Origin of the sequence: Microcoleus sp. (genome assembly GCF_041354475.1) — a bacterium.
Taxonomy (GTDB): Bacteria; Cyanobacteriota; Cyanobacteriia; order Cyanobacteriales; family Microcoleaceae; genus Microcoleus.
In genome coordinates, this window is the sequence record NZ_JBGJZU010000017.1 from 1 (window position 1) to 57,671 (window position 57,671).

The 57,671-nt window shown below is 45.9% G+C and carries 46 protein-coding genes, 1 tRNA gene and 1 pseudogene (1 of these 48 running past the window's edge); 18 read left to right on the forward strand and 30 right to left on the reverse strand.

Translation table 11 applies throughout. The features are described 5' to 3' along the window. Window positions 1-140 precede the first annotated feature (140 nt). The 5 genes from ACBR23_RS09120 to ACBR23_RS09140 all read right to left on the reverse strand — a co-directional run bounded on the left by ACBR23_RS09120 (window position 141) and on the right by ACBR23_RS09140 (window position 12,143). Window positions 141-5,357 carry a response regulator gene (locus ACBR23_RS09120; protein WP_371119052.1) on the reverse strand — a complete coding sequence of 1,739 codons (5,217 nt, stop codon included), beginning with the start codon at window positions 5,355-5,357 and terminating at the stop codon, window positions 141-143. Window positions 5,358-5,720: 363 nt separating this feature from the next. Continuing rightward, window positions 5,721-8,768, reverse strand: a complete 3,048-nt coding sequence (locus tag ACBR23_RS09125; protein WP_371117894.1) for a methyl-accepting chemotaxis protein — start codon at window positions 8,766-8,768, stop codon at window positions 5,721-5,723. A gap of 128 nt (window positions 8,769-8,896) precedes the next feature. Then, the gene (locus tag ACBR23_RS09130) at window positions 8,897-9,430 is read right to left on the reverse strand and encodes a chemotaxis protein CheW (protein ID WP_341733313.1); all 534 of its coding nucleotides are present in this window, start codon (window positions 9,428-9,430) and stop codon (window positions 8,897-8,899) included. A 440-nt stretch (window positions 9,431-9,870) separates the two neighbouring features. Continuing rightward, window positions 9,871-11,076: a response regulator gene (locus tag ACBR23_RS09135; RefSeq protein ID WP_341739455.1), complete on the reverse strand. Its 1,206-nt coding sequence runs from the start codon at window positions 11,074-11,076 to the stop codon at window positions 9,871-9,873. Between the two features lie 926 nt (window positions 11,077-12,002). After that, complete coding sequence (locus tag ACBR23_RS09140; protein WP_340521873.1) at window positions 12,003-12,143, reverse strand: hypothetical protein; 141 nt, start codon at window positions 12,141-12,143, stop codon at window positions 12,003-12,005. A 19-nt stretch (window positions 12,144-12,162) separates the two neighbouring features. On the opposite strand from ACBR23_RS09140, the gene hmpF reads away from it, so the two are divergent. Beyond that, a complete protein-coding gene (gene hmpF, locus ACBR23_RS09145; RefSeq protein ID WP_371119051.1) occupies window positions 12,163-13,905 on the forward strand; it encodes a pilus motility taxis protein HmpF in 1,743 nt (580 codons plus the stop codon). Window positions 13,906-14,207: 302 nt separating this feature from the next. Here the strand turns inward: hmpF and cofH are convergent, their stop codons facing one another. Next, window positions 14,208-15,368, reverse strand: a complete 1,161-nt coding sequence (gene cofH / locus ACBR23_RS09150) for a 7,8-didemethyl-8-hydroxy-5-deazariboflavin synthase subunit CofH (protein ID WP_341739453.1) — start codon at window positions 15,366-15,368, stop codon at window positions 14,208-14,210. Window positions 15,369-15,509: 141 nt separating this feature from the next. Between cofH and ACBR23_RS09155 the strand changes: the two genes are divergently transcribed. Continuing rightward, entirely contained in the window at window positions 15,510-16,724 is a 1,215-nt protein-coding gene (locus ACBR23_RS09155; RefSeq protein WP_371119050.1) for a glycosyltransferase, read from the forward strand. A gap of 166 nt (window positions 16,725-16,890) precedes the next feature. After that, window positions 16,891-18,978: a glycosyltransferase gene (locus ACBR23_RS09160; protein ID WP_371119049.1), complete on the forward strand. Its 2,088-nt coding sequence runs from the start codon at window positions 16,891-16,893 to the stop codon at window positions 18,976-18,978. A 173-nt stretch (window positions 18,979-19,151) separates the two neighbouring features. On the opposite strand, the gene tilS is transcribed toward ACBR23_RS09160, so the two are convergent. Both tilS and ACBR23_RS09170 read right to left on the reverse strand, forming a co-directional pair. Beyond that, window positions 19,152-20,258: a tRNA lysidine(34) synthetase TilS gene (gene tilS / locus ACBR23_RS09165; protein WP_371119048.1), complete on the reverse strand. Its 1,107-nt coding sequence runs from the start codon at window positions 20,256-20,258 to the stop codon at window positions 19,152-19,154. 262 nt (window positions 20,259-20,520) lie between these two features. Continuing rightward, window positions 20,521-21,396 carry an SDR family oxidoreductase gene (locus ACBR23_RS09170; protein WP_371119047.1) on the reverse strand — a complete coding sequence of 292 codons (876 nt, stop codon included), beginning with the start codon at window positions 21,394-21,396 and terminating at the stop codon, window positions 20,521-20,523. A 168-nt stretch (window positions 21,397-21,564) separates the two neighbouring features. Here ACBR23_RS09170 and ACBR23_RS09175 point away from each other — a divergent pair, with 168 nt between their 5' ends. Next, on the forward strand, window positions 21,565-22,125 hold the full coding sequence (locus ACBR23_RS09175; RefSeq protein WP_371119046.1) for a Uma2 family endonuclease: 561 nt from the start codon (window positions 21,565-21,567) through the stop codon (window positions 22,123-22,125). 56 nt (window positions 22,126-22,181) lie between these two features. Here the strand turns inward: ACBR23_RS09175 and ACBR23_RS09180 are convergent, their stop codons facing one another. Then, the gene (locus ACBR23_RS09180) at window positions 22,182-22,499 is read right to left on the reverse strand and encodes a hypothetical protein (protein ID WP_371119045.1); all 318 of its coding nucleotides are present in this window, start codon (window positions 22,497-22,499) and stop codon (window positions 22,182-22,184) included. A gap of 216 nt (window positions 22,500-22,715) precedes the next feature. Between ACBR23_RS09180 and ACBR23_RS09185 the strand changes: the two genes are divergently transcribed. Together ACBR23_RS09185 and ACBR23_RS09190 are read left to right on the forward strand one after the other, a co-directional pair. After that, complete coding sequence (locus tag ACBR23_RS09185) at window positions 22,716-24,110, forward strand: ATP-binding protein (protein WP_371119044.1); 1,395 nt, start codon at window positions 22,716-22,718, stop codon at window positions 24,108-24,110. A gap of 8 nt (window positions 24,111-24,118) precedes the next feature. Further along, a complete protein-coding gene (locus ACBR23_RS09190) occupies window positions 24,119-25,414 on the forward strand; it encodes a tetratricopeptide repeat protein (protein WP_371119043.1) in 1,296 nt (431 codons plus the stop codon). A gap of 18 nt (window positions 25,415-25,432) precedes the next feature. Here ACBR23_RS09190 and ACBR23_RS09195 read toward each other — a convergent pair whose 3' ends face one another. The 5 genes from ACBR23_RS09195 to ACBR23_RS09215 all read right to left on the reverse strand — a co-directional run bounded on the left by ACBR23_RS09195 (window position 25,433) and on the right by ACBR23_RS09215 (window position 30,011). Continuing rightward, on the reverse strand, window positions 25,433-25,633 hold the full coding sequence (locus tag ACBR23_RS09195) for a DUF2281 domain-containing protein (protein ID WP_236505811.1): 201 nt from the start codon (window positions 25,631-25,633) through the stop codon (window positions 25,433-25,435). A gap of 9 nt (window positions 25,634-25,642) precedes the next feature. Then, complete coding sequence (locus ACBR23_RS09200; RefSeq protein WP_371119042.1) at window positions 25,643-26,362, reverse strand: DUF2786 domain-containing protein; 720 nt, start codon at window positions 26,360-26,362, stop codon at window positions 25,643-25,645. Window positions 26,363-26,703: 341 nt separating this feature from the next. After that, window positions 26,704-27,918: a DUF790 family protein gene (locus ACBR23_RS09205; protein WP_371115668.1), complete on the reverse strand. Its 1,215-nt coding sequence runs from the start codon at window positions 27,916-27,918 to the stop codon at window positions 26,704-26,706. Between the two features lie 14 nt (window positions 27,919-27,932). Further along, the gene (locus tag ACBR23_RS09210) at window positions 27,933-28,394 is read right to left on the reverse strand and encodes a hypothetical protein (protein ID WP_341739338.1); all 462 of its coding nucleotides are present in this window, start codon (window positions 28,392-28,394) and stop codon (window positions 27,933-27,935) included. A 54-nt stretch (window positions 28,395-28,448) separates the two neighbouring features. Then, entirely contained in the window at window positions 28,449-30,011 is a 1,563-nt protein-coding gene (locus ACBR23_RS09215; protein WP_371119041.1) for a DEAD/DEAH box helicase family protein, read from the reverse strand. A gap of 104 nt (window positions 30,012-30,115) precedes the next feature. On the opposite strand from ACBR23_RS09215, the gene ACBR23_RS09220 reads away from it, so the two are divergent. Both ACBR23_RS09220 and ald read left to right on the forward strand, forming a co-directional pair. Continuing rightward, window positions 30,116-30,970 carry a class I SAM-dependent methyltransferase gene (locus ACBR23_RS09220; protein ID WP_371119040.1) on the forward strand — a complete coding sequence of 285 codons (855 nt, stop codon included), beginning with the start codon at window positions 30,116-30,118 and terminating at the stop codon, window positions 30,968-30,970. A 144-nt stretch (window positions 30,971-31,114) separates the two neighbouring features. Beyond that, window positions 31,115-32,203, forward strand: a complete 1,089-nt coding sequence (ald, locus tag ACBR23_RS09225) for an alanine dehydrogenase (RefSeq protein WP_371115672.1) — start codon at window positions 31,115-31,117, stop codon at window positions 32,201-32,203. A 142-nt stretch (window positions 32,204-32,345) separates the two neighbouring features. On the opposite strand, the gene ACBR23_RS09230 is transcribed toward ald, so the two are convergent. Beyond that, window positions 32,346-32,419: transfer RNA gene (locus ACBR23_RS09230), tRNA-Pro, on the reverse strand. 88 nt (window positions 32,420-32,507) lie between these two features. On the opposite strand from ACBR23_RS09230, the pseudogene lipA reads away from it, so the two are divergent. The 3 genes and pseudogenes from lipA to ACBR23_RS09245 all read left to right on the forward strand — a co-directional run. Continuing rightward, a pseudogene (gene lipA, locus ACBR23_RS09235) lies at window positions 32,508-33,386 on the forward strand (lipoyl synthase); the annotation flags it as partial. 420 nt (window positions 33,387-33,806) lie between these two features. Beyond that, a complete protein-coding gene (sigC, locus tag ACBR23_RS09240) occupies window positions 33,807-35,072 on the forward strand; it encodes an RNA polymerase sigma factor SigC (RefSeq protein WP_340523181.1) in 1,266 nt (421 codons plus the stop codon). A gap of 159 nt (window positions 35,073-35,231) precedes the next feature. Continuing rightward, window positions 35,232-35,756: a transcriptional repressor gene (locus tag ACBR23_RS09245; protein ID WP_371115673.1), complete on the forward strand. Its 525-nt coding sequence runs from the start codon at window positions 35,232-35,234 to the stop codon at window positions 35,754-35,756. 69 nt (window positions 35,757-35,825) lie between these two features. Here the strand turns inward: ACBR23_RS09245 and ACBR23_RS09250 are convergent, their stop codons facing one another. The 9 genes from ACBR23_RS09250 to rpmH all read right to left on the reverse strand — a co-directional run bounded on the left by ACBR23_RS09250 (window position 35,826) and on the right by rpmH (window position 43,705). Continuing rightward, window positions 35,826-37,199: a peptidoglycan-binding protein gene (locus ACBR23_RS09250; protein WP_371119039.1), complete on the reverse strand. Its 1,374-nt coding sequence runs from the start codon at window positions 37,197-37,199 to the stop codon at window positions 35,826-35,828. Between the two features lie 461 nt (window positions 37,200-37,660). Continuing rightward, entirely contained in the window at window positions 37,661-38,122 is a 462-nt protein-coding gene (locus ACBR23_RS09255; protein ID WP_341739332.1) for an SH3 domain-containing protein, read from the reverse strand. Between the two features lie 126 nt (window positions 38,123-38,248). Next, window positions 38,249-39,757, reverse strand: a complete 1,509-nt coding sequence (locus ACBR23_RS09260) for an AAA family ATPase (RefSeq protein ID WP_371119038.1) — start codon at window positions 39,755-39,757, stop codon at window positions 38,249-38,251. Between the two features lie 189 nt (window positions 39,758-39,946). Beyond that, a complete protein-coding gene (locus ACBR23_RS09265) occupies window positions 39,947-40,462 on the reverse strand; it encodes a YceD family protein (RefSeq protein ID WP_341739330.1) in 516 nt (171 codons plus the stop codon). Window positions 40,463-40,649: 187 nt separating this feature from the next. After that, complete coding sequence (locus ACBR23_RS09270; protein WP_371115704.1) at window positions 40,650-41,123, reverse strand: protein jag; 474 nt, start codon at window positions 41,121-41,123, stop codon at window positions 40,650-40,652. 8 nt (window positions 41,124-41,131) lie between these two features. Further along, complete coding sequence (gene yidC / locus ACBR23_RS09275; protein ID WP_341739329.1) at window positions 41,132-42,280, reverse strand: membrane protein insertase YidC; 1,149 nt, start codon at window positions 42,278-42,280, stop codon at window positions 41,132-41,134. 478 nt (window positions 42,281-42,758) lie between these two features. Then, window positions 42,759-43,151, reverse strand: coding sequence for a PH domain-containing protein (locus ACBR23_RS09280; RefSeq protein ID WP_371115676.1), 393 nt, complete (start codon window positions 43,149-43,151; stop codon window positions 42,759-42,761). Beyond that, window positions 43,123-43,527 (reverse strand): ribonuclease P protein component, encoded by a 405-nt coding sequence (gene rnpA / locus ACBR23_RS09285; protein WP_371119037.1) that lies wholly within the window; start codon window positions 43,525-43,527, stop codon window positions 43,123-43,125. The genes ACBR23_RS09280 and rnpA overlap by 29 nt, the downstream gene beginning before the upstream one ends. Window positions 43,528-43,567: 40 nt before the next feature. Beyond that, window positions 43,568-43,705 (reverse strand): 50S ribosomal protein L34, encoded by a 138-nt coding sequence (gene rpmH / locus ACBR23_RS09290; protein ID WP_006632320.1) that lies wholly within the window; start codon window positions 43,703-43,705, stop codon window positions 43,568-43,570. A 229-nt stretch (window positions 43,706-43,934) separates the two neighbouring features. Between rpmH and ACBR23_RS09295 the strand changes: the two genes are divergently transcribed. Together ACBR23_RS09295 and ACBR23_RS09300 are read left to right on the forward strand one after the other, a co-directional pair. After that, a complete protein-coding gene (locus tag ACBR23_RS09295) occupies window positions 43,935-44,342 on the forward strand; it encodes a type II toxin-antitoxin system HicB family antitoxin (RefSeq protein ID WP_341739327.1) in 408 nt (135 codons plus the stop codon). Further along, window positions 44,339-44,764: a type II toxin-antitoxin system VapC family toxin gene (locus ACBR23_RS09300; RefSeq protein WP_371119036.1), complete on the forward strand. Its 426-nt coding sequence runs from the start codon at window positions 44,339-44,341 to the stop codon at window positions 44,762-44,764. Before ACBR23_RS09295 ends, ACBR23_RS09300 begins: the two co-directional genes overlap by 4 nt. Before the next feature lie 196 nt (window positions 44,765-44,960). Here ACBR23_RS09300 and ACBR23_RS09305 read toward each other — a convergent pair whose 3' ends face one another. Then, a complete protein-coding gene (locus ACBR23_RS09305) occupies window positions 44,961-47,936 on the reverse strand; it encodes a DUF4347 domain-containing protein (RefSeq protein WP_371119035.1) in 2,976 nt (991 codons plus the stop codon). A gap of 314 nt (window positions 47,937-48,250) precedes the next feature. On the opposite strand from ACBR23_RS09305, the gene ACBR23_RS09310 reads away from it, so the two are divergent. The 5 genes from ACBR23_RS09310 (at window position 48,251) to ACBR23_RS09330 (ending at window position 52,199) form a co-directional block, all read left to right on the forward strand. Further along, entirely contained in the window at window positions 48,251-48,493 is a 243-nt protein-coding gene (locus tag ACBR23_RS09310) for an AbrB/MazE/SpoVT family DNA-binding domain-containing protein (RefSeq protein WP_371119034.1), read from the forward strand. Further along, window positions 48,490-48,834: an endoribonuclease MazF gene (gene mazF / locus ACBR23_RS09315; protein ID WP_371119033.1), complete on the forward strand. Its 345-nt coding sequence runs from the start codon at window positions 48,490-48,492 to the stop codon at window positions 48,832-48,834. Before ACBR23_RS09310 ends, mazF begins: the two co-directional genes overlap by 4 nt. 169 nt (window positions 48,835-49,003) lie before the next feature. Further along, on the forward strand, window positions 49,004-49,972 hold the full coding sequence (locus ACBR23_RS09320; protein WP_371119032.1) for an Rpn family recombination-promoting nuclease/putative transposase: 969 nt from the start codon (window positions 49,004-49,006) through the stop codon (window positions 49,970-49,972). Window positions 49,973-49,977: 5 nt separating this feature from the next. Beyond that, window positions 49,978-50,955 carry an Rpn family recombination-promoting nuclease/putative transposase gene (locus ACBR23_RS09325; RefSeq protein ID WP_371119031.1) on the forward strand — a complete coding sequence of 326 codons (978 nt, stop codon included), beginning with the start codon at window positions 49,978-49,980 and terminating at the stop codon, window positions 50,953-50,955. Between the two features lie 179 nt (window positions 50,956-51,134). Beyond that, on the forward strand, window positions 51,135-52,199 hold the full coding sequence (locus ACBR23_RS09330) for a TIGR03032 family protein (protein ID WP_371119054.1): 1,065 nt from the start codon (window positions 51,135-51,137) through the stop codon (window positions 52,197-52,199). 96 nt (window positions 52,200-52,295) lie between these two features. Here ACBR23_RS09330 and aroF read toward each other — a convergent pair whose 3' ends face one another. From aroF to ACBR23_RS09355, 5 genes are all read right to left on the reverse strand, one after another. After that, the gene (gene aroF / locus ACBR23_RS09335; RefSeq protein WP_341739048.1) at window positions 52,296-53,354 is read right to left on the reverse strand and encodes a 3-deoxy-7-phosphoheptulonate synthase; all 1,059 of its coding nucleotides are present in this window, start codon (window positions 53,352-53,354) and stop codon (window positions 52,296-52,298) included. Between the two features lie 263 nt (window positions 53,355-53,617). After that, window positions 53,618-54,094 carry a PAM68 family protein gene (locus ACBR23_RS09340; RefSeq protein ID WP_371115685.1) on the reverse strand — a complete coding sequence of 159 codons (477 nt, stop codon included), beginning with the start codon at window positions 54,092-54,094 and terminating at the stop codon, window positions 53,618-53,620. Between the two features lie 246 nt (window positions 54,095-54,340). Next, window positions 54,341-54,610: a 30S ribosomal protein S15 gene (gene rpsO, locus ACBR23_RS09345; protein WP_341734492.1), complete on the reverse strand. Its 270-nt coding sequence runs from the start codon at window positions 54,608-54,610 to the stop codon at window positions 54,341-54,343. Window positions 54,611-54,791: 181 nt separating this feature from the next. Further along, window positions 54,792-55,415, reverse strand: coding sequence for a Holliday junction branch migration protein RuvA (gene ruvA, locus ACBR23_RS09350; protein WP_341739046.1), 624 nt, complete (start codon window positions 55,413-55,415; stop codon window positions 54,792-54,794). Between the two features lie 34 nt (window positions 55,416-55,449). Then, on the reverse strand, window positions 55,450-57,671 hold the 3' portion of the coding sequence (locus ACBR23_RS09355; protein WP_371119030.1) for an AAA-like domain-containing protein. The gene runs 415 nt beyond the window's last position; the window shows 2,222 of its 2,637 coding nt (coding positions 416-2,637); its start codon lies off the right edge, out of view; the stop codon is at window positions 55,450-55,452.

Consider the following 57,671-nt stretch of genomic DNA (forward strand, 5'->3'; position numbering starts at 1 on the left):
CCTACTGGGCCGTGACCGGACTCTTGAGAGTCTTTTACGTGAGGGTAAGGGGTGTGACTCCCTTAGCGGAGGCGGTTCCGCATACTAAACGACCATTTCAGGTCGCGCTAGGTTAAACGAATCGCACACCGGAATTGATATTAAACAACAGCCGGAGCACCAACAACCTCACCCTTCAGCATCCGAGAAGCAGCATCCAGCAATTGCTCCTCCAAATAAGGCTTAGTGAAATAACCTTTCGCACCCAAACCGTAAGCCATTTGACGGTGTCTGTCAGCACCACGGGAAGTCAACATCGCGATCGGCAACTCACACAAAATCGCATCCTTCTGCATCCGAGAAAGCAGCTCCAAACCATCCATTCGAGGCATTTCAATATCGCAGAACACAATATCGCAAGGCAAACCAGATTTCATCTTCTCCCAAGCTTCCTTGCCGTCCCGCGCTTCTTCCACACGATAGCCAGACTTCTCGAAAGTAATCGAAAGGAGCGATCGCACCGTAATCGAATCATCCACAATCAACACCGTCGGCTCAGCCTTCTCCTCCACCGGCTCAACAGGAACCCGATCGCCCCCATCCCACAAAGTACCACCAGCATCCTTCCGCAGTCTGCCAGTAGCCAAATCAATCAACTCCAGAACATCAGCGATCGCCACAATCCGACCATCCCCCAACACAGTAGCCCCAGCAATCCCCACCGGCTTGGGAACAGGCCCCTCCAACTGCTTAATCACAATTTCCTGTTCAGTAGAAACCTGATCCACCTGCACAGCCAAGAAATTGCCAGCAGAGCGCAACACAATCACCGAAATCATGTCATCGTCAGTATTAAAGCCATAAACACTGCCACGGCCCAAATGGCGATGATAAGCCAACAAATCTCGCAGCGGACGGAAAGGCAAAATCGAACCACGCCACTCAATGCAAGGAAGCCCATCAGCCCCCCTCGTCACCTGATCGCGAGGAACATCAATCATATCCTCAACCCCATCCATGGGAAACGCAATCCGAGCTCGATCGCTAATGCAACACAAAGCCTTAGAAATACTCAACACCAAAGGCAACCGAATCGTAAACACAGTCCCCTTACCAAGGGTAGAATCAATCCCCACAGTCCCCCGAATCTCCTGCAAAGAAGTCAAAACCACATCCATCCCCACCCCACGGCCAGCAAACTCCGTAGCCTGTTCCTGAGTGCTAAAACCAGGTCTAAACAACAACTCATAAACCTCCGAGCGAGTCATTCTCTGAGCCTGAGCCGCCGTCAACAAACCTTGCTTAATCGCCTTAGCCTTCACTCTCTGAGCGTCAATACCAGCCCCATCATCAGACACCGAAATTACGGTTTGATTTCCTTGATGAAAAGCCCGAATCGTAATCCTTCCCATCGCCGGTTTCCCAGCAGCCAACCGCACCTCCGGCGACTCAATGCCATGGGTAATGGCATTATTCACCAAGTGAGTCATGGGGTCATAGAGCTGATCCACAATCATCTTGTCAATCAAAATCTCCTTTCCTTCCACCTGCAACTGAGCCTGCTTCCCGCATTTAATCCCAACCTCCCGCACAGCACGGAATAAGCGATCAGTCGTCTCCGCAAAGGGCTTCATCCGAGCCTTAGTCAATCCTTCCTGCAACTGAGTAGTCACCTGCCGCAACTGACGAGTCACCTGATCCGCTTCATCCACCAAAAACTCAATATCCGCCGCGGACTCCCGCACCCGCACGATCAACTCAATAATCTCCTGAGCCAAACTGTGGAAAGGAGTAAACCGATCCATTTCCTCCGGCTTCCAAGCCCCCTCCCGCTGATGGGCAGAATCCTCCGATCGCCAAGCCGAGCGATGCCCCTGCCGATTCGCCAACAGCGCAATTTCTAGCAAACTCCGCTCATAAAAATCCTGAGTCCGTTGGCTGACATCACTCAATAAAGTCACCTGATGCAGCAAATTATCCAAAAACTGCCGCATCCGTTCCTGGTCCTGCTCCAAACTATTCCGATTCACCACCAGTTCCCCCATCAAGTTACTGAGGTTATCCAGTTGCTTCACCGGCACCCGCATAGTTTGGTCGCCAAACCCCTGACGCGGCCCCTTGGGTCGAATCCCCCCCGGACGCGAACTCATGCCCGCCTCGCCCTGACGCACCCCCTCCTTGGGTTCATCCAGCAGAGCTTCCAAATCGCTAAAGTCATCCCGCCCCTGCTGAGAGGAACCTGTCGCCAGACCAAGAGTCGATCGCCCATAAATCTCCGGCACAGTCTTGCTCTCGCTCAACATCTCCTCCAAGTCCGAGAAAACCTCCGTACTCACAGGAGTTTGACCAGCGATCGGCACAACAGCCATTACAGCCTCCGTACCCTCCAGACTCAACAGAGACTCCAAATCATCAAAACTCTCCTCCCCATCCCCAGCAACCCCATCATTACCCCCAAAAAAGCCCGACAGCGAAGAACCATCCAACTCAGAAGTATCCGTCCCCGGCGATTCCTCCGTATCCCAAAAACCAGACGTCAGCTCAGATGTTACCAAAGCACCAGCATCGATCGAATCCAACAAATCATCAAAACCATCCAAATCAGCACTATCGAGAGTCGCACCAGTCTCCAGCGCCGCCAACAAACCAATCTCTCCCCCAAAACCCCCATCGGACAACTGCGGCGACATCACCCCCAAATCACCACTAGAAACCGACCGAGAAAGCACCTCAAACAAATCATCCCCATCATCACCAGTCATAGCCGACAGACCCTCAAACAAATCCGCCCCATTTTCCTCCAAAGAATCATCCGCAACCACAGACACAGATGCCCCCAACTCCCCAGACGACGGAGCAGCCGCTTCCGAAGCGGAGACATCCATGCCCTCCCCAAACATATCCTCTAGCAAATCAAAGGTATTCTCATCGTCAAAATTCCGATTCATGGAACTATCCCCGCGGCTGACTTTGACTGACCCAGGCTCTAACTCACCTTCTGGCAAATTAACCGCCAGACTATCGATCGCGCCCCCCATATTGCGCCCCGACAGAGACAACTCCACATCAGGAGATTCCGCAACATCCTCAAAACTCAGCCACTGCGCCGTGTTAATATCCTCCAAACCTTCATCCTCATGGTCAATTCCCGTCGGCACCGAGTCAAACAACTCCACCAAATCCGCTGCCTCCTGAGACCTCAAAAGAGCCCCACCCACACCAATAGGCTCCATCCCGACCTCCAGCCCCATCCCCGACTCCGACACACCCCCAAACAGAGCATCCAAATCTAGATCTGACTCCGAGCCATCCCCCAGAGAAGCTGATTCCTCCTGAGCCAAAGCATTTTCCAGCCAATTTTCATCGTCAGAAATATCCAAATCCGCATCCGGTGTCATATTAAATAAACTGTCAACTTCCTGGTTGCGTGCCTCCAGACCAGCCAAATCCCCATCATCCTTCTGTTCCGTGCTGTCACCTTCCGAGGACAAGAAATCCGAAGTAATTAAGAGCAATTCACTCAAATCCAAATCCACATCTGCCTCAGCCCCAGAATCTGCTACTTTCAGCGGCGATGACACCTCTGCCAGTTCCTGACTCTGGTCCTGGGGGGCGATCGCCGACAAAGAAACCTCCCCATCACCTTCATCCCAGCCAGCCAAATCCTCAAAAATATCCCCCGACGAGAGCTCAGAACTCTCCGATATCTCCAACCGTCTCGATAACCCATTATCGAAACCAACATCATCCACCAACGCCGCCCTAGCAGCCACCTCATCCAACAGCTTGCCCAAGGGGTCATCGGACTCCTGAGACCCCGCCAAACCACCTCCCGATCGCCCATCCACCGGCGGCACAGCACCCCGTGCCAGCATCCCATACCCATCTTCGAGACCCTGGACACCATCGAATTCCCCCGACTCGCCAGAAAGCAAGTCCGAGCCAAACAGACTCGTCAAATCTCCCACAGCGCCAACAGAGCCCACATCAGAAACAACCGTAGGGTAGTCATCCAGCAGCAAATCCGTGAAATCCGCCGAACTATCCCCATCATCCGGTTGCAGCAACCCCTCGGCGGGAAACCCAGAAATTGTAGTTTCCTCTAGCTCATCCTCCCCTTCCCAACCGCCATCAAGGTCGGGACTTTCCCCATCGAACAAATCAGCCAAGGTATTCAATTCCGCTGCCCCCACTTCAGGTCCAGTCCGAGCAGAAACCCTCCAACTACCCGATTCCAATTCGCCATCTCCAAATCCAGGCGAGTCACCAAACTGAGGCGATCGACCCCCACCATAGTCATTGGTATCCCCACTATCAAGCTTGTCAAACAACTCATCTATACTCAAGCCAGAAATCGCCGGTAACATCATTTGCTCTCCGCCATCGCCATCTTCAACCAAATTCCAGACCTTATCTTCCTCAGTGCCGAGTCTGGAATTTACCCTTCCCGGCTGAGCAAAAGCCAATAAGTCCTCAAAATCTGTTTCGGAATCTGCCACTAGAGCCAACTCCCTCAGCCTCGCGCCCACGACAATGGAGGATTCCATCCCGGCAAGCACCAATTCCTGAGCCTGTTTGATATCCTTAATGGCGATCGGAGCCAAAGTACGATAGGAATTTTCTGGATTAGCGATCGCCCTTTCCACCACCTCGATCAACCCTATCCAACAACCCAAACCAAACTCCTCCCCCGCCAACCGGAGACTCCCACAAATGTTTTTCAGCCGATTTTTGCTTTGGTTTGTCTCCGACTGCTTAAACTCCTGAAGCATCTCCCGCATCCGCGCCGGCACATCCGACTCAAAAACCATCCGCACAGAACCGAACGACACCTCTCCTCCCCAGCCCCCAGTCCCGCGGGATTCCACCACCGCCCCACTCGAAGCCATAGCCCCCATCATCCCCATCATGCTGACTGGCAAAAAAGGGCTGCTTTCTTCGCCATCACCAACCCTATATCCCACCAGCCCCCCCAAATGACCGTTGAGCTCCTGGAACACCGGCTCCAAGTCCCTCACCATCTGCTCTCCCAGTTCTTCTGTGAGTCCAAAGGGTCCAGAGAGTTGCTCCAATAGTCCCTGCAAGGTATCAAATATTCGCAAAAACAAAGACTCTAGCTGCTGGTCTACTTTCACGCTGCATTCCTTAAGGATTTTGAAACTATCCTCCAGTCTGTGGGCTGTCTGCTGAATGCTCGTCAGCCCCAGCATTGCTGCTCCCCCTTTCACTGAGTGGGCTGCTCTGAATACTTCATTCACCAATTCTGGGTCTTCGATCGTTGCTTGAAGGTTCAGCAACCCCTGTTCGATCGTATTGAGATGGTCCTTTGCCTCCTCAATAAAATAGCCCATGATTCTTTGTTGTTGTTCTGCTTGCATAGTTTTATTCCTTTTTTCTAATTTATTTCTCTGCTATTTGTTGGAGAGAATATCTTTTTTCTAATACTAATCCGTGGACTTTTAACATCTTGATTTCATTCTCGCTCGGAAGTTTTATCTGGGCATATCCTCCACTATTTTTGATAGTTCGCCGACCCTACAGCCCCTTGGCTCAACTTCGCTCAAAATTTCAGAAAATACATCTACTATGTCATCGTCCATCTGGGCAACTCCTAGTTTATTTAAGTGCTGATTTGGCATCCCCGCAGACATTTCAAGACTGCGAGGTTGCTTTTTTTATGCCATCATTTCGGCACTAATCTGCTGGTAATTCACTAAGCAAAACAAGCATTAGACAATTAATTATTGTCGGTCTACTGTTTCTACTCGGAATCTTTCCACCGAGGTCAAAAGGTCGCGAGCAACCCCTACCAAGTTTTGTAAAGCACCGGAAACTCGCTGTGCTTCCTGGGAGGTTTCCTGAGCGGTCAACTCCACAGCCTGCATAACTGCCCGCACCGATCGAGCCGTCTCGTTCTGCTCCACAGTATCGGCAGTAATCGATCGCACCAACACGTCAATTCGATTAGTTACTTGGATAATATCGTCGAGCGATCGCTTAGCCTGTTCTGCCAATTTTGTCCCCTCAATCACCTGTTGCGTCCCTTCTTCCATCGCTGTCATCACTGCCCCAGTCTCACTTTGAATTTGCATCACAATCTGTTCAATTTCTTTGAGAGACTTAGCCGATCGGTCCGCCAACTGCCGCACCTCATCTGCCACGATCGCAAAACCCCTGCCTGCTTCCCCTGCTCTTGCTGCTTCAATACTAGCGTTAAGAGCCAACAAATTAGTCCGGGAGGCGATCGTCGCAATTAAAGCCACAATCTTAGAAATTTCTTGAGAAGCTTCTGCCAACCTCTTGACTTTTCTGGTTGTTTCTGCTACTGTTTCTCGGATATCTAAAATCCCAGCCACCGTGCGATCCACAGCCTCGCCGCCTTTAAGAGCGGTGGCGGCAGCGCCCCGTGCTACTTCTTCAGCCTCTCTAGCACTCTCAGCAACCCGCTGAATTGCGTCCGTCAGCACCTGCACCGAATTCAGGGTTGCCGCCAGTTCCTCAGCTTGTCGCAGAGCATCGGAAGACAAATCCCCCGCAAACTTGGCACTATCAGTAGCGCCTTGGCTGACCTCCCTAGCGGCCTGCTTCACCTGGTGGACGATTTCTCGGAGATTTTGAATCGTCAAGTTGAACGAGTCAGCCACAGCCCCCAATACATCGGCCGTCACCTCCGCCGTCACGGTCAAATCACCACGAGCAGCACCTTCCACGTCGTCTAGCAAGCGAATCACTTGGCGCTGCAAGTCTTCCTTTGCCTGTTCCTGCTCGTCGGATTTGCGTCTGGTATCGCTAATAGTCGTTTGGATGGCCTTCGCCATGTGGTTGAATTTAGCAGCCATTTTGCCAAATTCATCTTCAGAATAAATTGTGGCACGAGCATTCAAATTGCCTTGAGAGACAGCATCAAATTGAGCTTGCAAATTGTCCGAAGAATTCCGTACCTGCTTGGCGATTAACTGACCGATACCCCAAGAAGTTAAAAAGCTGGTAACACCTGCTGCTGCGGTCATTACCCAGCCTGTTTGGCGCAGATAGACGATCGCCTCTGGCTTATCCTGCCGCAACGCTTGGTAAGAAGCAATGTTGGTGACAAAAGCCACAGCTACCAGAGAAACCAGTCCGGCCCCGACTGCTGTGTAAAAATGCTTGGCAGCCAAAGGGGCATTTTCTAAGAAAGCCAGACCACCCTGTTCCACAGTGACAGCAGCATCAATAGGCTCTGTTTCCGTCACCGTAAAAGTTTGCGCCGATGTATCGGCCGGACCACTCATGCTAAATATCTCATCATCCCGAATAGCCGAGCCATCGGTATTATCGAAATCTAGACTGCTGCTGGTAGTCCCCATCATGCCGCTATTCGAGCTGCCAAAATGAGTGCTACCCCTAGTCAGAATCGAACTATTGACATCTTCAGAAATATCAAAATCTGGCAAATTGCCCAAATCATCAAAAGCATCAAATTCATCCAAAAAATCGCTATGTTCTGGAGAATTACCAGCTTTTGATGACCAATCGCTGCTGGCCGCTCCCCCAGCTCCGAAAGAAGTCAATTGTTCGGAAGTGTCGAGAGAGAAAGAGTCATTAAAAGCATCGTCATCAAAAGCGTCTAACTCAAAACTATCCCTGGAGCCGAATGCTACACTCGAAGAATCGCCGTAACCATTACTTTGGGAAGTTCCATCGCTCGAATTCAAACCTCCCCGCCTCCCCCTGGGACTTTGAGAGTTGGGAACAGCACCGCCCATCAACAAAGTTTCATCTTCAGCCAGGGCATAATTTGACGAGTATTCCCCATTGGTTTGGGGCAGTCCAAATTCCCCTGGGAGTTCCTGGGCGAAGGGGTCTGCATCTTCTCCTATATCGTAGTTATGATTTTGACCGATCGGGGGTGAGGAAGAGAAGTCATCCAAATCATCGTCCAGGTCAAATTCATCTGGTAAGGAGCGGGGTACAAAAGATTCGTCAAAATTGTGGGATGGGCTCGTGGGATAGTTTACTGGGTTCAAGTCGATGTCATTGTCAACTTCGGGAGCAGCAAAGCCCCTACCATTGAGAATCTGAGTCGGAGCTTCTGAAAACGAATCTGGCTCGTAAGGAACTGATTTGCCAGACACTTTGCTGTCTTCAAAGGCATCATCTAATCCTTCGTGCTCTTCTAAGGCAAAAGCATCTCCAAAGTCTGAACTCGCAAATTCCTCGTCTAGTGGACCTGTCGCCTCAGCGTAAGCAGCCATCCCACCAGAATCGCTCATAAAGGGGTTAGAGGCCATGGTTAAATCGGCAGCACCGATTTCATTGTCGTCTTTTGGTTCCCATCCCAAGGCACTCATTCCCAAGTCTGCTAGGTCTTCATTTTCCATACCATTCGGGGATGGGTTCTCCCAGTCCATGCCACCGGCATCTCCTGAGAAAAGTTCAAAATTGGGGTTTTCTAAACCTACATCCAGAGATTTATCTGGGTAGAATTCCAATTCCGTTTCGGCATCAAAATTTTCTGATGGCAATTCTCCGGGTAAAAATTGGTCTGTGTAATTAATCCCGTTATGAGCGTGTTCAACCAAGCTTTGGTCGTCGCTCAAATCCAGCACTACTGCGTACTGTTCCCGTGCCACTTCGTAGTCTTCTAGGCCGTAACAATATATGTGTCCGCACAGCAGACGAGCGCTAGGGTGTTCGGGAAAATCTGCTACTAATTGACAAACTAGAGCGGCGGCTTCTGGATAGTCGCCTTCCATGTATGCCGCTTCGGCTCGTTGGTAGTCCTGGTCAAATTTGGTACTTGTTGCCATTTGCCGCCCCATGTTGGATTTTAGATTTTAGATTTTAGATTTTAGATTTTTATCTTGAATGTTAGATACGCGGCGCTGTGACTGTTTGTGATTAGACTCAATCGAAAATCGCCAATCTAAAATTGATTTCACGCTGCCCACCGCGCCGAGCGCAGAATTTTCACTTGATCTAGCAGTCGTAGCACTTTCTGACCTGGTTCGCCTAACATCCATTCTCCTCTGAGAAATGGCATCATGCCATCTGGTGCATTGTTCTGCGAGTGCAGTTGCTCGACATCGAGCCAGTCCATGCCCACAATTCGATCGACTGCTAATCCCAAAATCGTATCTTGGTCTTCTACAGCTACGATCGGAATTTCCTGTCTGTCGGTATTCAGAGGTGTTTGGTCTCCCAGAAATTGGCCCAAGTCTGCCACCCAAATGACACGCCCTCTCATGTTTAGCGTACCTAAAAGCAAGGAAGAAACGTTAGGAATTGGTGTCATGCGGTCTGGGGAGGGGGATAGTACCTCTCTAATCCCTGTCGCTGGCAGCGCGAACTCATTGCCCGAAGGTACATAAAACCGCAGGTGCAGCTCGCCTTCGGGAGTTTCTAGTTCTTGGAATTCGGGAGCATGATCTATACCTAGTCCTGGTAATATGAAGTCTGGGCCGCCACTAATCATTTTTCTGACACCTGCTTTTTTAGCAAATTATTGAGGGTTCCCGCCAAGCTTGTCCCATCGAAACTTGACATAGCCAAGCTTGACATAACCAAGGCGTAAATGGCGTGACTGCTGGATGTGTTTGGCAAGAGAAGCGCGGACGCCATGAACTACATTAGCTCTGAGGTCTCGCGGTTTTGGTCAATCAGAGAAGGCTTTTTGTGAAGAAACAAGTATATTATATTTGTACTTTGAGCCTGTGTGGCCCACTTGAGTCGATAAATTATCCAGAGTAGCACCACAGGATTTTTTGGCGATTATCTATTATTTGTTTAATAAATGAGCCTGCGAAAGCGAGTGTCTTTACTGATAATCCAAGCTTTTTTGGGAATCGCGCAGGGTTTGAACAAAATGGTCGTAGATTTGTCTATAAGTGTACCACCTTGTCTATTTAATAGCTAGCTAGGTACTAGCTCCACTGTCGCCTCTGGGTAACCAGGACCCACATATTTTTCTACCAGCATTAATAACTCGTTTTCACCAAAAGGTTTGGTGATGTATTCAGTAGCTCCCGCCATCCGAGCTTGAACCCGATCGATAAATCCGTCAATACCCGTTAACATCACGATGGGTGTCTGTCGGAAAGCACTAGAACTACGTAGCATAGCGCAAATTTCGTGACCGTCTAGTTCCGGCATGGCAATGTCGCACAAAATTAAATCGGGTTTGAGTTGAAACACTAAACTCAGGGCTGTGAGGGGACTACTGATGCCCGTTGCTTGGTAGCCATGTTCATTCAAAATCGACTCTACGGTCTTGCGAATCACATTGTCATCGTCAATACAGACAACTATGGGAACTTTGGTTTTGGGGGAAGACCATTCTTTTTTGTTGTTAGCTGGGCTAATAGACTCAAAAAATACCTGCACCAATCCCTGCTGGACGAAGGGATAAATTGCCTTAGCCACAGTCAACACATCCCGGTTGAGGTAGCGCGCCATTTGGCGGATAGAAGTGCGGCCGTCAGCCCAGCGTTTGAGAGTATTAAAAGTATTGACAGGTAGGGCGACTTGCAACTCGGTGGGGTCTGAAATCACCGGACATTGGTTGGGTGACTGAATGTGAGGGTGAAACTGTTTCCACTGCTGCACCTGTTTGACAATTTTCGCCAGCAAGGAGCTAATTTCTAAGCTGGTTAATTGAGGAGCTAAGGCAGAACCCATTTCAAAGGTAAAGGAACCCTGATGGAGACTGAGCAAGTCAAATAGGGTTTCGTGGATCATGCTGTGGATAATGTTGCGCCCTTGAGCTGGGGTGAGGATGTGTTGTTCTAGCAGCGCCCACAGGTAGCCATATTCTGGAGCATTGGTAGAAGCCATATAGGGAACTTCGATTTTGTCTAGGGCCTTTTCTGCTTTGTAGCGGCGCAGGTAGTCCCGCAGGCGAAACAAACTTCCCGCACTCTGGGTAGCGTAAATAATCTGACCGTTGAAGCAGAAGACATACCAGGATTGTCCGGCTGGGGAGCGCGGGGTTGGGTGAGTACCTGTGCTGGCACCTATGGAGGAGCTGTAGGTCTCTACGAACAGTTCTCCGGTTCGCTGACCTAACTCAATCAGTTGCAGGATGCTGCGGATGTCTATTTCACTCAAATTTCCCTGCATGGAGCTAAAATTTTCTCCTTAAAACCGTTGGCGTCTGAGTTCAAAAATGCTATTTGGTGGCGGGAACTCAATTTTTTTTCCCATCTAGATTTCCATCGACAACAAACTATTTTGTGACCAATCTTCAAAAAACCATTCACCCCAGCATTAGTTTAGCTGTAGGGTGTTGGTGGTGAATCTCTGTTTGCTCGCCCCTTGGGAGGAAACAGGCTAAGGCGTTACCCTATTGTGACATACTCCCTCTCTCATTCAGCAGAACCTAGAACCTAATTGAATAGATACATTTAACCAGGTAAATTTAGGAATGTAACTAAATCTACTTTGAAATACTCACCTGGCAACTCTCTCGACCAGATTTTTTGTCAAAAGGAGTAGAGCCAAACATAGAGGGCTAATACCGGCTGTTAAATTTTTTAACTTTTGGTGATGGCAGTCTCCGCAGTTTTGCTATTCTTTTTAAGAAAGTGGCATTGATTGTGCCTAGGAGAAGTTGAGAAAGTCGTAGATAAGGCTTGATTGACGCTCCAAGTTGAGCATTGCTGTCGCTTGCTGCTAAAGTTGGGAAGGGTTTTAGGCAGTTGTCAAAATACATAGGTTTGTCTAGGTTTTATCAGAATTTGACAAAAACCAACAATAATTGTGATAAACTGGGCAAACGCTTGATTAGTGCGGGTTGCTAAAGCTTACTGGGTGTGAAAACCACAGAAAACACTTGGCACAAAGTGATCGTCAAAAAACCAAATATTTCAAGTCCTCTGCTAATCAAGGCAGTCTCTAACTGGGAAGAGTAGGCCAACCTGAGCAATCAGGAAGCATATAGCACTTGCTCTAGGCAAAACATAGACCGCTAAGTTTGATTTACAGATTTCTGTAGGTTTTTAGAAGCGGTTAATCTTTAGAGATTACTACATGAGATTAGGGAGAGTTTAGCCCGAAATTACGCCTGTGGACTGGAAGGAGCCGACTCCCCAGGGTGAAGCAGGAAGTGAAGATTGAGTCTGCTGAGAGTAGATGCGATCGGCTTTCACAGAACGGATACTGCTATCGACAAATTGCGCAAACGACACCAAAGAGAGGACTATCAGCGTGCTGTATCTAGCAGAAGTACAAAAACAGAGAAGCGGCTTTGGTCTCGGTGGCGGTAAGGCTGAACTAAAACTGCTAGCTTGTCAGCGGGGCGAACATAATTGGAGCGCTGTACCTGGGGATGATGTGATTCCAGTGGAGGAAGCTAATAAGTTTAACGACGGCACCCTGGTGCTGGTGGAGTTAAGCGCTAGCAAGCAGGTGCAGCGAATTCAGGAAGCTGCGCGTCAATTGGTGAGTATTCTCCAAAATTTCTCGCGTTTACAGGATAAGTTTAAGGATAAGGAAGAGGAAATTGAGCAGTGGAAGGCTTCTCTGACTTTTTCGAGTCAGGAACTAAATCGCCGGGAAATGGAAATGCAAGCCCGCGAAGAGCAGTTGGCTCAAATGGTGGATGAGTTGGAGCGGCTGGAGGCGCAGCGCTCGGAAATTGAAAATACTCGCGATGAAGCTCATCGATTGCGGGAAGAAGTCGATCGCTCTCGTGTGGAAATGGAGATGGCTTGGGAACAGTTGCGGGGCGAGCAGCAGCGGGTGGAGCAGCAACAGTCTCAGGTTCAGCAAGGGGCGGTGGTAGACGAAGAACAGGCCCGTAGAATTCAGGAGTTAATGAACAAGCTTTCGGGGGCGATTGCTTCGGCTCAAGGGGTGCGGGAACAATTGAATCAGTCTTTTGGGGTCGTGGGGGCTCAACAGGCAATTTTGGATCTACACTGGCAGCAGTTGGAGCAACAACGGGCCAATGCTCAGCAGCAGCAAGCAGAGGTCGATCGCCAACTTCCCCATATCCAACACCGCTGGGAAGAGTGGTATCAAGCTGTGGATGCTGTGACGCAAGCCAAGGTGGAGAGCAAGGGCCTGCAAAGTACGTTGAGTGCGAAGGAAGAACAGTTTCAGTTGTTTTCTGCCCAGGTGAGGGCTCTGGAGGCTCTAACGAGACAAGTTTCCGGTATGGCTCAAGGTTTTGGGCCTGTGGCTACAGAGCAGCAAGTAGATGTGCAAGCTCTGGAGAAAATGTCGATAGATGAGTTGCAGGGGCTAGTTCAAAACTTGCAACAGGATTTGGAAAAGGTGTTTCGGTTTGTTAACGATCAAGAGGAGGAGTTGACTCTCCAGCAGCAAACTATCGAGGAATTGCAAGCGAAAATTCAAGCTGCTAACGAGTACGATCGCATGGCGTTGGAAAATGAAATGGCCGATGAACTCGAAAGTTATCAGATGTTGAATGAAACTCTGGTGGGACAACGACTGCGCTTGCAGGAACGGGAGAGTATTTTGAAGCAACATCAGGCGGTGCTTTGGAAACGCTTGGGTACTGCTAATCCAGCATCGCGAGAGGGAGAGATTGATTTGGGGCCGGTCATCGCACAATTGGAAAGTCAGCGCCAGCAGCAGCAGCAAGATTTACAGAAACTGGAGCAGGAAATTCAGCAGTTGCGAGAAGCCGCAGCTCAAAATGATGGTAATGTCAACCGCAAAACTGGGGAACTGGAGGGTCAACGGCAGGAAATTCAAAAGTTGGAGCAGAATTTGTTTAATCTCAAAAGTGCTGTGGCGGAACTCTGGGGCAGGGTGAATGTTTATCAAGAAATGTTGCAGCCGGTTCAGGATAATTTGAGTGGGCTGCGTCAAAAGTTGGAAGCTGTGGGGGGGGAACTCGATCGCCTTGAGCAAACTGGAGAACAACAAGATCAGACGATTTCTCAGTTACAACAGGTGATTTCGGGTTTGATTAGTGGGTAAAAAGATAGTAGATATATCCCCGACTTTTGTAAGAAGTTGGGGATATAATTTAGAAACCTACAGCAAAAACTCAGTGAGGTGGAAGAATCAGAATCAGTTCAATCTTTCGGATTTTATAAATCAAAGTATAACTTGGGAAATTCGCAAGAATACAAGCGCCGACTGGAGGAAATCAGAAGAGACTAACACTGTCGCAGTTAATCACCCATCTCCCACCATCCAAACCAGCATTCCCAAAATTTCATCCACCGGAGGCAACGCATAGTCATTAAGGTCGATCGATACAATTTTTTCCTCTAGTTTCATAAATCGCCACTGCGTGCCGTTACTGCCAAACGATCAACCCCTATTGTTCGATAAATTGTATCTCTTTGTTGATAACTCCGCCCCAAAGAACTAATCGCATTTTGCAAATCTTCGACGGATTGACAACTACCACCAACTGCACCAGCCATGGTAGTGATGTGCTCTTCCATCAATGTGCCACCAATGTCATTGCAACCCCATTTCAGGGCTTCTGTAGCTCCATCTAAACCTAATTTCACCCAACTTGGTTGATGATGGGGAATCAAATTTCCTAAGAAGATTCTGGAGACTGCGGTGAGCAATAATGTATCTGCTAAAACTGGTTGGTCGCGGCCGACTCGACTCCGCAAAGGTGCTGGTGCTTGCTGTCCGACAAAGGGCAATAAAATAAATTCTGTAATGCTAGCTGGATAGTTTTGGTCGATCGCACTTTGTTGGAGCGATCGCACTTTTTCTAGATGCAAAACCTGCTGTTCGGCAGTTTCAATATGGCCACAAAGCATGGTACTGGTTGTTGGCAATCCCAAACTGTGAGCCGTACCCACAATTTCCAGCCAAGTTGCCGTATCTGTTTTTTCCGGGCAAATAATCCGTCGTACTCCATCGTCAAGAATTTCCGCTGCGGTGCCGGGCATGGAACCAACTCCCGCATCTCGCAAAGCCGAAATTACATAGCTGAAACTCAGGCCATCTTCCCTGGCAATGAATTGTATTTCTTGTGGCGAAAAAGCGTGCAAATGTAATTGAGGGAACTCATCTTTAATTATTTTCACCAATTGCAGATAATAAGGCAAAGATGCGCCATTGAGTTTGGCGTTAAGATGTAATCCCCCCTGCATACAAATTTCTGTAGCACCCCGCTGCACTGCGTCTGTAGCTTTTTCCAGGATTTGGGCCCAGTCTAACCAAAAAGCGCCCTCATCTTCCTGATTGCGGCGAAATGCACAAAAACTGCAATGCTGCTCGCAAATATTGGTGAAATTAATATTGCGGTTGATAACATAGGTGACAACATCTCCTGATTGTCGGCGACGCAGCAAGTCAGCAGTTGTTTGAATCGCAGCTCGCGCATTTGGTTCTGTTTGCTGCAAAAGTACCAAGGCCTCTGCGGTGGAGAGGTTATAACCTTGTAAAGCGCGATCGAGAATGGCATCCACAGTTTATTTTCCAGCTCAGTTACAGAATCACGACCTAGAATTACAGGCGTTCTTAGATTTTAACAAACCAACTCTAGACGAAACATATTCTCAAGTCTACAGTCATCGCACAACATATTTTACTTTCGGAAAACAGGAACTATGAACTTAAATCAAGTAAATCAGCTCTTGCCAGTACCGACGAACCCTTTGGAAATTCCGGCTGCACCGACTGTAGCTTCAAATTCTGCGACAACAGGGGAACCGCCCATTTATTTTTCCCTGATAATTCCCACCTACAACGAGTGCCAAAATATCAAAAAGATCGTCGAAAAGCTGAGCCAATTGCTTGATGGTAGCCTTGCCGGTGACTACGAGATGATTGTAGTGGATGACAACAGCCCCGATCGCACCTGGGAAGTTGCCCTATCCCTGACACTCGACTATCCGCAATTGCGCGTGATGCGACGCGAGCACGAGCGAGGGCTTTCTACAGCCGTGATTAGGGGATGGCAAGCTGCCAGAGGTGAGGTTTTGGGCGTAATCGATGCCGACTTGCAACATCCGCCAGAGACGCTGTTGAATCTTTTGGCAGAGATTAAGCGGGGAGCCGATTTAGCCGCTGCTAGTCGCCACGTTGCCGAAGGTGGAGTCAGCGACTGGAGTATGATGCGGCGATTTTTATCGCGGGGAGCTCAGACTTTGGGATTGGTGATACTACCGGGAGTTGTGGGCAGGGTTTCCGATCCCATGAGCGGCTATTTTATGGTGCGCCGCAGTTGTATTGCTGGCAAAACGCTGAATCCCGCCGGTTACAAAATTTTGATTGAAGTGCTCGGCAGAGGGGATATCCGCTGGATTGGAGAAGTTGGTTATGTGTTTCAGGAGCGCCAAGAAGGGGAGAGCAAAGTTACCTGGAAACAGTATATTGAGTATTTGCGACATTTGCTCCGGTTGCGGTTTGCCCGCTGGCCCATGGGCAAGTTTATACGATTTGGTTTAGTGGGTTTCAGCGGGGTGTTTGTGAATATGGGGGTTTTGTACGTGCTGCGAAATTTCTGCAAGTTGGAACTGACTCGCAGTTTGATTGTGGCTGCGGAATTGGCAATTGTTAGTAACTTTTTGTGGAACGATCTATGGACTTTTGGGGAAATTTCTAGGCGGCAGCGAGGCAATCGCCAACGCTTGAAACGACTGTTGAAATTTAATACGATTTGCTTGATGGGTTTGATTTTGAATGTGCTGCTGGTGAATGTGATGTTTAATATTTTTGGGATGAATGAATATTTGGCTAATTTAATTGCGATCCTGGCTGTTACGTTGTGGAATTTCTGGATTAATATGAAGCTGAGTTGGCGGGTGACGGATGTTAATTAGGGAATTGGGAATTGGGAATTGGGAATTGGGAATTGGGAATTGGGAATTGGGAATTGGGAATTGGGAAAATAACCAATAACCAATAACCCAACGACTGCGTTTATCCTGAGCGTAGTCGAAGGGCTCAGGGCGACGCCTATAACCAATAACCAATAACTCATAACTAATGACTAAATTAATGATTAGGAATAAACAACTGTTGTTGGTATTATTGTGGATGGCGATCGCCTTGATGTTGCGATTTGCTAATTTGGACTCGAAACCACTGTGGACGGATGAGTTTTCCACTTTAGTTTTTAGTTTGGGCAATAGTTTTCGAGGTGTGCCGCTCGATCGGGCGATCGCTCTTTCTAGTTTACTGGAACCACTGCAATGGAGTCCCACTGCTACCACTGGCGATGTGCTGCATAATTTACTGCTAGAAAGCAATCATCCTCCGGTTTATTTTATGCTGGCTCACTGGTGGATGGATTTGTTTAGGCCTTCTGCCGATAGTTTAGTCTGGATTGGGCGATCGCTCCCAGCTTTATTGGGTGTAATTTCCGTTCCAGCTATTTACTTTTTGGGCAAATTTGCGTTTAATTCTCCTCTAGTTGGTCAATGTGCTGCTGCGATGATGGCAGTTTCTCCCTACGGTGTTTATCTAGCTCAAGAAGCTAGACATTACAGTTTAGGAACTTTATTAGTTATTGCTTCTTTGTTTTGCTTATTTTTAAGTATTAAACGCATTCAACAACGGGCGCTAATTCCTCTTTGGACTGTGGCAATATGGTTAATGTTTAACTGTTTGGGAATAGCCAGTCACTACTTTTTTGTTCTCACTTTATGTGCGGAAGCAATAGCGTTAACTGCTGTAATCGCCCACTCATATAATGAAAAATATCCTATTTTTTTTAAGCTAGAAAATGAATTTAAAAAAAATCACTCTCCTTTCGGTAAATCTAAAAATATCTGGCGATTATTGGCAGTGGCTAGCGGTACGGCTGCCGGGGGATTAATATGGGTTCCCATATTTTTTTCAAATAAATATGGCAGTGAATTAACTAATTGGATTGTTAGCGGCGATCGCACTTGGTTGAATTGGATTAGTCCAATTTTTCAAGCTTTGGCTGGATGGATTACTGTGATATCTTTGTTACCCGTGGAATCGTCAAATCTGGCAGTAGTGATTGCATCGGCGATCGGGATGACTATCTTTTTTGTCTGGGCGCTTCCCTTGGTGTTTGGAGCGATTAAAACTGCTTTAAAAAACCCGGATACTGTTTTAGGTACTATCATTTTTTGCTGGTTTGTAGTAGGAGCAATTTTCCTATTCTTTAGTTTTAAATATATTCTTGATATTGACCTCACTCGTGGCGCTAGATACAATTTTGTTTACTTTCCAGGGGTGATTTTATTGTTAGGAGCAGCCTTGGCAGTTCTCTTTAACACACCTACAGTAAAAAGTCAATGGTTTAATTACGGAGCTATCGAAACTTCTGGGAAAAAAGCTGTTTTACTAATTTTATTAATGGGTTTTGTGAGTGGTATTACAGTAAATTCCAATCTGGGTTATCGGAAGTATTACAAACCCGATCTTTTGGTGCCCATTATCCGCGAAGTATCACAAGTTCCGGTGTTGATTGCTACTACTCAAAAGACTCATGTGGAAATCGGGGAATTGATGGGTATTGGGTGGGAAATTAGGAAGAGGGAACAAGAACCCCCCCCAACCCCCCCCAAGGGGGGAACAAGTCAGAATGGGGCTGTTGGGGGGAAGTCGGAAGAACCCCCCCCAACCCCCCCCAAGGGGGGAAGGAATCAGAATGGCACTGTTGGGGGGAAGTCGGAAGAACCCCCCCCAACCCCCCCCAAGGGGGGAAGGAATCAGAATGGGGCTGTTGGGGGGAAGTCGGAAGAACCCCCCCCAACCCCCCCCAAGGGGGGAACAAGTCAGAATGGGGCTGTTGGGGGGAAGTCGGAAGAACCCCCCCCAACCCCCCCCAAGGGGGGAAGGAATCAGAATCCCACCCAAGGGCGGAAGGAATCATTTGATTCTCCTTTATTTCTTTTGGCTAACCTGAAAAGGGAGACACCAGAAATAGCTTCAGGGACACTTGAGAAAACACTTAGTCAATTGCAGCGTCCCCTCGATTTATGGTTGGTGAATTTTCGTGTACCTGTGGATTTAAAAGCGCAAGGTTGTGAGGTTGAATCGCGGAAATTGCCGGCTGTTGATGGGTATGAATATCAAGTTTATCATTGTTCGAGTTAAGAAGGAATAAGTCATATCAAATCCGGTAGCATCTGAACTATTCATATCTCTATTCTCTCCCTCTGTGTCCTCTGTGTTCTCTGCGGTTAAATCATTCCAATACAACCGGAAACGATATCACCCCCCAAGGGGGAAATTCAGGAAGCAGGTTTTAAGGCGCGATGTCTAATGCGCTATGCCCTAGGCCTAGATGTGATAATAATCCAAGGTTTTTCTACTATACCGATCGCACCTGATGGAAATGGATCTGTTTGCGATCGATTAGGTGCTACAATCAAAGCTGTGAGTTTTTCAATGTTGTCAAAGCTGGGAGCATTTGGTAGTATTTGTTGCAGTAGCTGTCGCATGGCTCGTCGCTGCAAGGAAAGGGGGGCTGCTCGCAAAATCGGGAGATTTAACTTGACAGGAAGTTGAAAAGTTCTGTGCTCTGGTTCGTTGATTTGTGACATGGCTCGCTGTAGCAATTCGGTGGCGGCAACTTCGAGATATTCGACATCAGCGCGGAGGATTTCGGCTGTTTGAGCGAGGGCTTGTTGGGTTTGGGGGTTAAAATGAGTTTCTAAATAAGGTAATAATTCCGATCGAATCCGGTTGCGGGCGTATTGCAAATCCTGGTTTGTGGAATCTTCCCAAACTGGTAGTTTTTGCTGTTGACAAAATTCGCCTGTTTGCGATCGACTTATTTCGAGCAAGGGACGAACTAAGTAGATTTGAGAGTTGAGATTGGGGATTTTCGATTCGGGATTTTCATTTACCTTCTCTAATCTACAATCTGAAATCGGCAATGGAAAATCGACAAGGGGGCGAACCCATGTGAGGGCTGAAAGTCCATCGGCACCGCTACCGCGAATTAGGTTGTAGAGGAGGGTTTCGGCGCGATCGCTCGCTGTGTGGCCTGTAATAATGTAGGGGTAGTTATTGGCGATCGCAATTTCGGTTAAACTTTGATATCGCCAGTTGCGGGCTGCTGCTTCAGTTTTCGGAATGCGATCGGCGGTTTTTTGATAATATGATATTCCCCAATGTTTAGCTAAATTTTCTACATGATTTGCATTAGCCTCCGAATCCACACGCCAGCGGTGATCGCAGTGAACAATTGCTAATTGCCAGCCCCATTTTGGCTGCAAATCTAGCAGTAATTTCATGGCACACAAAGAATCTTGCCCGCCGGATACTGCTACTAATAATCGCTGATTTGGGGGCAATATTTTGCGGTGTAGCAAGGTCCGGTGCAGTTGAGCGTGGAGTTGTGTCCATTGGGAAGATAGGTCATTGGGCATAGATTATAACTTAAGAAACCGGGTTTTTTGATAAAATACTTCGTTCTAGCCAGGAGATTTCATCAAAAACCCGGTGTTCTCCTTCAGAATAGGGGGTGCATCTCAATGAGTGCAAATATATTGGTAGGGGCGAAGCATCACCGCAGTAAATCTCTGGTTATAACTAATAAATTGTCTGCGGTTATGCTTCGCCTATGCAAAATCTGGATGCTCCCAGAATAGGTAAGTCTTGTAATTGTCACAGTCCCCTATAGGACTGATTTTACAGACTCAAGTTGCGCTTCAAAAAAGTTTCTAGGGATTCCATTTTGATGCCGTAAATTGATTCTAAGTTGTGCACTTCTTCCGGGGTACAGAAAAATTCATTACCCAGCAATACCCGCAAAGTCCCCAAACCTTTTTGAGCTTGAGGGTTCAAAAAACCCAAGGCATTTCGCAATCCGTCAAACACCACCAGTGGCGGGTTAATGATTACAGGTTCGCGATCGAATAAGCGTCCAAAAATGCGCGCAATGTCATCTCTTGTCAGCACATCCGGGCCGCCGACGGGCAGAATTTGGTTGCGCGCCCCTTCAACGGTTGACGAGTCTACAGCAATACGAGCTAAGTCGTCGGTACTGACAACAGAGGTGCGGTTTTTGCCGTCGCCAATCAGCAGGTAAAGTCCGGTTTCTCGAAACCTTTCTGCTAAGGGTAACAAGCTGGAAGCAAAACCGGCGGGCCGCAGGATTGTATAATTCAATCCGCTGTTTTGCAGGTATTTTTCGACTTCTCGTTTGGCTTTGAATACTGCGGAATCTTCGTATCCGCGATCGACTCCTAGTACCGAAAGAAATACAAAATGCTCAACTCCGGCTTCCTTGGCGCAGTCGATCAATTCTATATTAGCGCGGTAGTGTACGGCTTGAACGTCGCCGCCAGTGCCGTGGGTGCTGATGACACATTTGACTCCTTGGCAGGCTTTTTTAATATCTTTGTCTTGTTTCAAGTCGCCAATGAAAACTTCTGCGCCTCGGTTTTCTAGTTCTGAGTACCGAGATGCGAGGCGAACAAATGCGCGGACAGGTTTTTCTTGCTGTCTAATTTCTCGTACTATGCGGCGGCCTAGTGCGCCTGTTGCTCCGGTTACTAAGAACATAATGTTTGGTTGTTGGTTGTTCACATTTTGCACCGTATCCCATTATAGCGGTTTTCAAGGGAGTTGGTGGTGAAGGGAGATAAAAAGGCGATCGCTTTGGTATAATAACAAGTAAATAAATAGGGATACAATCGATATATCAATTAATTATCGAGAGGGCTAGGAGTCATGGTAGGCATCGGAACCAAACTTACTTTAGCAGAATTTCTAGATTTGCCCGACGGAGATGTATATTATGAATTGGTAGATGGTCAAGCAGTTCCTAAAATGTCTCCCAAATTTTTCCATTCCAGTTTACAGGGAGCTTTGTGTCTCCTAATTCATGGATGGTGTAAAGGACGGGGGCGAGTGTTGCCAGAATGGGCAGTTTTGTTAAAACGTCAGGGTAAAGATTGGGCACCTGTTCCAGATTTAACCTACATTTCCTATGAACGTTTACCGAAAAGTTGGCGGCGAAATGAAGCTTGTCCCGCAATTCCTGAGTTGGTGATTGAGATTATATCGCCGGATCAAGCGATGAAGGAATTTGAAGATAAGGCGAAAGATTATTTGGCGGCTGGTGTGACGCGAGTTTGGGTGGTTGATCCAGAGGCTATTTTAATTAGAAGTTTTTTCCCCGATGGTTCTAGTCAAGTTTATACGGATAATATGCCGATTGTGGATGAGTTGTTGCCCGGTTTGGAGTTGACGACTAGACAGATTTTTGAAGAAGCGGAGTTGATTGATTGAGTGCGATCGCTTTTTTTGGGGTAGGTAAAGCGATCGCAGCTAGTGCAAGATGTGCGTTATACTTCCAGGCGGATTTTGACAGTAGTATCAAAGGCTTTTCTGAATGCTGATTCAATTTCGGGTAGTTTTTGAATTGCCATTAGTAAAAGTGGTGTTGACGAAACTTTAATCCAGGCTTCACCATCATTGAGAGCAATCAGTTTACCGTGCTGTAACATGAGTTCTTTAGCGCTGCGTGGTGAAATGTGAAGTAGCACAGTTTTCCATGTTAGGTCTAGTATTCCTTGCATTGCTTCTTCTATTTGTTTGAGGGTGTCGTTTTTTTTAGGTAAAACGCCTGGTAGTTCCAGTTGAACGAAATTTTGTGTTTGCATAGTCTTACTCATGATGAATAAATGATTGTTTTAGCTGGGAAATGAGCGATCTGCTAACTTGCTTCCCATCTCTATATTCCTTGAACAGCAAAGGTTTGACGGCTAAATTTCAACGCACCTCTGGCGCTGTATCCAAAAGTGAGCCAAAATTGAGCCGCGCCACAAATTGGCAGATGTTATAAGTTAAATATGGTTAATGAAGGTTGAAAAATCAGCATGGCAGCTAGTCTGAGAGCATCTGAATCTGGATTGGAAATAGTCGATCGGGCAAGGCTAAAGAAAGGCTTGGAAAAACAAGCTTCTAGCTGGTGCGGAGATGCCCAAACTTCAGTCGCAACTTTAAAGCGGTTTTGGCGGCGGAAGCCTATTCAGCATGAGGTTTTTGTCAAGATTTGCAAGGCTGTAGAATTGGAGAACTGGGAAGATATTGTTGATGATAGTCCCTTGTCTCAGACAGATTCGAGAGCAGAGTTTTTTGCTTGTGACGATGCTTGGGTTGGTCGAAAAGACCTGATTAGTGAACTCGCCCAGAAGGTTCAGGGTTCGTGTCGCCTGTTAATTCTTCTGGGCATCGCGGGAATTGGTAAAACGGCTTTAGCTGAAAGATTGGCGGTGGAGTTGCAAGACGACCGTCGTAAGTTTCATCAGGAAAATTTTGAAAACGACCAGCAAGCTTCTGATTTTGCTAGTGTGGCGATTCGATGGTTGGAAAAGTGGGGAGAACGCATTACGCCAGATGACCGCAAAGATACACAGCGGTTGCTGAATCGATTGGTCAAGCGATTGCGAGAAAATCGGTATTTGGTGGTGATAGATTCTCTGGAACTGATTTTAAAAGGAAATGAAGAAACAGGCTGGAATGGTTTTCAGGATGAGTTGTGGGCAAAATTTTTTGAAAGTTTTTTGGCAGTAGAATCTTGCCAAAGTCGTATCATCGTAACATCGCAGGATTTGCCAGAGCAAATTCCGGCTCGTTATAAAAATTTTTGGTATCGCCAAGACTTGGGAGGACTAACACCATCAGAACAGTTAGCCTTGTTCGATAAAACTGGACTAGATGTTGATATAGATTCACCAAATAAACCCTATTTAGAACGAATTGGGGCTGTTTATGAGGGGCATCCATTGGCTTTGCGGGTGATTGCTGGGGAAATTGGCAGTCAGCCTTTTTATGGCAACGTGGCGGGTTATTGGAATAAATACGGGCATGAAATTGAAGAAGTCGAGAAGGCAATTGAGGAAGCTAAGACCAAAGGAATAACGGCATCAGCAGATGACGACTGGCGACTGGATAGATATACTCGCGAACTGAGAAAAAATGTACGATTCCGGCTGGAAAAGACGTTTGAGAGATTGAAAAAAGATGTTTTGAATGCCTATCGATTGCTTTGCGAAGCTTCTGTGTATCGCTGTAGAGTACCGGAGGAGTTTTGGCTGAGTCATTTGGAAGATTGGGATTGCGATGACCAGAAGCAAGAGGTAGCGTTGAATGCGTTGCGCGATCGCTTTTTGGTAGAAGAAGAATTAATTGACGATGAGATACACTTGCGACAGCACAATTTAATTCGCAGTGTAGCATCAGATCATTTGAAAAATTTGATAGCGAGGTAGTGGAGAATATGAACAGTGATTTTGCTGAATTTGATGTTAAAAGTCAAAATGGTTTGAAAGTTGACATCACACCACCGGGAGAATGGATGCTGGCTAATCTGGGAATCGATCTAGCAGCACCGGAGTTTAGCGAAATGCCACCTTGTAAACGCGCTCAATACAGAGCGGTTAAAAATTGGCTGACGAGGTACAAACCGAAGCCGGATGCTTCCAATTTAGAGAAAGTTAGGGGATACTTGGAAGCATTTCACCATTTTTGCGAACTGGAAGACTGGGAAAGAGCTTGGGAAATTATTACTACTGGCCTCAATTCATCTAGTCATGAGGAATTACGTATTCAGCTATACGTTTGGGGATACAATTATGAACTGATTGAAATGTGCCAAAAACTTTTAGGCAAGTTAGATTCTCCCCGAAATGCTATTCTTTGTCAAAATCTGGGAATTGCTTACAAGAATCTTGGAGACTATGCCAAAGCTATTGAGTACCATCAGCAGAATTTGACCATCGCATTCCAACTTGCAGACCTACAGGGTGTGCATAGTTCTTGTGGAAATTTGGGAGTTGCTTATAAAAATCTTGGAGACTATGCTACAGCCATTCATTACTATCGACAGAGTTTGACGATTGCGTGGGTACTTGAAGACCTACAGGGGGTGGGAACTGCCCTAGGAGATCTGGGAGTTGCTTACAATAACCTTGAAGATTACACACTGACGATTGAGCATCATCAACAACATTTATTGATTGCTAGGGAAATAGAAAACTGCCAGGAAGAAGGAAATGCTCTAGGGAATATAGGCAAAACTTATCTGAATCTGCGAGATTATGCTAAAGCGATTGATTACTTTAAGCAAAGTTTGACAATCTGGCAGGAAATTGGATACCGCTACAAGAAAGGAATAGCTTTAGGAAATTTAGGACTGGCTTACTATTCACTTAAGGATTATATCAAAGCAATTGATTATCAGCAGGAGAGTTTAGCGATTGCAAAGGAAATTGGAGATCGCGCTGGAGAACAGATGGCTAGCTTAAATTTGGGGATTACTTTAACCCAACTAAAGCAGTATTCAGAAGCTCTAGAATATTTGCAGACATCTCTAGAGATTTCGATAAAAATTGGGGTTCGTTTTGGTGAGGCTGTAACTCTAAAATGCTTGGCTGAGCTGCATCAGAAGACAGGCTATCGTACTCGATCTATTGAGTATTGCGATCGCGCTTTATCCATATCCACAGAACTAGGCATCCCGCTAGCCAAAGAATGTCAGGAGTTGAAAGAACAATTACTTAGCAAACAAACATAATTTACAAAGATGAAGATCCTACCATTGAATTTCTCCACGGGCTAACTTTTCTTCGTAGGTTTCTAAATTCTTTAAATAGTCAGAAAAGTCTGATTCAGTAAGCTGTGGCAATTCACTGTTGTACTTGAGAAGCAAAAAGTCTATGAAATCATTCACCTCTTGAACAAGTGACTCTGGCATTTGGCTAATTTTAGCAATAGTTAGATCGTATACTGTCATGTTTTTACCTCAAAGACTTTCATTGAGTTGTTTCATATCACCTTGTGGTTTCACTTGCTTGTGCAAACTAATTTGATCGCCCACTTCATAACCAGTGTTAAAACCAGCCTCGCTGCTGATTTGAGAACCAGTTCTCGTTTTAACTTTACCACCTAAAGTCTCTAAATACTTTGCGATCGCCTGTTGATTCTTCTCAAACATCGATCGCACCACAATCGCCGGAGTCGCCACCACATCCCCCACACCCGGAATCCCCGACTCTTCCATCTCACTTTTTTGTTCCAACAACCTTTGTCTCAATCTCGTCGCGCAGCCAACTCGAAAAGCATTGAGATAAGCCAATCCCCGCCCACTTCCTTTGCGGTATTTCGCCCTTCGTTCGATCGCCTGACTCAAATACTCGTAAAGATGGGTACACACAATCAAATTAGTAGAAGTTCCCACCAAAAACATACTACCAGTATAACTATTTCGCATCGCATTACAACCGTTAGCTTCACCAATTCCCGAAAGCAAAATCATCTTCCAAGTCACATAGCGCGGTGTAGTTTCCACTCCACTTTCGCTAATCTCTTCCTGTTGATTCGGGCCTAAATCAGCGAGACTGAGATTGTATTGTGCTAGCAAAAGGGAAGCTTTTTCGGCGGCCGCAGTCGATTCGTTTTCATTGGATGAAGTAGCGAGGGCTAGCAGCTTTTTGATTTTTTCGACAATACTTGTGTCTGCCATTGTTCAATCAATTTTAGGGTGAGAGGACGCGGTGGCAAGGATTCGGGGATGTTCTGATTTTAGTATAGCGTGGAATGTCCGATGTTTTTTGAGGATTTTTTTTTACCACAGAGGGCGCAGAGGGCGCAGAGAGAGGAAGAAAGTCCTGGAGGGATTGACAAGGTAATTATTTCATTCACAAGTGTTGTGAATTATCTCAAAATTTTGCAACACCATGACTATCCGTAAGTCCTATTTAAGATTATGTCATTCATGGAATAGGATTTTTTTGAACCGCAGAGAGCGCAGAGGGCGCAGAGAGAGGAAGAAAGAAGTTTGCAAATTATGGGCGGATTTGGATATTATTCGAGGGCTTCTAGGACTGATTTTGGTGACAATTTATCTTTAAACCAGATTACTTTTGCTGGTACGTCTTTTACTTTTACTCCAGCTTTTTCTAAGTTCAGCCGTTCGGAAATAGCCAAGATTAAATTATCGCATTCGGACTTATGTACTTGGGCAAATTTCTTTTGTAAATACTCTGGTCTCCAATAACCAACTATTTCTAATAAAAACACTCGCCCGTCGGGATGCACTAACCGAAAGTCGGGAATCATCACGCTACCGGGAATGGGAATTAAATCTACTTCTCGTTCTAGTTTCCACTCGGTTTTTGTGGAATTCCATCTCTCGGCAAATGCTGCTTCTAACATACTATCATAGGGTTTTCCTGGTGGATAGTGGCTGACTAAGCCGCACTCGGAATTTAGGGTGAATTTTCCTGTTTTTAATACGCCAGTAAAAGGGTCTTTTGTTTGCAGTGTTGAGTGCATACTCCATTTGGTTACGTGTAGCAGGGCGGGGAGCATTTTTGCTAGGGCTAAGCCGTAGCGGGTGCTGGGTTTGAATAAGCTTGTCGGCCCGTCGATGGTGAGGGTGAAACCATGTTCGGCATCGCCTTCTATGTATGTCATTAATTGGAATAGTTTCAGATAGCGAAATAGGAGTTTGTATTCTCCTGGATCGTTGCGGTGGGCGTTTAATTGGACTTGACTGGCGCGATAAAATATGCCTTGGACTTGAGAAAGGTTGTACCGATGTAAGAGTGCTTCTGGTGTGGGTGTATCGAATTGGGTAAGGATTTTATTTTCGTTTAAATCTGCGTATAAACCTGTAGTTATTTCATTGGTTAAAACTTCTCTATTTAATTCTTGACCTAGTTCAAGTGCTAATGTTTCGAGGGTTAATTGGGTGGAATTGTTGCTGGGTACGGATTGCGCTGCTAGGGCAAATACGCGCTGTCTCAATGCAATTGGTTCTAGGGGGCTGATGACTTCAAAGGTGCTGAAACCGCCTCTCAGTAGGTGGGCTAGTCCGCGTTTGAGGCGGTAGTCGGGACTGTCGCTTTCTAGAGATTGTAAGCGTTTGTCTAGTTCGCCTTGGGTTTTGCCGATCGCACTTTGGAAGCAATCAATCATTTCGGTGGCTGCTTCTAGGTTTTTAGCGTCTATCTTCAGGCGTAAGGGGACGATCGATTCGCCGTTTTGACGATGACTTAGTAGTTCGGTTGGTAGCATCAGCAGTAAAAGTTTTACTCTATTCTTCGTTCAACAATCACCATAACTCCCCTGAGTTTCCCCTCTGCGGTCAAGCTTTGGGTAGTCCGAATTCGCTCACCCGAATTAATCAAATTGATTGTTTCAACCGCCCTCAGAAAGCCAGTTGCTTTGTCCCATACTTGAAAAATTATCAAATTATCTCCAACTTCTGTCGCTAGTGTTTTGTAGTTGGAAAAAACAGAGTCGTGACCTTCAATTTCCACTTGCCCTTCACCGACAACATGACCCACAAAATTTTGGGTTTCACTCTTGCCATTGGCATAAGTTTGAACGTTAGTTTGCCTCCACTGGTTGTCAACTATTTTCTGGGTTAACACTGCTGTAAATTTCTGCTTTTCCTTGCAGTCGGCATCGAGTATTGTCCAGTCTCCCTCCCAAACTCCTGTATGTTTGGGGAAAACTTTAAAGTTAGTTATTTGTGGGATATCGCTCATTGTTAGGTACTCTGAATTAGTTGTTTCTGAGATTATACATTAAATTGGCACTCTTCACTCTTCATTTTCTCCCTGGTTATTTTCTTCTTCATCATTATTATTTTCTCCCCATTTTTGAGGCGACTCGGCCGCGCGCTTGGTTGTCTGGCGATTAACTCCGTAAATAGGTGTTGGCTGGAATATTTCTAGTTGCTGATATTCTGGTTCCGGTGGTTCTATTATTGTTGGTAGTTTCGGTTTTTCAAATTTCATTCCACCTCGACGCCGCTGGGATGTTCTTTCTTCGCTGGTGTTCTCGGTGACGACTTCGTAGAGAATTGCTAGTTTATTTACATCGCTGCTTTTCCGCAAAACTCGACCTAGACGTTGGATGTATTCCCGTTCGCTACCAGTGCCTGATAATATAATAGCAATTCTGGCATCGGGAACGTCCACTCCTTCGTTGAGGACGTGGGAGGCTACCAGGGTTTTGTATTCGCCGCTGCGAAATTTTTGCAGGATTTCATGGCGTTCTTTAACCGGGGTTTGGTGGGTGATTGTGGGAATCAGAAATTCTTGGGAGATTCGGTAAACTGTGGCATTGTCGGCCGTGAAAATTAGGGTGCGCTGCGGGTAATGTTTTTCTAGTAATTCCCCTAATATTCGCAGTTTTCCTTCGGTACAAAGGGCGATGGCTTTGGCTTGGTTGTGGGCTAGCATGGCTTGGCGTCCGATCGGCGATCGCGCGCTGGCCATGATAAACTTTTTCCATCCTTCGAGAGTGGATATTTTAATGTTAGACTGTTTTAAGAAGTCGTTGCGAGTGTTGATTAATTCGCGGTAGCGATCGCCATCTTCTTTTGACAGTTTTACCATGATTTGGACTATCTTGTGTTCGGCTAAAGCATCGCCAGCCAAGTCTTCGGGCCTTCTGCTAAAAACTGTCGGACCGATCAGGAAATGCAAATCGCTATGGCGGCCGTCGGTGCGATCGGGTGTGGCTGTTAGTCCCAGTCGAAAAGGCGCGATCGCATATTCGGAAATTACTCGAAAAAAATCCGTGGGTAAGTGATGACATTCGTCAAAAACCAGCAAGCCGTATTTATTGCCCAAGGTTTCTGCATGAATACTGGCGCTATCATAAGTTGCTACTAAAATCGGCGTTTTGTCCCGCGAACCTCCCCCCAATAATCCGATTTCTATCTTGGGAAAAGCTGCTTTTAAATTAGCATACCACTGGTGCATTAAATCCAGAGTTGGTACTACAATTAATGTACTGCGACCAGTGACTTGCATGGCTAATTGTGCCAGGTAAGTTTTCCCGGAAGCCGTGGGAAGCACCACAACTCCTTGACTACCGGCTTGCAGCCATGCAGCCAGGGCTTGTTCTTGATGTGGATAAGGCTGCATTTCCACGCTGGGTACGAGTTCGAGTTGTTCGTAGGCGCGGGCAAGGTCGGTGAAGTTGACACAATCTGCCTGGAGGCATTCTACCAGGGGACGGTAGTGAATTGCCCGAATGCGGAATTTTTCGACGCGATCGTCCCATGTGGCAAAGTCCACCCAGTCTCTGCCTGTTGGTGGTGGATGTAGCAGAAGAGTTCCGCGATCGAATGTTAAGCTAGGTATGCGTGGCATTTTTTTTTACATATATTGACAGCAGACTCTCTTTAGGCTACTTTTATGAGGAAATCTATTCAACCATAATCTACTATACCGCGTTCACTTACTTTCATAATTTTATGTTTGATTTTATTAAATACAAAAAAAGATTTGTAGAAGCGACTAAGGGCTGGGATAATGAAAAATGGAGCAATGTAGATAGCAATCCCTTCCTAATTTCTTCCCCGATTCTGCAAAATCGCCATGTCAAGAATTGCCGCTTAGTTGAAAGTCGGGCAAAACTGTTAGAATACCTGCCTAAAGATAGTGTTGTTGCTGAGGTGGGAACTCAATATGGAAACTTTGCTGAAAAAATATTTTCTATTACTCAACCAAAAAAACTGCATATCATAGATAATAATTTGCAATTATTTAAAAACCAGGTAACTCAGAAACAAAAAATCCTGTTACAAGAGGGCATAAAAAATGGGACAATCGAGCTTCATGAAGGCGATTCATCGACAATTTTAAGTGAGTTTCCCGATGAGTATTTTGACTGGATTTATATTGATGCTGACCACGCTTATGAAGGTGTATGCAAAGATATCGATCGAGGATATAAAAAAGTAAAATCCGACGGGATGATGGTTTTTAACGATTATACAAATTGGTCTATCTGCGAGATTATGCCTTATGGTGTTGCCAGAGCGGTCAATGAATTTTGTTTAGCTAATAACTGGGAAATCGTATTTTTGGCACTTCAGTCTCTTGGCTATCACGATATTGCAATCAAGAAAAACGGCGACGACAAGGAAGTGCGAATTCAGTTGCCAGATGAGGATTCAGACTGGGATAGTGCCCAAATTCAAATCCAACAGCTTCAGTTAGAGTTAGAGAAAGCTAAAAACAGGATTTATTTGATGGAAAATGACAATTTTGGGAAATTGCGATCGCACTGGCTGAAAATCAAACAATTGTTCGCCCCCACAGTATGATTTCCAAACCTAGTATCTCCAAATCCCCTACTTCGCCAGATTTGTGGGGGGTCTCAATTGCTGACATGGGGCATGATATGATGCCGATGGGATAATTTATAAGCTAGATTCGATCGAAGTATGGCTAAAATTTGAGGTTTATAGATGGAAATAGGTGTCCCCAAGGAAATCAAGGATTTAGAGTTTCGAGTTGGGCTCAGCCCCACAAGTGTCCGGGCTTGTTCAGACAAAGGCCACACAGTTTTTGTGGAAACTAATGCAGGCGCTGGGGCAGGTTTCGCCGACGAAGATTACATTCAAGCAGGGGCTAAGATTGTCTCAAAGCCGGAGGATGTCTGGAATCGGGAACTAATTGTTAAAGTTAAGGAACCCTTACCTGCTGAGTACCCGCTGATCCAAAAAGAGCAGTTGCTATTTACATATTTGCATTTAGCGGCCGATCGCACGTTAACCGAACATTTAATGGAAAGTGGAGTCCAGGCGATCGCCTACGAAACTGTCGAACTCCCAGACAGGAAATTGCCACTGCTAACACCCATGAGTATTATTGCAGGGCGTTTGGCCGTGCAGTTCGGGGCTCGGTTTTTGGAACGCCAGCAAGGAGGCCGGGGCGTACTTTTGGGAGGTGTACCAGGGGTAAGACCGGGCAAAGTTGTGATTTTGGGCGGCGGAATCGTGGGCACGGAAGCAGCGCGTATTGCTGTTGGAATGGGCGCTAGAGTGCAGATTTTGGATGTGAATGTCGATCGCCTAGCCTATTTAGAAACTCTGTTCGGTTCCAGAGTGGAATACCTCTACAGCAGTCCTTTGCAAATTGAAGCCGTTATCCCCGATGCTGATTTGTTAATCGGTGCGGTTTTGGTGTTGGGTAAAAAAGCCCCCATTCTGGTTTCTCGCGACTTTGTTGCCAAAATGCACCCCGGTTCTGTGATTGTTGATGTCGCAGTTGACCAAGGCGGTTGCGTAGAAACTTTGCGGGTAACTTCTCACACCAATCCTACCTATATTGAGGAAGGAGTCGTGCATTATGGTGTACCAAATATGCCCGGTGCAGTGCCTTGGACTGCGACTCAAGCTTTGAATAACAGCACTTTGCCTTATGTTTTGCAGTTGGCAAATTTCGGGATTAAAGCTTTGGAAACCAATCCTAGTTTAGCCAAGGGATTGAACGTGCAGCATCACCGATTGGTGCATCCTGCGGTCCGCGAAGTTTTCCCAGATTTAGCTGATTGAATCTGATATTGCTTGGCTGCTGGAGAACACTTTACTAGGACATGAATACCGGATTTGATATCACTTGTGGCTTGGTCGGAAGTGATATCAAATCCGCTTTTTCCCAAAGCTTTTTCCTAAAGAAATAAACGGTTAAATTAAATCGGGATGACAGGATTTGAACCTGCGCCCCCCTCGTCCCGAACGAGGTGCGCTACCAAGCTGCGCTACATCCCGAATCAAGTCAATGTTTGAATATTATATCATATTCAACTCGAAATTGAACATTATAGTATATAATAATTTGTAAAATACTAACCAGGCAAAGACAGACGTGACAGTAAAGCCACAGTGGTTGCGAGTCAAAGCCCCCCAGTGGGAGCGCGTCGGCAACGTTAAGGAAATTTTGCGGGATTTAGCCCTGAATACGGTTTGCGAAGAGGCTTCGTGTCCCAATATCGGCGAGTGCTTCAATGCAGGTACTGCCACATTTTTAATCATGGGGCCAGCCTGTACCCGCGCTTGTCCTTACTGTGACATTGACTTTGAGAAAAAGCCCCAACCTCTAGATCCGACGGAGCCGGAAAGATTGGCGCAAGCAGTAGAGCGCCTGAAATTAAACCATGTGGTGATTACCTCGGTGAATCGGGATGATTTGCCTGATGGCGGTGCATCCCAGTTTGTGCACTGCATTCAAGCCGTTCGTTCTGTGATGCCACAGACGACTATAGAAGTTTTGATTCCCGATTTGTGTGGCAATTGGCAAGCTTTGGCAATTATTCTGGGAGCTAGGCCGGAGGTACTCAACCATAATACTGAAACTGTCAAACGACTTTACCGGAAAGTGCGACCACAGGCTAAGTACGATCGCTCTCTGGAACTGTTGCAGCGCAGTCGGGAAATGGCACCAGAGGTTTACACCAAATCTGGGATTATGGTGGGACTTGGAGAAACAGACGAGGAAGTTCGTGAGGCTATGCAGGAGTTGCGCGCTGTGGGGTGCGATATTTTGACAATTGGACAGTACCTGCAACCTAGTCAAAAACACTTAAACGTGGAAAACTTTGTGACACCGGAACAGTTTGATGCTTGGAGAGAATTTGGTGAATCTTTGGGCTTCTTGCAGGTTGTGGCTTCTCCCTTAACTCGCAGTTCTTATCATGCCGAACAGGTGAGGGAACTGATGGAACTTTACCCTCGGTAGCAAGGGTCCGTTGGGCGCTCGCTGGCGTCTAAACCTGAGAGTTTATGAAGTTTTATGAAAAAAGCAACTAATTTTCAGAAGTGATCGGGAACCAGCCGATCGGTGATGAAGATTAACTTAACTTCTGACGAGAGTCACTTGTTTATAGCTAGAGATTATCTATACTAGCTACATAAACAAAGAAGTAGAACACACTTTCCTGGTCTCCAAACTGTTACATCAGAAAGTTCTTGGCATTTTCCAGAAAGTTACTAAAACAAGATGGTGAGTCAAAGTTCGATCGGACAACAGTATTCCAGTCAGGAAAATTAGTAAAGAAACAAAAAGCGGTGATGCTTCGTCCTAACAAAATGGGCATCATAAATATAAATAACCGCTAAGCGTAGCATCTTTTCACCCGGAGCCACTGAGAAAATCACTATGCCAGCCACCTCTTTTTACGCTGAAGCTGAATTCGACGAACAACTGCGAGTCAATCCCTTGCAAGATGATGTGTTGGATGAGGATGCTGAAGAAGCTGGAGACGAACTCATCGACCAAGAAACAGCAGAGACTGAAGATGCAGACTCAGCAGCAAAGTCTCAAAAAAATGCCAATCGCCGCACTACTGATTTAGTGCGTCTGTACCTCCAAGAAATAGGGCGGGTACGTCTGTTAGGTCGAGATGAGGAAGTCTCCGAAGCTCAAAAAGTTCAGCGCTATATCAAATTGCTAGAATTGCGGAACACCGCCGCTTCGCAGGAAGAAGGAAAGATTCAGGGCTTCGTGCATTTAATTGAGGTGCGCGATCGCTTGGCCGCACAGTTGGGACACAAACCTTCCTTGGAACGTTGGGCCACCACCGCCGGTGTCGATGATGTGTCCGAGCTCAAGCGGATTATGAGCGAAGGTAAGCGCCACTGGGCCGAGTTAGCAGAGATGACAGTAGAGACCTTGGAAAGGACTCAAACTGAAGGTGTCGAAGCTAAAGACCACATGATTAAGGCTAACCTGCGCCTAGTCGTTTCGGTGGCGAAAAAATATCAAAATCGTGGCTTAGAACTACTAGACTTGATACAAGAAGGTACTCTGGGACTGGAACGAGCTGTGGAAAAGTTCGATCCGACGCGGGGCTATCGATTTAGCACCTACGCCTACTGGTGGATTCGCCAGGGAATTACACGGGCGATCGCTACTCAAAGCCGTACCATCCGCCTCCCGGTTCACATTACCGAAAAGCTGAATAAAATTAAAAAAGCCCAGCGTAAAATTTCTCAAGAAAAAGGTCGGACAGCCACTATAGAAGATATCGCTGTGGAGTTGGATATGACTCCAATCCAAGTGCGGGAAGTTTTGCTGAGAGTACCCCGTTCTGTTTCGTTAGAAACTAAAGTTGGCAACGAGAAAGATACGGAGTTGGGCGACTTGCTGGAAACAGACTGCGTATCGCCAGAAGAAATGCTGATGCGAGAAGCTTTGCACCGCGACTTGCAGCAACTGTTGGCAGATTTGAGCAGTCGCGAACGAGATGTGATTCTGATGCGGTTCGGTTTGGGTGATGGACACCCCTACTCACTGGCAGAAATTGGTCGGGCACTGGATTTATCTCGCGAGCGTGTCCGCCAAATTGAAGCTAAAGCTTTGCAAAAACTGCGTCAGCCCAAGCGTCGCAACCGCGTGCGGGATTATTTAGAGTCTCTAGGTTAAAGTTGCTACATCCACAATCCTGTGATGTAAGAACCCGGACTTGTTGAATAAGTCCGGGTTCTCCTGTCTTTAGAAATTATCAATAAGCTTTGATATTTGAAAAATATCCCGATCGTTGTGTATGATTGTCAATAGACAGACTTTCTTGAGAGGGTCACTATGGCAATTTACACAGCTTCTTCCTTCAAATCGGAACTCAATGACAAAGGCTGGCGGATGACTCCTCAACGGGAAACCATCTTGCACGTTTTTCAGAACCTCCCCAAAGGCAACCACCTGAGTGCGGAGGATTTGTATACTTTGTTGAAAAATCGCGGAGAAAACATTAGCTTATCCACTATTTACCGAACTTTAAAGTTAATGGCAAGGATGAGCTTGTTGCGGGAACTCGAACTAGCAGAAGGTCACAAACACTATGAAATAAACCAGCCTTATCCGCACCACCACCATCACTTAGTCTGCGTTCAGTGCAACCGCACGATCGAATTTAACAACGATTCGATCTTAAAAATTGGGATGAAGCAAGCTGAAAAGTCAGGGTTGCACCTCCTCGACTGCCAGCTCACCATTCATACTGTTTGTCACGAAGCTTTGAGAATGGGATGGCCCTCTTTGGTTTCGAGTAATTGGTCTTGTCCGAGGTCGATCGCCCAAAATGGCAACGCCCCGGAATCAAGTGAGTAAACATACACCTATATTCGGTTTTTAAGTACGAATTGTTACAATAATTAACAAATATTGGTGCTGCCTTGGCTAAAAAGTTTTGGTCAACAAATCGTCACTGCTGACCCGGTAACTGCGCTGAGCTTGGTCGAGAGCGGCTTGAGTCGGAGCATCCAACACTCCACTAATGGGGCCGTTGTAAAAGCGGAGGTCTCGCAGTCGTCTTTGTAACTGGTAAATGCTCGATCGAGAACTGATGCTAATTGGTACTGTAGAACCTCGATCGACCTGTGGTATGCTCACGCCCCTAGGGGGAACTGTCTGTGCAGTTTGGTTCTGACTTTGCTGTAAAGCTCCCTGAGTCTGTCTATCGACCTTTCCAGTCCCCGACAGGCGGTTAGCTGTCTGAAACCGAATCAGGGCGGCCTCAGTAGCTCGATCGAACAAACCATGAATCGGACCTGCATAGTAGCGCAATACTTGCAGTCGCTGCTGTAACTGCTCTACTTGTCGGCCCGTGTCACCGAACTGGAGAAAGTCCACCACAAAATTTGGCTGTTTACTTTCTCTCGGAAAAAAAGTAGCTTGAAACTCAGCCCTCCGGGTATCTATCGCAATCAAAGTAGCCGTGTCAGCACAGCCATCTGTTACCAGAAAATTATCTTGCTGAAAACGAGTAACAGCATAGAGAGTACGTTCCCGAAACTTGCCATCAACAGGGCCTTTAAAATAGCCCAAATCCTTTAACTGCCGCTGAATCAAGTCTACCGTCGCTCCTCTGTCTCCAAAGCGCAACCCTCTGCAACCCCCATTTCCAGAAATAACTTCGGGAGTCGGAGTCGTTGGCTGGGGCTGGGAGGGTCCTAAGAGCAAAGCTAAAGTTTGGCTGTCAGCCACACCAGTTACCGAGAGTCGGTTAATTTGTTGGAAACTTCTGACAGCTTCTTCAGTAATTCTGCCAAAAGTACCAGTTGGAGTTGTTGTAAAATAGCCCAACTGCTGCAATTCCCGCTGGAGAACTAAAACATCTTCACCCTTGTCTCCAAAGCGCAACTCCCGATAATTATTGGTATCCACAGTTCTATAAGCTTGAGTTTTCACCCCTAAACTATTGAGTGCTGATACTGTATCGCGATCGGGTCTTCCCGTCAGGGATAGTTGATAGTCTCGCTGAAAGCTAGTCAAAGCTTGTTGAGTGAGGGGGCCGAGTTGACCGGTGGAACTTCTGTTAAAATAGCCCAACTGTCGCAATCGGTCTTGAACTGCTCGCAAATTGGGGTTTCCTGGATTTATTTGAGCAAAAGCCGAACTAGCTGCACTCACCACCGAGAGTATTAAAGCCAAAGATAATAAACGGAAATAAGTATGGCTGGATAAGTGTTTCCACTTAATCCCCTCTAAAATTGGAGACTCTGTGGATGCTTCGTCAGCCAGAGCAAGTTCGAGATAAGCAAGATATTCCATAACTTTTGATTGTGAAATTGTAGCTGGGCTATGTGGGAAAACTACCAAAACTCTATTTTGGTCTGTGACTCAATCTATCGAGACTAAGTTTTACCTGTATACACCTAGCACCCCTGTTTATCAAAAAAAATTCCACTCAAAATATAGTTGCAGGTAACGACCAAGATAGCATCACTGTTTCTGTTGACGTGCTCGTCAGCAAAAAGTTGGCAAGCACATCTTAGCCTTTAGTCCCGAAGGATGATGTGTTTTTGGCGATGATTGCTTAATATTTTATCTGGTGGCTGCTAAAAATACCACTGATTTCAGAACCCCGACGTCTCTAAAAAGTCAGGGTTATCACGGGTCATGGACATTTGAGGTTGATTGAGAGCGACCTACTTAACTATTCCTTAAAAAATTGACAACGGGCTGGGTTTTGCAAGTAACCTTAAAGTTTTGCTAGGTTTCTTAACATATTTTCATTGACCCTCAACTTTTTCAGTATTGCCACCCTTGACCCAACCTTCACGATTGCCATCCTCAACCCGAATTCGCTGCCACTCTTTATCAGGGGAATCTTCCAAAACCACCACTTTTTCGTTGTAACCGACACCACCAATGCGGTTGGCATCTCGGTTGGCACTATCCCGTAAAATCAAGCCAATCGGCTGAGTAACCAGAGCTCGGTAGGCTCCCGGTTCTAGCGGTTTTGGTGAGGGAGTATCGCTAGACTCTGAAACCGGACTAGCTTTCGCTGTTGACGTAGGCTTGGCGTTGGCAATCTGAACTACTTTTTTGTCGTTAGGAAAAACAGGTCTTTCAGGGATGGTGGTGAGTTTAGCGGCAAAATAAAGTGCAGCCGCCACACTAGCGCCTGCCATTAGCACGATGGCTAATAAAAAGCCAACTAAAAACTTGAAAAAACTATACAAACTGTTCATAAAGCCGCTATTTAAGCAAGAGAGATGGGGAAGTGGGACAGGGGCAGATGGGGGAGAGGGGGAGAGGGAGAGAGTTGCGAAAATTTTCCTGATTCCTGATTCCTGATTCCTGATTACTTCAAAAGTTTATCCTTGAATTCGGCGACTTAAACTGCCGTATCGAGAAGCAAGACGAGCTTTCCCCGCAGCAGCCCAATCTTGGAGAAACTGGATTTGTTCTTGGGCAGTTCTTGCCAAGGGTACCATTTGGCTAGCTGATTCTAAAATATCATCTGTGGTGAAATCTCGATTCTGGCTAAACCCAATGTGCATCGCCTCGATCAATGTTTGCTCGATTTCTGCCCCGGAAAAATCAGGAGTTTCGTAAGCCAAACGCTCTACATCGTAATTTTTGATGCTGTGCGATCGCAACCGCAACAAATGTACCTCAAAAATTGCCCGCCGTTCCTCCTGACTAGGCAAACCTACAAAAAATATTTCGTCAAACCTACCTTTTCTGAGCATTTCTGGTGGTAAAGACTGAATGTTGTTCGCCGTTGCTACTACAAATACTGGAGAAGTTTTTTCGGCTAGCCAGGTAATAAAAGTCCCAAACACTCGGCTAGTGGTTCCCGAATCTCCTTTACCATCCAATCCCCCAAAGGCTTTGTCAATCTCGTCAATCCAGAGCACGCAAGGTGCTAAAGCTTCCGCTAGCTGAATCATTTGTCTGGTGCGAGATTCCGATTCGCCGACTAATCCGGCAAATAGGCGTCCGACATCCAAGCGGAGTAGGGGTAAATGCCAGTGATGGGCGATCGCCTTTGCAGTTAAAGATTTGCCGGTGCCTTGAATTCCCACTAACAACAAACCTCTGGGATGGGGTAAACCGTATTGACGGGCGCGATCGGAAAAAGCACCACCGCGCCGCAGCAACCATTCTTTGAGATTATCCAAACCGCCGATATCGGAGATGTTTTCGCGGGCTGGGTAAAAATCCAGAATTTGAGTTTGGCGGATAGTTTGGCGTTTTTCTTCTAAAATCAGTTCTGCGTCGTTGGAATGGAGTTCGCCTCTGGTGGCGATCGCCTTTGCCAGAACTCGTCGAATTCTTTCCATAGAAAGCCCTTGACAGGAGCGCACCATGTCATCCAGCAAACGCCCTTCTATGACCTGTCCAATCCCCCCTAACAGCTTTTCCACCTCAATTTTGATTTCCGCTGCCGCAGGTAGGGGAAACTCCAAAACTGTGATTACTTCGCTGAGGTCTTCCGGGATTGAAACAATGGGAGATACGATGACAATATTTTTGGGTTGAGATTTGAGGAGTCTCGCCAAATTCCGCAGTTTACGGGAAATTGCTACATCTTCTAAAAACCGCTGAAAATCTCGCAGAATAAAAATGGCTGGTGCCGCTGGGGGCAGTTTTTCGAGAAATTCCAAAGCTTGTAAGGGGTTGCGCTTGCCAAAACCCGCATCGTTGGGATTACCTTGGTAGCCATCTACAAAATCCCAGATGTATACAGCGCGAGCACCCTGTTTTTTGGCACTTTGAGCGATCGCCACTTCTACTCGTTCTTCTTCTCGTGTGGGAATGTAAATTAGGGGGTAGCGCGATCGTAACAGCAGTTCAAACTCATCACTAAAATTGGTCATTTGTTATTGGTTGTTTGTTATTTGTTATTTGTTATTTGTTGTCTGTTGTTTGTTATTTGTTATTGATTATTTGTTGTTTGTTATTTGTTTTAATGCTTAAATATCGCTCTTCTTTCTTAGTCCGCGCACCATCCGGACTTTGTTTATGTAGACGCGGTTTCAACCGCCGACTGCTGCTGCTGCTCTTATCTAAGGCAATTTTCGTTTCAGTGCCGCCAGAGATGCCCAACGACTATCAGATATAGTAGTTTCTGAACTTTCTGTATTGGCATCATCATTGACAACGATTCCCACGCATTTAGCATCACATATTTGTTTGTGGGGTTCTGCCAGACACAGTTGCTCGTACAGCCAAGCACTCGGAGAAAAAGAACCCGTTGGCGACAAAGTTTCCACCAAATCTTCAAACTCCACTTTCATTTCTATCGGATTTGTATCTGGGCGATCGGCATCTTTATCCAGCCAAATTAATTCCGATGATTTCAACACCAATCTGTGATTGTACTGTTTCAAACATCTATGACAAGTGAGAGTAACAATGGTTTCTGCTTTCGCCTTCACCTCCAGATAAGTTCCTTGGTGAGTCACTTGCAATCTTCCTCGCACAGGAGTTAGAGATGCTAAGTCGGGAATAAATTCATCAAACTCAATTACCTCTGTCTGCTCTGATTTTGAGAGTAGACGAGGGATATAAATTGTCTCCATAATCATCCTCAGCCTTCTGAACTTCAGCCTATTTTTGATTTTAGATTTTAGATTGAATATTGAAGAATTATAGAAAAGGACGGGGAGGGTAGGCACGCACCATCCACTACCCCTACAAAACGATGATTTGTCACCAGAATGAAACAGCCCTGCCCTTGGGGGGGTAACTTCTTCCTTCTTCTTACCCTCAGCGCAGACGCACTACTAAACGCCGATCGGGTTCTTGTCCTTGACTGTAAGTTTCTATATCCTCAGATTCACTCAAAAAGCTGTGTACTTGACGGCGTTCAGCCGAAGAGAGCGATTTGAGTTCAACTTCTACTCCAGTCATCCGGGCTTGCTGTGCTGCGTATTCTGCCATCGATCGCAGTTCCTCTTGGCGACGAATTCGATAGCCATTGAGTTCCACTGTATAAGCAATTGGATCTTCTGCTTCGTTAGCTATATTTACAACCGTGTTGCAGAGGTACTGAATAGCATCTAGTACATCACCGTTTGGTCCTACCAAAATTGCAATTTGTTCGGGAGTCAGATTGCTTTCATCTATGGTCATCCAATAGCAATCTGCTTGTTGTTCACATACCACTTTTGATGGAATGGCGGACAGTTTTAGAAATTCTTCTAACCATTGCTGTCCGCGCTGCATTTGAGAGTCTTTCATTGTTAACATCAAGCTTTTTTCTTGGGACGCTTAGGCTCAAAGGGAATCGCATCTAATCCCTGCTCTTTTTTGGTTTTCGCCTCTGCTTCATCCACTATTTTTTGCAGGTTTTCCGGCAGTGGTTCTCGCGACAAAATGAACGATTGAACTGTCTGGAAAATGTTAGCAATCAGCATATACATCAACACGCCGGCAGGCAGCGGGAAGAACAAAAACATCCCCGAAAATATCACAGGTGTGAGTTTGTTAACTGTAGCCTGTTGAGGGTTGTCGTTTGGTCCTTGGGCTTGTCCCGAAAGGGTTTGGTTGATATACAAGCTGATACCAAAGCCGAGGATCATGACCAAAATATCCCAGTGGATTGTACCATCAGGGTCGATCGCACCAACGCGGCCTAGAGCTTCGATAAACAGGAATCCTTTGTTAGTGGCCAATCCGGGGATTGTGCCTTGAACTGTCACATCACCGGGCGCTATGGCTACGATGTTGCCCTGTTCGTCTATCTTTGCCAGTTCTTCGCCTTTGGTGATTGTCCACCGGGGTACAAAGTCTGTTTCGCTCTTGTTTTCTGTCGCTACAGCGCTGAGAGGTTTACCCTCTGGGGTTTGAAATTCAATTTTGGTTTTGTCGCCGACTGCGAGTTTGTCGCCGCCTGGAATTACGCCAATAATGGGAGCGTGAAAAGTACCTGTCACGTAAATATTTTGCGGTGGTGTCGCAAAGGCTTGCGGTTGAACAACTTCCATTTGTTCTTTTGGCAAGACTTGGATGTTAACGCTGTAATTTATGTCAGAAAACGGCGAACCCCTGAGTGTGGCAAACAGCGCAAATAGCACTGGCATTTGGATCACTAATGGGAAACATCCTGCTAGAGGATTACCAAATTCTTTGTATACTTTGCTCATTTCCTCCTGCTGTTTAGCAGGATTGTCTTTATAGAGTTTTTGAATTTGATCTACTCGCTCTTTCATCAACGGCTGCGCTACTTTCATGCGCCGCATATTGCGAAGAGAGCCTGCATTGAGAGGATAAAGAGCAAAGCGAATCACGAGCGTCAGAGCTACGATCGCTAAACCATAGCTTGGCACGATCCCGTAGAAAAAATCCAGGATCGGCAGCATGAGGTTGCTGGAGAGAAATGAGATACCAAAATCCATTCGCTTTGAGTTAATTTAGCTAGACAGGTGGGAATCCCCACAGTATAATCTTTGATTTGCTGTGGGATGAAAGCCTCGCGACGCGCTAGAGCGATCCAGAATGCGATGTTGGGCGAGAGCCAACCAGCATTCTTAAAGGTGGCGACGAGACGAGCACTCTGAGTCATAATTCTGGTAAAATACTCCTATCAAAGATCAAAGAATCACAATCTGGGTCTTTGTCAAAAACCTTTCATGTGACAAGTGGAGCAGGTCGCGTTCCTCACTATAAAACGCCGTAGAGGGAAACAATTGGAGTACCTTGAAGGAAGATCTTGATATCCACAGGCGGGACTCAGATGCCCTAACCATACCCTAATGGTTGGTATGGGAGCGTCACGACATTGGCTATCGATCGATCGCCCGTTAGCGGTTTTTTGATAATGGATTTTCCAATACTCGCACTAACTTAACCTTTTTTTGAGAGAGGTTAAAGCTGTTATTTAGTTTGAGCTGCGTTGGTTTTTTGAGCGGCGGGGGGCAGTTTTTCGTTAATGTAGTCATAGACCGATCGGAATTTCGGCATCGATCTTAGTTCCAAACGACTGCCATTTTTCAGAGTCAGCACCATGTCTCCATAGGTCCCAAAACCGCGTGGCACCGTCACAATTTTGACTATATCTGAGTAGATCACATCTGTGCGATCGCCACCCATCCAACCGCTAGTGATGGACACGCGACGGCTGGTGATCCGATAGCGCAGCCATAGAGCTCGGACAATTGCTCCGACTGCTAGGGGTATTCCCACTACAGTCAGCGCCAGGAGTAAGTTAACGATCAAGTCACCGGGGGCGGGGCCGCCTTCATAATATACTTCCTCTCGAATTCCCATCTAGTACCTCGGCTTCTACCAACAACTGCTCTAATTCTTGCAGAATTTCTGCATAATTGCACTCTTGTGCGATCGGGCGAACCACAATTACTAAATCCCAACCGAATTTTAATCGGGGCAATAATTGTCGCAAAGCAGCGCGAATCTGGCGCTTAATCCGGTTGCGGACTACAGCGCGTTTGCTCACTTTGAGGCTGATAGAAATGCCTGTGCGAGTGGGCTGGAAGGATTTTTCCGCTGTCGGTTGGGCCTTGAGGGCGCTTTTTGGTTTCCGCAGAGCTCTTAAGCTCAGATGAGCGGAATTGCGGCGCATTCCTTTGCGGTAAACGGCGCTGAAGTCTTTTCGGTGCTTGAGTCGGTTTGCTTCGGGCAACATGGCTACGGGCGCGATCGGGTCTGTGAACCTTAGTGCAGTGCTAGACTGCGAGACGGTGGCGACCTTTGCTGCGGCGGGCCTTGATTACCAATCGACCAGTTGCGGTACGCATTCTGGCGCGAAAACCGGAGGTTCTTTTTCTTTTACGGCTGGTTCCGTGCAGGGTTTGCTGTGTCATTTGAATTTCTCCCGGCTGGTTACTTTACTTTTGATTAATATTCACAATCTCCAATTGTACCATAGAGTTGTTTTCTTGGCAATACTTTTAATGATTGTGATATAATGACGATTAAAGTTGTTAGTTTTACGGAACGGCAATAACAACTAAATTTGATCATGGTGCAACAATGTGACCAAATATAAAAACAATGTTTTAAAATGCCAAATATAACCAACCCCAACAAACTATGAATACCAGAGTATTAACCGCTACTCCAAATCCTTTAACTCAATTAACTTATCAAGTTCTGATTGAACAGCATGATGAAGAACTTTACAGCGCAATGGTTTGGGAATTGCCAGAGTGTAGAAGCTCAGGCTCTAGTAAAGAAGAAGCTTTAAGAATTTTGCACCGATTGTTGATCGAGCGTTTAAAAAGAGTCGAAATAGTCTCTTTGACAGTAGAGATTCCCAAAGCTGAAAATCATTTAATGAAGTGGGCCGGAGCCTTTAAAAATGATCCGCACTTTGATGAGATGCTAGAAGATATTGCAGAACTGCGCCGCGACAGAGATGCAGAAATGGCAGAATATTGCGATCGACTCGACGAGGCAGAATCCATAAATCAAAGTGCAATGGAGGAAATAGCTAAGTGACTTTGTGGATATTTGATACAGACCATGCCACACTTTTTCAGCAGGGAAATCCACAAATAGTGCAGCGTGTCAGTGCAGTTAATTCAAAAGATATTGCCATTACAATCGTTACATTTGAAGAGCAAATGTATGGACGACTTAACCGTATCAGACGAGCTAAATCAGAGGATGAAATAGTATCAGCTTATGCAAGTCTGCGAAAAACCATTAACTATCTAACCGATTTTGAGTTGCTTGACTTCGATCAAGATGCTCAACATTATTATATGGAATTTTTGCAACAAAAAATCCGCGTTGGCACGCAAGATTTACGGATTGCCGCGATTGCACTTTCAAAGAGTGGTATTCTACTAACCCGGAATCGCCGAGATTTTGAAAGAATCCATGGATTCAAGTTTGAAGACTGGTCATTGCAATCATAGTTCTGGACGCAATAATTCTAGGGATAGGTGTAACCATATATCGAAAAACCGGGTTTCTTAGCCTGTGGGTAATTCCCAGAAACCCGGTTTCTTTTCAGATATTTCGTATCCCAATCTAAATCATCTCAGAAACCGGGTTTCTTAGCGTGTGGGTAATTCCCAGAAACCCGGTTTCTTTTCCAGATATTTCGTATCCCTAAATCAGCCGAAAATTAGCAGATGTAATCACATTAGCACTCACTCCAATCATCACACCCAACTCCTCTCCAGTTAGGACATTTTTGATCAGAGTTCCCTGAGTATTTTGAGTTATTCCCAACTGTCCAAAGCTCAAACCACCGCTTAATCCAATCAAATCTTGACCCACGGTAAAATCACCGATTATGTCAAATCCTTGACCTGATTTTAAGACAAAGATATCATTACCGCTACCGCCAATCAAACTATCATTTCCCAAGTCGCCGTCAAGGATATCGTCACCTTTGCCGCCCAAGAGAGCATCATTACCTTTACCACCATCGATAAAGTCAGCACCTTCATTACCATAAATTTGGTCATTTTCCTCACAGCCATTCAGAGAATCATTGCCCTTATTTCCGAAGATGATATCTTCACCTTCACCGCCAAGAATGATGTCATTTCCTTTACCGCCAAAGAGTAAATCGTTGCCTTTGCCTCCGACAATGAAATCGTTACCTTCATTGCCGTTCAGGATGTCGTTGCCGTCGCCACCATATAAGTTATCATCTCCCAATTTGGCATTGAATATATTGCCATTGTCGCTACCAAGAAACTCATCGTTTTTGGCAGTGCCTATCTGAATGTTGGATACACCGAATATGGTATTTTCAACTGAATTAGGTTTGTTTAAATTGGGATAAGCAATTTGGTCGGCGATGCAGTCATCGTTAGTGCGAGTCAATTGAGCCACAGCGGTATTGTTATTACCTGCTGTATCAGTTGTCCGCGCCGCTGGAATATCAACTGTCACAGCGCCAGTGGCTGTTGGTGTAACTGTAAAACTATAAGTTGTACCAGTACCTGTAAATCCACTAACAGTGCCATTAACAACATTAACTCCTGTTGTACTAAATCCTGTGACGTTTTCGCTGAATGTGGCTGTGACTAAAAATGGTGCGTTTGTGGTGGTTGGTGATGTTGATGTTAAGGCTACTGTGGGTGCAAGAGTGTCAATAACTATGGCTTTGCTACCGCCGAGGGAGTTGGCTGTGGCTAAGGGGGGGAGAGTTAAGAAAGCATCAAAGGCTGTAGCAGCGGTTTCTTGAATTGTGCCACCGTTGAGGGTGAGGGCATTTGTGGCGAGATATTGTAAGTCAGGGGTGGTGTCTCCTGGTTGCACTACATAGTTGAAGGTGAGTACAGTACCGCCACTACCACTAGCATAGGTGGCAAATTGGTCGGTTGTACCGGTTTCTAGTTGCAGTCGGGGTGTGCCGGTGACGTTGACAGCAGCATCAAAGGTGACGGTGATATTGATGGTGGAACCTACACCGTAGCTGCCGTTAGCAGTGGTAGCGGTGACAGCAGTAACTTTGGGGGTGGTGTTGAGCAGGATGGAGGCGGTGTCGGTGCCGTTGTTCGCCACAGCTAAGTCTGGTTTCCCGTCGCCGTTGATGTCGCCGATGCTGACGGAGTAGGGGCGATTGCCAGTAGGAAAGTCAACTTTGGTGGCGAAAGTGGGGGTGGTGGCTCCGGTGGCGGTGGTGTTGAGCAGGATGGAGGCGGTGTCGCCGTTGAAGTTCGCCACAGCTAAGTCTGGTTTGCTGTCGCCGTTGATGTCGCCGATGCTGACGGATTGGGGGAAACTGCCAGTTAGGAAGTCAACTTTGGTAGCCAAGGTGGGGGTGGTGGCTCCCGTAGCGGTGGTGTTGAGCAGGATGGAGGCGGTGTTGCTGAAGGAGTTCGCCACAGCTAAGTCTGGTTTCCCGTCGCCGTTGATGTCGCCGATGCTGACGGAGTAGGGGAAACTGCCAGTTAGGAAGTCAACTTTGGGGGCGAAGGTGGGGGTGGTGGCTCCCGTGGCGGTAGTGTTGAGCAGGATGGAGGCGGTGTTGCCGAAGTAGTTCGCCACAGCTAAGTCTGGTTTGCTGTCGCCGTTGAAGTCGCCGATGCCGACGGAGCGGGGGAGACCGCCAGTGGTGAAGTCAACTTTGGTGGCGAAGGTGGGGGTGGTGGCGTTGGTGGGGGTGGTGTTGAGCAGGATGGAGGCGGTGTCGCTCTTGAAGTTCGCCACAGCTAAGTCTGGTTTCCCGTCGCCGTTGATGTCGCCGATGCTGACGGATTGGGGGTAAGTGCCAGTAGTGAAGTCAACTTTGGTGGCGAAGGTGGGGGTGGCGGCGTTGGTGGGGGTGGTGTTGAGTAGGATGGAGGCGGTGCTGCTGCTCTGGTTCGCCACAGCTAAGTCTGGTTTCCCGTCGCCGTTGATGTCGCCGATGCTGACGGAGTAGGGGCCAATGTCAGTTGTGAAGAAGACTGCGGGGGCGAAGGTGGGGGTGGTGGCTCCGGTGGGGGTGGTGTTGAGCAGGATGGAGGCGTTGTTGCTCCTGAAGTTCGCCACAGCTAAGTCTGGTTTGCCGTCGCCGTTGATGTCGCCGATGCTGACGGAGTAGGGGCGATTGCCAGTAGGAAAGTCAACTTTGGTGGCGAAGCCTAGGACGCCGCTGTAGGTTTTGAGGGTGTTGGGGTTAAATGGTACTGTTGCTTCGATCGCACCTGTTTGTATTTCTAATTCCCAGTCTCCACCTAATTCGGCGCTACCGGTGGGGTTTGCTGAGGCGGCGATGTCTGCACCTGTGATTTCACTCAGTCGTTTAAGGAAGTTTTTGCCAGTTTCACAAGCGCCTATTTCACACCCATATAATAGGATGTCGGCGCTTTGGGTGAGGGATTTTCCCCACTGTTGGAGTTGGGTACTGAATTTTTCTAAGTTACTGATGTTGAGGGTTTCTGTGCTCAGGTTGAGGCTGCCGGGGCTGCCGTGGGAAAGTATGTGTAGCGCTTCAATATCTTTTTGATTGGCTAGGGCGTTAGTAATTTGGGCGATGCCACTAACTTTGTCATCTAAAATAATAATTTGAGCGCGATCGATGTTTTGAATTAGGCTTTGATAATCTCGTACTGAGGGGTCTACGAAAATTATTTGCTTGTTCATGATAGATTATTTGTGATATTCAATTTTAGTGCGATCGTAATCTAATTTAGCATACTCATCTTTATTTTTCAACGTTTATGAAGTTTCCGACCTTGCCGTGTTGTCTTGTATCTTTAAAGAGGTATATTTTGATTTACGGTTGGGTGGGGCGGGTTTGTGAGATTGTCGGTTTTAGGCAATTATTGTCGGTAAAACCCGCCCCTTGCAACTTGTCAACCTTTTTCTTAGTTGCTATACTGTAGACACTCTGTATATACATCCTTAAACAAAGGGTGAAGTCCTGAGAGTGATATCACTAACTAGAGGATTAGGCTATGGTTGGGACGATCGCCAAGTGGGGAAACAGTCTTGCTGTTAGGATTCCACAGCATTTAGCTAAAGAGATTAACTTAGCTGAAGGTTCCCAAGTGCAGTTTGTATTGATAGATGGTAAGCTGACGATCGAGCCGATAACTCGTCGGCGGTACTCGCTTGAGGAGTTGGTTGAGGCGATTACCCCAGAGAATCTTCATACCGAGATTGATAGTGGAGTTGCTGTGGGGAATGAAGTTTGGTGACACAATCAAATCCCTACATTCCGAGTCGAGGCGATATCGTTTACTTAGACTTTGACCCGACTAAGGGACACGAGCAAAAAGGACTTAGACCTGCTTTTGTGCTGTCGCCTCGTGCTTACAATGAGAAAAGCTCTTTAGCTTTATTTATGCCTATTACAAAGCAACAAAAAGGGTATCCTTTTGAAGTTCTCCTACCGACTGGATTGAAAGTTCAGGGAGTAATTCTTGCGGATCAAATCAAGTGTTTAGACTGGAAAATTCGCGGTGTTCGATTCGTTGAGTCTGTATCTGAAGATGTGATTGAGGAGGTGCAAATCAAAATTGAGCCGTTGTTACTGTGAGGTTGGGTGGGGGCGAGTTTATGAGATAATCGGTTTTAGGGCAATTATTATTGGTGAACCCGCCCCGACATTTTGGATATATAATAGACATCTCCCAAAAAGGCTGTTAAGAACAGGCAAGATGCCTGTTCCACAATAGTACACTTATCTGGAGTTTTTTACTAACACCATGAAATTTATTAACCCCAAAACAGACTATGCCTTTAAAAAAATCTTTGGTTCGGATCAAAGTCAAGATATTTTAATTAGTTTTCTGAATGCAATTGTCTATCAAGGTGAGACTTTCATCACTTCTTTGGAAATTATCGACCCCTACGCACCCGGTAGAATTTCTGGTTTAAAAACGACTTATTTTGATGTGAAAGCTCTCTTGAATAATGGGGAAAATGTGTTGATTGAAATGCAGGCACTTAATGTACCTGCTTTTGGGAAAAGGATTCTTTACAACACAGCGGAAATGTATGCAAATCAACTGAAGTTAAGGGAAGTTTATCCAGAATTGAGAGCGGCAATTGGTGTAGCGGTGACGGATTTTATCATGTTTGATGAACATAGTAAAGTGATTTCACAATTTACACTTAAGGAAGATGAGTTACTGCTGAATTATCAGCATAGTCCGTTAAAATTAGTGTTTGTGGAGTTGCCTAAGTTTAATAAAACGCTGGAAGAGTTGACGAATGTTACGGATAAATGGCTTTATTTTCTCAGGAAAGCACCGGATTTAGAAGTAGTGCCAGAATCTATGTCAATTGTACCGGAAATTGAGAAGGCTTTTACCATTGCGGATAGAGTGAATCTCAGTTTAGAGGAAATAGATGATTTGGAAAAGCGGGAACAGTTTGAACGAGAACGAGTAGGTGCTCTTGAGTTGAGTAAGGCTGAGGGGCTGGCTGAGGGGCTGGCTGAGGGTATACAAATTGGTGAACAAATTGGTGAACAAAGAGGTGAACAAAGAGGTCAAATAAATCTAATTAAACGGCTATTACAACGACAATTATGCGAACTAAATCAAGATATAGAAGCTCGTTTATCACAGCTATCATCAGAGCAGTTATCGGCTTTGGCTGAGGCTATTTTCGACTTTTCTAGTTTAGCTGATTTATCCAGTTGGCTAGAAACTAATAATACTTTTCAGTAACACTTATGAAATTCATTAACCCCAAAACAGACTATGCCTTTAAAAAAATCTTTGGTTCGGATCAAAGTCAAGATATTTTAATTAGTTTCCTGAATGCAATTGTCTATCAAGGTGAGACTTTCATCACTTCTTTGGAAATTATCGACCCCTACGCCCCTGGGAGAATTTCGGGATTAAAAACTACTTATTTTGATGTGAAAGCTCTCTTGAATAATGGGGAAAATGTGTTGATTGAAATGCAGGCACTTAATGTACCTGCTTTTGGGAAAAGGATTCTTTACAACACAGCGAAAATGTATGTAAATCAACTGAAGTTAGGGGAAGTTTATCCAGAATTGAGAGCGGCCATCGGTGTAGCGGTGACAGATTTTATCATGTTTCAGGAACATAGTAAAGTGATTTCACAATTTACGCTGAAGGAAGATGAGTTACTACTGAATTATCAGCATAGTCCGTTAAAGTTAGTGTTTGTGGAGTTGCCAAAATTTAATAAAACTCTAGAAGAATTGACGAATGTTACGGATAAATGGCTTTATTTTTTACGAAAAGCACCGGATTTAGAAGTGATCCCAGCATCTATGTCAATTGTACCGGAAATTGAGAAGGCTTTTACGATCGCCGATCGCGTAAATCTCAGTTTAGAGGAAATAGATGATTTGGAAAAGCGGGAACAGTTTGAACGGGAAAGAATAGGTGCGATCGAGTTGGGTAAGGCCCAAGGGCTGGCTGAAGGGCGAATTGAAGGGCTGGCTGAAGGGCTGGCTGAGGGTATAGAAATTGGTGAACAAAGAGGTGAACAAAGAGGTCAAGTAAATTTGATTCAACGCCAATTACAACGGCGGTTAGGCGAACTAAATCAAGAGATAGAAGACCGTTTGTCAATGCTATCATCAGAACAATTATCGGCGTTAGGTGAGGCTATTTTCGATATATCGAATGTCGCTGATTTATCGAGTTGGCTAGAAACTAATTGCCCTAATTGAGCATGACTGAGGTGATGCTCAGATTACCAGCTATAGCGTTACATTTTGGATAGATATAGCAATCCTAAATGAGTCGTAAAGATTTTTACCCCACCCCAACCCTCCCCTTAGTAAGGGGAGGGAGTAAGAAGTTCACAAATGATTTAGGATTGCTATATAAGTATATGTCTTCAGATTCTATGAACAACGATCACACAAATTTCAATACTGTACACGAACACGAGATTTTTGGCGATCGCGATTTGCCATCTTGGTTAACCGAACAACAAATCAGCCTCGCTTGTACTACCTATCAAACTAGCAGGTTAATGTTAATCGGCGCTGTGCCGGAAACCAACAGAATCTCGGCTTTTTGGCGAATATTCGATCGCGCAATGGGACTTTTCTGCACACCGGAACGCCTGTATCTAAGCTCAAAATATCAACTTTGGCAATTAGACAATGTGCTGGCGGAGGGAGGACTGCATCAAGGTTACGATCGCCTATATATACCCCGTATCGCCCACACCACAGGAGATATCGACATTCACGATATCGCTGTCGATAAAAATAATCAAATCATCTTTATTAGTACGTTGTTCAATTGTATCGCTACTTTGAGCGATCGCCACAGTTGCAAACCTCTCTGGAAACCGCCATTTATCTCACAATACATCAATGAAGACCGCTGTCACCTGAACGGTTTGGCGATGGTGGATGGGGAGGCGAAATATGTCACGGCGTCGAGTCAGTCGGATGTGGTGGATGGTTGGCGCGATCGCCGAAAAAACGGCGGTATCGTGATTGATGTCGCATCTAATGATATTATCGTTACGGGATTGTCAATGCCGCATTCTCCTCGCTGGTATCAGGATAAATTGTGGTTGTTGAATTCGGGTAGAGGGGAATTTGGTTATGTGGATTTAGAGACAGGGAAATTTCAGGCTGTGGCATTTTGTCCGGGATATGTCCGAGGGCTGGCATTTTGGCAAAATTGGGCGATTGTTGGATTGTCGAAACCGAGGGGTGGTGACAATACTTTTAGCGGTTTAGAATTGGATGAGTTGTTGGTAGCCAAAGATGCTGAGGCTCGGTGTGGGATGATGGTGATTGATTTGACTACTGGTGCGATCGTGCATTGGTTGCGGTTTGAAGGGATTGTCACGGAACTGTATGATGTGCAGGTGATTCCGGGAGTGCAAAAGCCGATGGCTTTGGGTTTTCAGACGGATGAAATTGCTCAGTTAATTACTTTGGAACTTTAACCGCTGATGGATGGGGATGAATCCAACATAGCTAAAGCCCGAACTTCTTGAGGAAGTCCGGGCTCTAATAGCGATCGCCCTTATTAACTCAATAACCTACACTAAAGCAGGTACTTGTGGCCAACGTTTCATGACTTTACCAATTACCGCCAATTCTTCCATCAACTTGTCGAACTGATCCGGTGTCAAAGATTGTGGCCCGTCAGACAAGGCTTTTTTGGGATTCGGGTGCACTTCAATCATCAGGGAATCAGTACCAGAGGCGATGGAAGCAAAGGCCATGGAAGGTACAAACTGCGCCCAACCGGTGCCGTGACTGGGGTCAACCATAATTGGTAAGTGAGTCAGAGTTCGCAACACAGGAACCGCAGACAAATCTAGCGTATTTCGCGTATATTGCCGGTCATAGCCGCGAATGCCGCGCTCGCACAAAATCACGTTGGGATTGCCCGCTGCCATGATATACTCAGCAGCCATCAACCATTCTTCAATAGTTGCGGAAATCCCACGCTTCAACAAAACTGGTTTGTCTTGTGCTCCGACTTTTTTCAATAGGGAGAAATTCTGCATATTTCTGGCCCCGACTTGAACTACATCGGCTACTTCCACGATCGCACTTAAGTCCGCCGCATCCATAACTTCGGTAATAATTCCCAAACCGCTAGCTTCCCGCGCGGCGGCTAACAGCCCCAAAGCACTCTCGCCGTGTCCTTGGAAAGCGTAGGGAGAAGTTCTCGGTTTGTAAGCTCCACCACGCAGAAAATGAGCACCAGCAGCTTTAACGCGCATTGCCGTTTCGACAATCATTTCTTCGTTTTCGACGGAACAAGGGCCTGCTACAACCGCGATCGGGTGATTCAAGCCGATCGTCACAGTTCCTAGGGGAGTAGCCACTTCAACGGCGCTTGGTTCTCCTTGGCGATACTCCAAGCAAGCCCGCTTGTAGGGTTTTTCCACTCGCAATACTTCCTCAATCGAGGTGCTCATTTCCCGAAGCTGCATCGGTTCGAGCTCAGCGGTGTCACCAACTAAACCGATGACAACTTTGTAGCGTCCCACTATTTTTTCTGGGGACAAACCCCAGTTAGTGCGGAGTTCTTCGTCGAGGCGATCGATCTCGGCTTCTGGAGTACCGGCTTTCATTACAATAATCATATTTCTTTGGCCTTCTCTCTTGGGCTAAACACGGATTATGACACGGATTGACTGTTGGCTGTTAACTGGTTGACTGTTAACTGTTAACTGTTAACTGTTAACTGTTAACTGGTTGACTGTTAACTGTTAACTACTGACTAATGACTAATGACTACTGACTACTGACTACTGACTACTGACTACTGACTACTGACTACTGACTACTGACTACTGACTACTGACTACTGACTACTGACTACTGACTACTGACTACTGACTAATAACTAACTTTTTGATTTAGCCGATCGCCATCCTTCTCGCATCCGTCCAAAATTGGTATTAAATTCTTCCCAACCCATAATGCTTCCTGAAATTTCTTCATCCCAGGAAGCCGACAGGACTCCGTAACTCAATCCTAGTACACCCAAACCAAAACAACCCATACTTACTAACAATACCGCTGTGTTTGGTAAATCAAACAAGCCTTTGCTGACTATCAAATAGCTGACAAAAAATGTCGAAATTCCCAACAGTGTCGGTACGCCACAAAATACCGCTATGCGGGATATCATGCGCTTGCTGACCACTTCTGGGATAGATGGGTCCTGTTTTTTCGTTTGGCTGGCTTTGGGCTGCTTATCGGCAGGATTTAGTTCTAATGCTGCGTTTGTTTGTTGCGCTTGGGCGGGTTTTTTAGGGGTTTTTTTACGATTTTTTGCCGGTTCAAAGGGCAGGCGCTGGCGGGGTGGTTCGGAGGACATATTTTATAGCAGAAGGAATCAGGAACAAGAGAAATCTAACTATGTATAGTAATAGTTTCAGCGATTCAGAACGTCCTAACCGTCTTGGTGGTTTCTATATTTTCCACAGGGCATTTCAGACATTTATTCGGACATTTATTCAATAGGCATCTCCCAAAACTCTTGTGGGGTAGGCATTTCACCTGCCCTTAACTGATTTTTATTGAGATGACTAATGAATATTGTCGCAAATTTGGGCTTTGGTGTTTAGCCGCGGATGCCTAGACGGGCAATCAATGCTTTGTAGCGCTCGACATTTTCCTTTTGCAGGTAGGCCAGCAGGCGCTTGCGACGGCCGATCATCATCATCAAACCACGGCGAGAAGCGAAGTCTTTTTGGTTGATTTTGAGGTGGGCGCTGAGTTTGCTGATGCGATCGGTCAGCATTGCGACTTGAACATCTGGCGATCCGGTATCGGTTTCATGGGTTTGGTAGTCGCCCATGATTTCTTGCTTGCGTTGTTGTGTAAGAGCCATGAATTGATTTTAGGTTTTTTTGTACTATCTCACAATCCCTGATTATATCACAGGGGAACCACAAACGATCAAATTTGCAATCGCACTTGCGAGATTAGCCATCGAGGCAGAAACCGGGTTTTTTACGAAAATACTGCACGCCCAGTCTTAAATACGGATGAAAAACCCGGTTTCTTGAGATTTATCGGCTCAAATAAGTAATGGCCTCTTTGATCCAATCATCGGCATTACTTTTTTTTGCTAAATTACTATCCTGACTCAGGGTTTGCAGCGCTTGCAAGACTTCAGCCCCGGTGTAACCCATCGCCAGCAAGACCATTTCCACTTCTTCTTGAATAGCCGCAGGTACTCCGGCGGCGACTGAGGTGGTCAAACCTTCCTGTTGTCGCCATTGTGAAAGTTTACTTTTAAGTTCCAGGGCTAAACGTTCTGCGGTTTTGGTGCCGACGCCTGGGGTTTTGGCGAGGATGCGGGTATTGCCGCCGACGATGGCTTGGACTAAATCTGGCAATCCTAGGGTATCTAAAAGTGCGATCGCCAGTTGAGCACCCACTCCACTCACACTGGTTAACAGTCGAAATAAATCTCGTTCGGTGGCACTACCAAAACCGTACAACACAATTTGGTCTTCTTTAACTTGTTGATGAGTAAAGATTTGGGCGATTTCCCCAGAGGGAGGTAATTCACCACTCACGCGGGGCAAAATTTGGATTTCATAGCCAATTTGATTGACTTCGAGAGTCAGGATGAAGCGGTTACTGCCTTTGCTGATGTCGGCGACAGTGCCTTTGAGATAGCTAATCATAAATCTGTATAAAACGACTCAATATACCGTTATTTCAATTCAAAATCAAATTCCGTTTAACGAAAGACAAATCCGGTTTCCCAAAATTCACCACAAAAGCGACATTTAAATTTTCCAAAGATTTGATAAACCACATAATTTCCTCAGCGCCTTTCCCTTCATAGTGATTGAATAAAATAGAAAATCGCTTTTCCAAATCAGGCTTAACTTTACCAGAAAGTAGTACCAATTTCAGCAGTAAACCCATGGTTCTGCTGGGACCTAGATTGTAAACTAAGTCATAAAAAATGTAGTGGCTAGGATGGTGTTCATTTTCCACTACTAAAAAATTGAATAATTCATGACAAGTCTGAACTAACAACAAATTATTTAACTTCATCGAGTCATTTTCTCGGAGGGTATTTTTGATGTATTTGTACAAACGACCGCTAAATTGACGTCGGCCGTATTCAGGTTCCACCGCTGAGATTAAATATTCATACAAATCAACTTTAAATGATTGATAGGAGCGAGTATTTCTGGCCTGTCTTAAAAATAACTGAGCCGACTCTTTGTAAGTGCGATCGCCACTCACCTTTCCAGCAAATTCCCGGACGGCTAAATGTAATTCTGCATCGTTCAAAAGCGTGGGATTGGGGGCGGGATTTACAATCCCAATTTCGGTCTGTCCCGGCGCAACTAAATAGTTTAAATAAAGAGATAAGTCGGTTTCAAATTGCTGTTGCCTTTGAGATTGCAGTCGTTGGATGGTTTGCTGTTCTTCTGCAATGCTTTCCTTGCTCAACAGAGAATAACCGTATAAATAAGGATATCGAAAAATTATTTCTCCCAAGGTAGTGTGAGTCTGTTTTTGCTGAAGTTGCGAGCCTAGTTCTACAGCTTTTACCAAGCGTTCTAAATTGACAAATTCTTCACTTTTAGTAAATAAATTTATTTGACGCTGCAAGCACTTGACTATGTAAAAATCCATCCCAAATCTGGGTGAAGTTTGCTTAAATAGACCTACCAAATTTGCGATCGCCAATTTGTATTGGGAATTCAATTGCCATCGGTTGATGGGGATGTAACAGCAGCGGTGGAGGATGTATTTAAACTCCTGTTCCGATCGCTTTAGAGAGACTATACTATACAAAGTGGCTTCTATGTCTGGATCGGGATAGCCCATACCATCTATAAATAGCTGCCGGAAACGCTCTATCACCTGTACCGGCGATTCTGTTTGGACGCAGGAGATTATGTGGTTGTACAGTTTCTGTTCGTCGCGGCTAGCTGGAACAGTCTCTAAGGGTGCTGGGTTGACAAGACTACTGTCTGTAATAGTTTCGGAAATTGGTGCCAAAACCACTGCTGGTTTTTCCGGTAAATCTCGATCGGGATGTAAGAAGCTATAGTGTTCTGGACTTAGTTTTTTATTGGCGGTCCAATCTAAGGCAGCTTGCAAACTTTTTCCCGTCAATAATTGGGACTTATCTTGACGTTCGGAAGCCAGCCATGCTGTGAGTGATGCTTTGTAGGGAGCCAGATTCCCCAACTCTTTTTCTACCCAAAAAATATTGAATACTGATTCATAAATCCGGTTGGCTACTGCTAGTTTATTCCGCGAATCTTTGACAACCAATCCTAATTTTTGTAATTCGATTTGTTCGGGAGATGAATCCGCAGCTACTCCCCCGGTTTCCCCTAATTTTTCCGAAGCGGGGGTTTGCAAAATTTGCTGGTATAACCCTAACAATCGACTGCTGTCGCAGGAACTCTGGAAAATGCCTCGGCGAATTGCTGTTAAATGTTCTGGCTTGTCCCAATCTTCCCAGTTTTTTATAATTCTAATTTTCGCTAATTTTTCAATTTCTTTTAGTTCGCAATTTCTGCCAATGAAAGATCCATACTCAGCTACCAAGCTGCAAAGCTTTTGAGTCAAAAACGGTTGACCACCTGTCCAATCTAATATGGCTTGGAGCACTTTTTGAGGTCGAAATGCTTTGACTGCTAATCCTTTGGCGAGGGGGAAACTTTCGTGTAATTCCAATCGGTCTAAATGAATTGGTCGTGCTATGTTAAACGGGTTGCACTTGGTGTCTTCGATTAATTCTGAGGGTACGGTTACTCCCATCAGGGCAAAAGTAATTCGCTCGTAGTCCTGTTGATGGGTACGCTTATTGTAACAATTTAGAATTAAAGCAAAAAAATCTTTAACACTGAAATTTAAATGGTTAATACTGTCTATGTCATCGATGAAAATTACGATATTTTGTTGAT

Coding starts and splice junctions, on each gene's coding strand:
- ACBR23_RS09260 (WP_371119038.1), bottom strand. CDS start 39,757: ATGACCAATTTTAGTGATGAGTTTGAACTGCTGTTACGATCGCGCTAC.
- rpsO (WP_341734492.1), bottom strand. CDS start 54,610: ATGGCTCTTACACAACAACGCAAGCAAGAAATCATGGGCGACTACCAA.
- tilS (WP_371119048.1), bottom strand. CDS start 20,258: ATGCCCAATGACCTATCTTCCCAATGGACACAACTCCACGCTCAACTG.
- ACBR23_RS09125 (WP_371117894.1), bottom strand. CDS start 8,768: ATGGCAACAAGTACCAAATTTGACCAGGACTACCAACGAGCCGAAGCG.
- ACBR23_RS09340 (WP_371115685.1), bottom strand. CDS start 54,094: ATGTCCTCCGAACCACCCCGCCAGCGCCTGCCCTTTGAACCGGCAAAA.
- ACBR23_RS09295 (WP_341739327.1), top strand. CDS start 43,935: ATGAATACCAGAGTATTAACCGCTACTCCAAATCCTTTAACTCAATTA.
- ACBR23_RS09160 (WP_371119049.1), top strand. CDS start 16,891: ATGACTAAATTAATGATTAGGAATAAACAACTGTTGTTGGTATTATTG.
- ACBR23_RS09170 (WP_371119047.1), bottom strand. CDS start 21,396: ATGTTCTTAGTAACCGGAGCAACAGGCGCACTAGGCCGCCGCATAGTA.
- rpmH (WP_006632320.1), bottom strand. CDS start 43,705: ATGACACAGCAAACCCTGCACGGAACCAGCCGTAAAAGAAAAAGAACC.
- ACBR23_RS09255 (WP_341739332.1), bottom strand. CDS start 38,122: ATGAACAGTTTGTATAGTTTTTTCAAGTTTTTAGTTGGCTTTTTATTA.
- ACBR23_RS09185 (WP_371119044.1), top strand. CDS start 22,716: ATGGCAGCTAGTCTGAGAGCATCTGAATCTGGATTGGAAATAGTCGAT.
- sigC (WP_340523181.1), top strand. CDS start 33,807: ATGCCAGCCACCTCTTTTTACGCTGAAGCTGAATTCGACGAACAACTG.
- ACBR23_RS09265 (WP_341739330.1), bottom strand. CDS start 40,462: ATGGAGACAATTTATATCCCTCGTCTACTCTCAAAATCAGAGCAGACA.
- ACBR23_RS09205 (WP_371115668.1), bottom strand. CDS start 27,918: ATGCTACCAACCGAACTACTAAGTCATCGTCAAAACGGCGAATCGATC.
- ACBR23_RS09320 (WP_371119032.1), top strand. CDS start 49,004: ATGAAATTTATTAACCCCAAAACAGACTATGCCTTTAAAAAAATCTTT.
- ACBR23_RS09220 (WP_371119040.1), top strand. CDS start 30,116: ATGTTTGATTTTATTAAATACAAAAAAAGATTTGTAGAAGCGACTAAG.
- ACBR23_RS09195 (WP_236505811.1), bottom strand. CDS start 25,633: ATGACAGTATACGATCTAACTATTGCTAAAATTAGCCAAATGCCAGAG.
- ACBR23_RS09200 (WP_371119042.1), bottom strand. CDS start 26,362: ATGGCAGACACAAGTATTGTCGAAAAAATCAAAAAGCTGCTAGCCCTC.
- ACBR23_RS09180 (WP_371119045.1), bottom strand. CDS start 22,499: ATGCAAACACAAAATTTCGTTCAACTGGAACTACCAGGCGTTTTACCT.
- ACBR23_RS09310 (WP_371119034.1), top strand. CDS start 48,251: ATGGTTGGGACGATCGCCAAGTGGGGAAACAGTCTTGCTGTTAGGATT.
- ACBR23_RS09210 (WP_341739338.1), bottom strand. CDS start 28,394: ATGAGCGATATCCCACAAATAACTAACTTTAAAGTTTTCCCCAAACAT.
- ACBR23_RS09250 (WP_371119039.1), bottom strand. CDS start 37,199: ATGGAATATCTTGCTTATCTCGAACTTGCTCTGGCTGACGAAGCATCC.
- ruvA (WP_341739046.1), bottom strand. CDS start 55,415: ATGATTAGCTATCTCAAAGGCACTGTCGCCGACATCAGCAAAGGCAGT.
- ACBR23_RS09245 (WP_371115673.1), top strand. CDS start 35,232: ATGGCAATTTACACAGCTTCTTCCTTCAAATCGGAACTCAATGACAAA.
- ACBR23_RS09155 (WP_371119050.1), top strand. CDS start 15,510: ATGAACTTAAATCAAGTAAATCAGCTCTTGCCAGTACCGACGAACCCT.
- yidC (WP_341739329.1), bottom strand. CDS start 42,280: ATGGATTTTGGTATCTCATTTCTCTCCAGCAACCTCATGCTGCCGATC.
- ald (WP_371115672.1), top strand. CDS start 31,115: ATGGAAATAGGTGTCCCCAAGGAAATCAAGGATTTAGAGTTTCGAGTT.
- ACBR23_RS09175 (WP_371119046.1), top strand. CDS start 21,565: ATGGTAGGCATCGGAACCAAACTTACTTTAGCAGAATTTCTAGATTTG.
- ACBR23_RS09135 (WP_341739455.1), bottom strand. CDS start 11,076: ATGCAGGGAAATTTGAGTGAAATAGACATCCGCAGCATCCTGCAACTG.
- aroF (WP_341739048.1), bottom strand. CDS start 53,354: ATGATTATTGTAATGAAAGCCGGTACTCCAGAAGCCGAGATCGATCGC.
- ACBR23_RS09215 (WP_371119041.1), bottom strand. CDS start 30,011: ATGCCACGCATACCTAGCTTAACATTCGATCGCGGAACTCTTCTGCTA.
- ACBR23_RS09280 (WP_371115676.1), bottom strand. CDS start 43,151: ATGGGAATTCGAGAGGAAGTATATTATGAAGGCGGCCCCGCCCCCGGT.
- ACBR23_RS09190 (WP_371119043.1), top strand. CDS start 24,119: ATGAACAGTGATTTTGCTGAATTTGATGTTAAAAGTCAAAATGGTTTG.
- rnpA (WP_371119037.1), bottom strand. CDS start 43,527: ATGTTGCCCGAAGCAAACCGACTCAAGCACCGAAAAGACTTCAGCGCC.
- ACBR23_RS09305 (WP_371119035.1), bottom strand. CDS start 47,936: ATGAACAAGCAAATAATTTTCGTAGACCCCTCAGTACGAGATTATCAA.
- ACBR23_RS09120 (WP_371119052.1), bottom strand. CDS start 5,357: ATGCAAGCAGAACAACAACAAAGAATCATGGGCTATTTTATTGAGGAG.
- ACBR23_RS09325 (WP_371119031.1), top strand. CDS start 49,978: ATGAAATTCATTAACCCCAAAACAGACTATGCCTTTAAAAAAATCTTT.
- ACBR23_RS09330 (WP_371119054.1), top strand. CDS start 51,135: ATGAACAACGATCACACAAATTTCAATACTGTACACGAACACGAGATT.
- ACBR23_RS09270 (WP_371115704.1), bottom strand. CDS start 41,123: ATGAAAGACTCTCAAATGCAGCGCGGACAGCAATGGTTAGAAGAATTT.